The organism is Clostridium sp. AM46-21 (assembly GCF_003480025.1).
Taxonomy (GTDB): domain Bacteria; phylum Bacillota; class Clostridia; order Lachnospirales; family Lachnospiraceae; genus Coprococcus; species Coprococcus ammoniilyticus.
The window spans coordinates 57,672-115,342 of record NZ_QUIB01000006.1 but is presented as its reverse complement, the minus strand read 5'-3'; the positions used below and the strand labels follow the sequence as shown (position 1 = coordinate 115,342).

59 protein-coding genes, 1 tRNA gene and 4 pseudogenes (2 of these 64 cut by a window edge) are annotated in these 57,671 nt (G+C 40.4%); 24 read left to right on the top strand and 40 right to left on the bottom strand.

The window, feature by feature from the left end; genetic code table 11:
* The 22 genes and pseudogenes from mutL to DW959_RS05725 form a co-directional block, all read left to right on the top strand.
* Positions 1 to 930, top strand: the 3' portion of a protein-coding gene (mutL, locus tag DW959_RS05835; RefSeq protein ID WP_347475329.1) for a DNA mismatch repair endonuclease MutL. 792 nt of this gene lie to the left of the window's left edge; 930 of the gene's 1,722 nt are visible here — the last part of the coding sequence; its start codon lies beyond the left edge, outside the window; it ends in the stop codon at positions 928 to 930.
* A gap of 31 nt (positions 931 to 961) precedes the next feature.
* Positions 962 to 1,902 (top strand): annotated as a pseudogene (gene miaA, locus DW959_RS05830) (tRNA (adenosine(37)-N6)-dimethylallyltransferase MiaA).
* 20 nt (positions 1,903 to 1,922) lie between these two features.
* Complete coding sequence (locus tag DW959_RS05825) at positions 1,923 to 3,209, top strand: methionine gamma-lyase family protein (protein WP_118615630.1); 1,287 nt, start codon at positions 1,923 to 1,925, stop codon at positions 3,207 to 3,209.
* A 61-nt stretch (positions 3,210 to 3,270) separates the two neighbouring features.
* Positions 3,271 to 3,978 (top strand): DNA repair protein RadC, encoded by a 708-nt coding sequence (gene radC / locus DW959_RS05820; protein ID WP_117784852.1) that lies wholly within the window; start codon positions 3,271 to 3,273, stop codon positions 3,976 to 3,978.
* On the top strand, positions 3,965 to 4,822 hold the full coding sequence (gene mreC, locus DW959_RS05815; protein WP_118615628.1) for a rod shape-determining protein MreC: 858 nt from the start codon (positions 3,965 to 3,967) through the stop codon (positions 4,820 to 4,822). Before radC ends, mreC begins: the two co-directional genes overlap by 14 nt.
* A gap of 19 nt (positions 4,823 to 4,841) precedes the next feature.
* Complete coding sequence (gene mreD, locus DW959_RS05810) at positions 4,842 to 5,372, top strand: rod shape-determining protein MreD (protein WP_243023349.1); 531 nt, start codon at positions 4,842 to 4,844, stop codon at positions 5,370 to 5,372.
* A gap of 19 nt (positions 5,373 to 5,391) precedes the next feature.
* On the top strand, positions 5,392 to 8,229 hold the full coding sequence (locus tag DW959_RS05805; protein ID WP_117807559.1) for a penicillin-binding transpeptidase domain-containing protein: 2,838 nt from the start codon (positions 5,392 to 5,394) through the stop codon (positions 8,227 to 8,229).
* Positions 8,230 to 8,378: 149 nt separating this feature from the next.
* Positions 8,379 to 8,816, top strand: a complete 438-nt coding sequence (locus tag DW959_RS05800; RefSeq protein WP_147353067.1) for a hypothetical protein — start codon at positions 8,379 to 8,381, stop codon at positions 8,814 to 8,816.
* Positions 8,810 to 9,013, top strand: a complete 204-nt coding sequence (locus DW959_RS05795) for a septum site-determining protein MinC (RefSeq protein WP_118615624.1) — start codon at positions 8,810 to 8,812, stop codon at positions 9,011 to 9,013. The genes DW959_RS05800 and DW959_RS05795 overlap by 7 nt, the downstream gene beginning before the upstream one ends.
* Positions 9,014 to 9,140: 127 nt before the next feature.
* Positions 9,141 to 9,934, top strand: a pseudogene (gene minD / locus DW959_RS05790) (septum site-determining protein MinD).
* A gap of 18 nt (positions 9,935 to 9,952) precedes the next feature.
* Entirely contained in the window at positions 9,953 to 10,276 is a 324-nt protein-coding gene (locus DW959_RS05785) for a cell division topological specificity factor MinE (protein ID WP_021943864.1), read from the top strand.
* A complete protein-coding gene (locus DW959_RS05780) occupies positions 10,215 to 11,360 on the top strand; it encodes an FtsW/RodA/SpoVE family cell cycle protein (protein WP_173783613.1) in 1,146 nt (381 codons plus the stop codon). The genes DW959_RS05785 and DW959_RS05780 overlap by 62 nt, the downstream gene beginning before the upstream one ends.
* Before the next feature lie 10 nt (positions 11,361 to 11,370).
* Complete coding sequence (locus DW959_RS05775) at positions 11,371 to 11,766, top strand: methylglyoxal synthase (RefSeq protein WP_021943866.1); 396 nt, start codon at positions 11,371 to 11,373, stop codon at positions 11,764 to 11,766.
* Positions 11,767 to 11,783: 17 nt separating this feature from the next.
* The gene (locus tag DW959_RS05770) at positions 11,784 to 12,755 is read left to right on the top strand and encodes a serine hydrolase (protein ID WP_118615622.1); all 972 of its coding nucleotides are present in this window, start codon (positions 11,784 to 11,786) and stop codon (positions 12,753 to 12,755) included.
* A gap of 54 nt (positions 12,756 to 12,809) precedes the next feature.
* Positions 12,810 to 13,229 (top strand): twitching motility protein PilT, encoded by a 420-nt coding sequence (locus tag DW959_RS05765; RefSeq protein ID WP_117807557.1) that lies wholly within the window; start codon positions 12,810 to 12,812, stop codon positions 13,227 to 13,229.
* Between the two features lie 54 nt (positions 13,230 to 13,283).
* The gene (locus DW959_RS14140) at positions 13,284 to 14,675 is read left to right on the top strand and encodes an HlyD family efflux transporter periplasmic adaptor subunit (protein ID WP_182430056.1); all 1,392 of its coding nucleotides are present in this window, start codon (positions 13,284 to 13,286) and stop codon (positions 14,673 to 14,675) included.
* A 12-nt stretch (positions 14,676 to 14,687) separates the two neighbouring features.
* Positions 14,688 to 15,383, top strand: a complete 696-nt coding sequence (locus DW959_RS05750; RefSeq protein WP_118615620.1) for a YggS family pyridoxal phosphate-dependent enzyme — start codon at positions 14,688 to 14,690, stop codon at positions 15,381 to 15,383.
* A 12-nt stretch (positions 15,384 to 15,395) separates the two neighbouring features.
* The gene (locus DW959_RS05745; protein WP_118615618.1) at positions 15,396 to 15,989 is read left to right on the top strand and encodes a cell division protein SepF; all 594 of its coding nucleotides are present in this window, start codon (positions 15,396 to 15,398) and stop codon (positions 15,987 to 15,989) included.
* Positions 15,990 to 16,049: 60 nt separating this feature from the next.
* Positions 16,050 to 16,796, top strand: a complete 747-nt coding sequence (locus DW959_RS05740) for a DivIVA domain-containing protein (protein WP_117822630.1) — start codon at positions 16,050 to 16,052, stop codon at positions 16,794 to 16,796.
* A gap of 89 nt (positions 16,797 to 16,885) precedes the next feature.
* The gene (gene lspA, locus DW959_RS05735; RefSeq protein WP_117822629.1) at positions 16,886 to 17,401 is read left to right on the top strand and encodes a signal peptidase II; all 516 of its coding nucleotides are present in this window, start codon (positions 16,886 to 16,888) and stop codon (positions 17,399 to 17,401) included.
* A gap of 3 nt (positions 17,402 to 17,404) precedes the next feature.
* Positions 17,405 to 18,321, top strand: a pseudogene (locus tag DW959_RS05730) (RluA family pseudouridine synthase).
* A gap of 172 nt (positions 18,322 to 18,493) precedes the next feature.
* Positions 18,494 to 19,108: a cytidylate kinase-like family protein gene (locus DW959_RS05725; protein WP_021943875.1), complete on the top strand. Its 615-nt coding sequence runs from the start codon at positions 18,494 to 18,496 to the stop codon at positions 19,106 to 19,108.
* Positions 19,109 to 19,235: 127 nt separating this feature from the next.
* Here the strand turns inward: DW959_RS05725 and DW959_RS05720 are convergent, their stop codons facing one another.
* On the bottom strand, positions 19,236 to 20,291 hold the full coding sequence (locus DW959_RS05720) for a tyrosine-type recombinase/integrase (RefSeq protein ID WP_021943876.1): 1,056 nt from the start codon (positions 20,289 to 20,291) through the stop codon (positions 19,236 to 19,238).
* A 278-nt stretch (positions 20,292 to 20,569) separates the two neighbouring features.
* Here DW959_RS05720 and DW959_RS05715 point away from each other — a divergent pair, with 278 nt between their 5' ends.
* Positions 20,570 to 21,325 (top strand): ATP-binding protein, encoded by a 756-nt coding sequence (locus DW959_RS05715; RefSeq protein ID WP_117784840.1) that lies wholly within the window; start codon positions 20,570 to 20,572, stop codon positions 21,323 to 21,325.
* Positions 21,326 to 21,486: 161 nt separating this feature from the next.
* Here the strand turns inward: DW959_RS05715 and DW959_RS05710 are convergent, their stop codons facing one another.
* Positions 21,487 to 21,813: a LysM peptidoglycan-binding domain-containing protein gene (locus tag DW959_RS05710; RefSeq protein WP_117822627.1), complete on the bottom strand. Its 327-nt coding sequence runs from the start codon at positions 21,811 to 21,813 to the stop codon at positions 21,487 to 21,489.
* A 281-nt stretch (positions 21,814 to 22,094) separates the two neighbouring features.
* On the opposite strand from DW959_RS05710, the gene lexA reads away from it, so the two are divergent.
* A complete protein-coding gene (gene lexA / locus DW959_RS05705; RefSeq protein ID WP_008400862.1) occupies positions 22,095 to 22,718 on the top strand; it encodes a transcriptional repressor LexA in 624 nt (207 codons plus the stop codon).
* Between the two features lie 192 nt (positions 22,719 to 22,910).
* Here lexA and DW959_RS05700 read toward each other — a convergent pair whose 3' ends face one another.
* The 38 genes and pseudogenes from DW959_RS05700 to DW959_RS05530 form a co-directional block, all read right to left on the bottom strand.
* Positions 22,911 to 23,975 carry an HD-GYP domain-containing protein gene (locus DW959_RS05700; RefSeq protein ID WP_243013797.1) on the bottom strand — a complete coding sequence of 355 codons (1,065 nt, stop codon included), beginning with the start codon at positions 23,973 to 23,975 and terminating at the stop codon, positions 22,911 to 22,913.
* On the bottom strand, positions 23,963 to 24,097 hold the full coding sequence (locus DW959_RS14845) for a hypothetical protein (RefSeq protein ID WP_279220982.1): 135 nt from the start codon (positions 24,095 to 24,097) through the stop codon (positions 23,963 to 23,965). Before DW959_RS14845 ends, DW959_RS05700 begins: the two co-directional genes overlap by 13 nt.
* Before the next feature lie 19 nt (positions 24,098 to 24,116).
* A complete protein-coding gene (gene rsfS, locus DW959_RS05695) occupies positions 24,117 to 24,470 on the bottom strand; it encodes a ribosome silencing factor (protein ID WP_021943889.1) in 354 nt (117 codons plus the stop codon).
* Between the two features lie 70 nt (positions 24,471 to 24,540).
* Complete coding sequence (yqeK, locus tag DW959_RS05690) at positions 24,541 to 25,140, bottom strand: bis(5'-nucleosyl)-tetraphosphatase (symmetrical) YqeK (protein WP_021943890.1); 600 nt, start codon at positions 25,138 to 25,140, stop codon at positions 24,541 to 24,543.
* A gap of 62 nt (positions 25,141 to 25,202) precedes the next feature.
* Positions 25,203 to 25,865, bottom strand: coding sequence for a nicotinate-nucleotide adenylyltransferase (nadD, locus tag DW959_RS05685; RefSeq protein ID WP_117822626.1), 663 nt, complete (start codon positions 25,863 to 25,865; stop codon positions 25,203 to 25,205).
* 1 nt (position 25,866) lies between these two features.
* A complete protein-coding gene (yhbY, locus tag DW959_RS05680) occupies positions 25,867 to 26,157 on the bottom strand; it encodes a ribosome assembly RNA-binding protein YhbY (protein WP_021943892.1) in 291 nt (96 codons plus the stop codon).
* Between the two features lie 66 nt (positions 26,158 to 26,223).
* Positions 26,224 to 27,513 carry a GTPase ObgE gene (obgE, locus tag DW959_RS05675; RefSeq protein ID WP_117784837.1) on the bottom strand — a complete coding sequence of 430 codons (1,290 nt, stop codon included), beginning with the start codon at positions 27,511 to 27,513 and terminating at the stop codon, positions 26,224 to 26,226.
* Positions 27,514 to 27,607: 94 nt separating this feature from the next.
* Entirely contained in the window at positions 27,608 to 27,895 is a 288-nt protein-coding gene (gene rpmA / locus DW959_RS05670) for a 50S ribosomal protein L27 (protein WP_004850948.1), read from the bottom strand.
* Between the two features lie 5 nt (positions 27,896 to 27,900).
* Complete coding sequence (locus DW959_RS05665; RefSeq protein ID WP_117807548.1) at positions 27,901 to 28,227, bottom strand: ribosomal-processing cysteine protease Prp; 327 nt, start codon at positions 28,225 to 28,227, stop codon at positions 27,901 to 27,903.
* Positions 28,228 to 28,233: 6 nt separating this feature from the next.
* Complete coding sequence (gene rplU, locus DW959_RS05660; protein WP_008400876.1) at positions 28,234 to 28,542, bottom strand: 50S ribosomal protein L21; 309 nt, start codon at positions 28,540 to 28,542, stop codon at positions 28,234 to 28,236.
* A gap of 104 nt (positions 28,543 to 28,646) precedes the next feature.
* Positions 28,647 to 29,734 (bottom strand): annotated as a pseudogene (locus DW959_RS05655) (ribonuclease E/G).
* A 77-nt stretch (positions 29,735 to 29,811) separates the two neighbouring features.
* The gene (locus DW959_RS05650) at positions 29,812 to 30,510 is read right to left on the bottom strand and encodes a TIGR03936 family radical SAM-associated protein (RefSeq protein WP_117822854.1); all 699 of its coding nucleotides are present in this window, start codon (positions 30,508 to 30,510) and stop codon (positions 29,812 to 29,814) included.
* A complete protein-coding gene (locus DW959_RS05645; RefSeq protein ID WP_117822624.1) occupies positions 30,485 to 32,353 on the bottom strand; it encodes a TIGR03960 family B12-binding radical SAM protein in 1,869 nt (622 codons plus the stop codon). Before DW959_RS05645 ends, DW959_RS05650 begins: the two co-directional genes overlap by 26 nt.
* A gap of 21 nt (positions 32,354 to 32,374) precedes the next feature.
* Positions 32,375 to 33,739, bottom strand: coding sequence for a PFL family protein (locus DW959_RS05640; RefSeq protein WP_021943898.1), 1,365 nt, complete (start codon positions 33,737 to 33,739; stop codon positions 32,375 to 32,377).
* Positions 33,740 to 33,775: 36 nt separating this feature from the next.
* Positions 33,776 to 34,048 carry an ACT domain-containing protein gene (locus tag DW959_RS05635; RefSeq protein WP_008400881.1) on the bottom strand — a complete coding sequence of 91 codons (273 nt, stop codon included), beginning with the start codon at positions 34,046 to 34,048 and terminating at the stop codon, positions 33,776 to 33,778.
* 116 nt (positions 34,049 to 34,164) lie between these two features.
* Complete coding sequence (locus tag DW959_RS05630) at positions 34,165 to 34,968, bottom strand: MBL fold metallo-hydrolase (protein WP_117822623.1); 804 nt, start codon at positions 34,966 to 34,968, stop codon at positions 34,165 to 34,167.
* An 86-nt stretch (positions 34,969 to 35,054) separates the two neighbouring features.
* Positions 35,055 to 36,455 carry an ASKHA domain-containing protein gene (locus tag DW959_RS05625; RefSeq protein ID WP_117807545.1) on the bottom strand — a complete coding sequence of 467 codons (1,401 nt, stop codon included), beginning with the start codon at positions 36,453 to 36,455 and terminating at the stop codon, positions 35,055 to 35,057.
* Positions 36,455 to 37,684, bottom strand: coding sequence for a threonine ammonia-lyase (ilvA, locus tag DW959_RS05620; protein ID WP_021943901.1), 1,230 nt, complete (start codon positions 37,682 to 37,684; stop codon positions 36,455 to 36,457). The genes DW959_RS05625 and ilvA overlap by 1 nt, the downstream gene beginning before the upstream one ends.
* 108 nt (positions 37,685 to 37,792) lie before the next feature.
* On the bottom strand, positions 37,793 to 38,767 hold the full coding sequence (ftsY, locus tag DW959_RS05615) for a signal recognition particle-docking protein FtsY (protein ID WP_021943902.1): 975 nt from the start codon (positions 38,765 to 38,767) through the stop codon (positions 37,793 to 37,795).
* 13 nt (positions 38,768 to 38,780) lie between these two features.
* On the bottom strand, positions 38,781 to 42,338 hold the full coding sequence (gene smc, locus DW959_RS05610) for a chromosome segregation protein SMC (protein WP_117822622.1): 3,558 nt from the start codon (positions 42,336 to 42,338) through the stop codon (positions 38,781 to 38,783).
* A gap of 3 nt (positions 42,339 to 42,341) precedes the next feature.
* Complete coding sequence (gene rnc / locus DW959_RS05605; protein WP_347475328.1) at positions 42,342 to 42,923, bottom strand: ribonuclease III; 582 nt, start codon at positions 42,921 to 42,923, stop codon at positions 42,342 to 42,344.
* The gene (locus DW959_RS15065; RefSeq protein ID WP_347475326.1) at positions 42,911 to 43,033 is read right to left on the bottom strand and encodes a hypothetical protein; all 123 of its coding nucleotides are present in this window, start codon (positions 43,031 to 43,033) and stop codon (positions 42,911 to 42,913) included. The genes rnc and DW959_RS15065 overlap by 13 nt, the downstream gene beginning before the upstream one ends.
* A 2-nt stretch (positions 43,034 to 43,035) precedes the next feature.
* Positions 43,036 to 44,052, bottom strand: a complete 1,017-nt coding sequence (plsX, locus tag DW959_RS05600; RefSeq protein ID WP_021943905.1) for a phosphate acyltransferase PlsX — start codon at positions 44,050 to 44,052, stop codon at positions 43,036 to 43,038.
* A gap of 235 nt (positions 44,053 to 44,287) precedes the next feature.
* Positions 44,288 to 44,470 carry a 50S ribosomal protein L32 gene (rpmF, locus tag DW959_RS05595; RefSeq protein WP_008400890.1) on the bottom strand — a complete coding sequence of 61 codons (183 nt, stop codon included), beginning with the start codon at positions 44,468 to 44,470 and terminating at the stop codon, positions 44,288 to 44,290.
* A gap of 13 nt (positions 44,471 to 44,483) precedes the next feature.
* The gene (locus DW959_RS05590; protein ID WP_117822621.1) at positions 44,484 to 44,999 is read right to left on the bottom strand and encodes a DUF177 domain-containing protein; all 516 of its coding nucleotides are present in this window, start codon (positions 44,997 to 44,999) and stop codon (positions 44,484 to 44,486) included.
* Between the two features lie 97 nt (positions 45,000 to 45,096).
* Positions 45,097 to 46,284: an acetate kinase gene (locus DW959_RS05585; RefSeq protein ID WP_118615616.1), complete on the bottom strand. Its 1,188-nt coding sequence runs from the start codon at positions 46,282 to 46,284 to the stop codon at positions 45,097 to 45,099.
* Between the two features lie 112 nt (positions 46,285 to 46,396).
* Positions 46,397 to 47,080, bottom strand: a complete 684-nt coding sequence (gene coaE / locus DW959_RS05580) for a dephospho-CoA kinase (protein WP_117822620.1) — start codon at positions 47,078 to 47,080, stop codon at positions 46,397 to 46,399.
* Complete coding sequence (gene polA, locus DW959_RS05575; protein WP_117822619.1) at positions 47,067 to 49,703, bottom strand: DNA polymerase I; 2,637 nt, start codon at positions 49,701 to 49,703, stop codon at positions 47,067 to 47,069. The genes coaE and polA overlap by 14 nt, the downstream gene beginning before the upstream one ends.
* A complete protein-coding gene (locus DW959_RS05570; RefSeq protein ID WP_117807538.1) occupies positions 49,681 to 50,289 on the bottom strand; it encodes a zf-HC2 domain-containing protein in 609 nt (202 codons plus the stop codon). Before DW959_RS05570 ends, polA begins: the two co-directional genes overlap by 23 nt.
* Before the next feature lie 42 nt (positions 50,290 to 50,331).
* Entirely contained in the window at positions 50,332 to 50,829 is a 498-nt protein-coding gene (gene greA, locus DW959_RS05565; protein WP_117807758.1) for a transcription elongation factor GreA, read from the bottom strand.
* A gap of 137 nt (positions 50,830 to 50,966) precedes the next feature.
* A complete protein-coding gene (gene ilvC, locus DW959_RS05560) occupies positions 50,967 to 51,989 on the bottom strand; it encodes a ketol-acid reductoisomerase (protein WP_008400897.1) in 1,023 nt (340 codons plus the stop codon).
* Positions 51,990 to 52,080: 91 nt separating this feature from the next.
* Positions 52,081 to 52,569: an acetolactate synthase small subunit gene (gene ilvN / locus DW959_RS05555; protein ID WP_008400899.1), complete on the bottom strand. Its 489-nt coding sequence runs from the start codon at positions 52,567 to 52,569 to the stop codon at positions 52,081 to 52,083.
* A gap of 102 nt (positions 52,570 to 52,671) precedes the next feature.
* Positions 52,672 to 55,095: a homocysteine S-methyltransferase family protein gene (locus DW959_RS05550; RefSeq protein ID WP_117807537.1), complete on the bottom strand. Its 2,424-nt coding sequence runs from the start codon at positions 55,093 to 55,095 to the stop codon at positions 52,672 to 52,674.
* Positions 55,088 to 55,573, bottom strand: coding sequence for a ribonuclease HI (rnhA, locus tag DW959_RS05545; RefSeq protein ID WP_008400901.1), 486 nt, complete (start codon positions 55,571 to 55,573; stop codon positions 55,088 to 55,090). The genes DW959_RS05550 and rnhA overlap by 8 nt, the downstream gene beginning before the upstream one ends.
* A gap of 87 nt (positions 55,574 to 55,660) precedes the next feature.
* Entirely contained in the window at positions 55,661 to 56,296 is a 636-nt protein-coding gene (locus DW959_RS05540; RefSeq protein WP_243023354.1) for a purine-nucleoside phosphorylase, read from the bottom strand.
* Positions 56,209 to 56,580: a hypothetical protein gene (locus DW959_RS14535; RefSeq protein ID WP_243023348.1), complete on the bottom strand. Its 372-nt coding sequence runs from the start codon at positions 56,578 to 56,580 to the stop codon at positions 56,209 to 56,211. The genes DW959_RS05540 and DW959_RS14535 overlap by 88 nt, the downstream gene beginning before the upstream one ends.
* A 26-nt stretch (positions 56,581 to 56,606) precedes the next feature.
* Positions 56,607 to 56,693, bottom strand: a tRNA-Ser gene (locus DW959_RS05535).
* Between the two features lie 137 nt (positions 56,694 to 56,830).
* Positions 56,831 to 57,671, bottom strand: the 3' portion of a protein-coding gene (locus DW959_RS05530) for a peptidoglycan binding domain-containing protein (RefSeq protein WP_117807536.1). Its footprint extends 797 nt past the window's final position; the window shows 841 of its 1,638 coding nt (coding positions 798–1,638); the start codon falls outside the window, past its right edge; the stop codon is at positions 56,831 to 56,833.

Here is a 57,671-nt window from a genome sequence, read left to right as displayed (position 1 = left end):
GCGCAGCAGAAAAAGCCAGGCATGCCAATGCAACCGGCAAATTCAGGTATATCTGCTCAACCAACACCGACACCATCTGTTACGATGGAAAACAGAAGCAGCTCGCCGGTTGAAATCCAATATTTGAAAGGAGATAATCAGTCTGGTAAAAATATCACAAATAATATGGTTGCTGAAAATATTGTTCCGTATTTGACACAACCGGAAAAGACAGCATTAAATCCTGCTGAAACGAGTGTACAGACTAACGAAACATCAGAACAGAAGAAACAGGAACCGATCACATCGGAAGCTAAGATTAAATACGAGCAGATGGATATGTTTGAAGATAAATTTCTGACACCGGAAGCTAAGAAAAAGCACCGGATCATCGGGCAGTTATTTAAGACATACTGGCTGATCGAGTACGAAGATAAGTTCTTTATCATGGATCAGCATGCCGCACATGAAAAGGTAAAATTTGAGGAATTAATGGCAAACTATAAGAATAAGACTGCCATTCCTCAGTATCTGATGCCACCTGCGATCGTATCCTTGAGCGGAACAGAATCAGAGTTCTTACGGGAAAATCTGGAATTTTTCCAGAATCTGGGATTTCAGATCGAAGGTTTCGGTGGAAAAGAATACAAGCTGTCAGCCGTTCCGGCAAATCTGTTCGGATTAGACGGCAGAGAATTATTTCTGGAATTTATCGGAGAGTTATCCGAAAACGGACAGAAGCAGACGATTGATACATTTATCAGTAAACTTTCCACAATGGCGTGTAAAGCTGCGATAAAGGGGAATACTTCCATTAGCTTTAAGGAAGCAGACATCCTGATCGACCAGTTGATGAAGCTTGAAAATCCATATACCTGTCCGCATGGCAGACCAACCCTGATCTCCATGACAGAAACAGAACTGGAAAAGAAATTCAAACGAATTGTTTAGTAATTAAACTTATATAGAAACGGAGCAGCAAATGAAGCCTCTTGTTATATTAACCGGACCGACAGCCGTAGGTAAAACAAATCTGTCGATCGGTCTTGCAAAAAGAATAAACGGTGAGATCATTTCTGCAGATTCCATGCAGGTCTATCGAAAGATGGATATCGGAACTGCCAAGATCATGCCGGAGGAAATGGATGGCATTCCCCATCATCTGATCGATGTATTAGATCCGAAGCAGCCGTTTAATGTTGTATTATTTAAAGAACTTGCAACAAACGCGATGGATGATATCTATGCCAGAGGACGGATACCTGTCATTGTCGGCGGAACCGGCTTTTATATTCAGGCAGTTTTATACGATATTCATTTCGATGAAAATGACGATGATAAAAGCTACCGTACTTATCTGGAACAGCTTGCGGAAAAACATGGAAATCTCTACCTTCATCAGATGCTTGAAAAAGTGGATCCAGCGTCAGCCGCAGCCATTCATTATAACAACCGCAAACGTGTGATCCGGGCATTGGAATTCTATAAAGAGACAGGAATCCCGATCTCCGAACATAACGAGAAAGAATCCAAACGGATTTCTCCATATAATTTTGAATATTTTGTGTTAAATGATGCAAGATCAAAATTATATGATAGAATAGACAGGCGAATTGACATCATGGTAGAACAGGGATTGATCGAAGAGGTAAAGGCATTAAAGGATCAGGGATATACAAAAGATCTGATATCCATGCAGGGGCTTGGATATAAAGAGATCCTCGATTATCTGGATGGTGTAACATCTCTGGATGAAGCCTCTATATCTTAAAACGTGATACCAGACATTTCGCCAAGCGTCAGATCACATGGTTTAAGAGGGAAAAAGAAGTCACCTGGGTGGATAAGAGTGAATTCACATCAGAAGATACCATTATGGATTTCATGCTTGAACAGTTGCGGTCAAAGGGAATTATTTCATAAAATAAAATGGAGCAGATAAAATGAACACATTATTAAAAGATTATTATACATCCTTACACATTGATGAACGGGTATTTGATTACTGTCAGAAGATTGAAGACAGCTTAAAGGACCGTTTTGCAGCGATCGATGCCATCTGTGAGATCAACCAGATGAAGGTCATCAAAGCCATGCAGGATAATCGTCTGGCGGAAGCGCATTTTGCAGGTTCCTCCGGATATGGTTATACCGATGACGGACGAGATGCACTCGAACGGATCTATGCAGATGTATTCCACACGGAAGATGCGCTGGTCCGTTCTCAGATCACCTGTGGAACACATGCGATCTGTACAGCGTTATTTGGTAACTTAAGACCGGGAGATGAACTGCTTGCAATCTCAGGAAAACCATATGATACGATGGATGAGATCATCGGACTTCGCCCTTCACCGGGTTCTTTGGCAGAATATGGTGTTACATACGCCCAGGTAGATCTGACACCGGAAGGAGAGTTTGATTTTGAAGGAATCCGAAATGCGATCAATGAACACACAAAGCTTGTGGAGATCCAGCGTTCCAAGGGTTATGCCGTACGTCCGACTTTATCCTGTGAGAAGATCGGAGAAGTGATCACATTTGTAAAGAGTATCCGTCCGGACATCATCTGTATGGTAGATAACTGTTATGGTGAATTTGTTCAGGATAAAGAACCAACAGACTATGGCGCAGATCTGATCGCAGGTTCCCTGATCAAGAATCCGGGTGGCGGACTGGCTCCGATCGGTGGTTATATCTGTGGTAAGAAGGAATATGTGGAAAATGCCGCATACCGTCTTACAACTCCGGGACTTGGCAAAGAGGTTGGTGCATCTTTAAATAATACAAAGGCTTTTACACAGGGCTTATTCATGGCTCCATCGGTTACGGCAAGTGCTTTAAAGGGTGCGATCTTTGCTGCAAATGTATATGAAAATCTTGGTTTTAAGACAGTTCCGAATAAGACAGAGGATCGTTTTGATATCATACAGGCAGTTGAACTTCAGACACCGGAACGTGTGGTTGCTTTCTGTGAAGGGATTCAGGCGGCTGCACCTGTTGACAGCTATGTAAAGCCTGTACCATGGGATATGCCGGGATATGATTCTCCTGTCATCATGGCGGCCGGTGCATTTGTATCCGGTTCTTCAATTGAACTTAGTGCGGATGCCCCTATGAGAGAACCGTATGCTGTATATTTTCAGGGAGGACTTACCTATCAGCATGCAAAATTTGGAATTGTAATGACATTGCAAAAAATGGTAGAAAATAATCTTATAGTGTGGTAGATTTAGTTCGAATGTCACCTTTCTTTCAGGCATTGGAGAGGCGGAGAGAAAAGGAGGACATATGAATTCTAATTTTACAATGCGGGATATGGCTGTTACAGAGCGACCATATGAAAAATGTCAGCAGAGTGGTCCTTCCGCTTTGAATGATGCCGAACTGCTTGCAGTCATACTTCGAAGCGGAAGCCGAAAAGAAAATGCACTGGTTACAGCCCAGCGTATTCTGAACCGTCATTCGGTTCATAAAGGCTTAGTCGGGTTGAAGCATCTGACATTGGAAGAACTGATGTCGATTGATGGGATCGGACATGTAAAAGCGATCCAGATGCAATGTATCGGTGAATTATCAAGACGGATAGCGGAAGCGGAATATAAGCCATTTCTGACATTTGGCAATCCGCAGAGTATAGCAGATTATTTTATGGAACGTACCAAATATCTGGATAAAGAGCGGGTTTACAGCCTGCTGTTTGATTCCAGACATTGTTTGTTGGGAGAAAACTGTATATCAGAGGGAACGATCGATCATGCAGTTATATCTCCAAGAGATATCTTTATAGATGCCTTAAGCTATCACGCAGCATATGTTGTTTTGCTGCATAATCATCCATCCGGGAATCCGGAACCAAGCAGACAGGATATCTGCTTGACAAAGAGAGTAGCAGAAGCAGGCAGAATGCTTGGAATCCTGTTATCTGATCATATTATTATAGGGAATAATTGTTTTGTCAGTCTGGCAGAAAGAGGAATGTTGAATGAGACGTCGTAACAGAAAAAGAATAGAAATAACTCCAAAATATTTTTTGCTTGCATTAACGATAGTATGTGTAGTTTTAATGATCGCATCACTGTTTTTTGACAGTATAATGCCGTCAGTCCGTAATGCAACAAACACGTTTATTCTTCCAATGCAAAAAGGAGTAAATACAGTAGGAAGCTGGGTAGAATCCAAGGCAGAAGCACTGAAAAATTACGAAGATATCGTGGCGGAAAACGATAAGTTAAAGGAACAACTGGATACCTATAGATCCACACTTGCCCAATATGAACAGAACTCTTATGAGCTGGACCGGCTGCAGAAGCTGTATGAGCTGGATGCACAGTATACTGATTATGATAAAACAGGAGCAAGAGTTATATCTAAGGATACCGGAAACTGGTTTGATGTCTTTTATATTGACAAAGGAACCGATGATGGACTGTCTATTGGTTGTAATGTATTATATGGAAATGGTCTGTGCGGAATTATCACAGAGATTGGAGCGGATTATGCAAAGGTCCGTTCGATCATCGATGATACAACAAATGTAAATGCAACAATCCTGCCGGCTCAGGCAATCTGTAATGTATCCGGAAGCCTAACGAATTATGCAGACGGCTACCTGCTTGCGGAAAATATAGATAAAGATGCAGATATATCAGAAGGAGATCAGGTTGTGACCTCACATGTTTCGAGCAAATATCTTTCTGGAATCAATATAGGCTATATTGCAAAGATAGAAAATGATTCCAACAATCTGACCAAGACAGCGTATATTACGCCGGCTGCTGATTTTTCTAATATTGAAGAGGTTCTGGTGATCCGCCAGACAAAGAAAAATGTTACAGATTAAAAACAATTGACAGAACTAAATGGTAGAGAAGGTTGAAATAGAATTGAAACGAGTATTTACATTAGGAATTTTGATCATTATATGTTTTGTATTACAGACTGCATTATTTCCCTATATAGAAATTGCCGGAACAGCACCGGATCTGATGCTGATACTGACAGTTTCTTTTGGTCTTATGCGCGGTAGAAAAGAAGGAATGCTGGTTGGTTTTTTCTGCGGTTTTCTGTATGATCTGTATTTTGGATATGCGATCGGACCGTTTATGATACTTTATATGATTCTTGGATATTGCAATGGATTTTTCCACCGTTTATATCTGGTGGAAGATGTTCTTTTACCAATGCTGATCATTCTGATCGACGATCTGTTTTTTAATTTTGCAACATATATTATCTTTTTCTTGTTGCGGAACAGGCTGGAATTTTCAACCTATCTGAAGGATATCATTCTTCCGGAAATGATCTATACAGCATTGATCACACTCTTTACATTCAAGTTTTTTGTATTTGTGAACAAGACACTGAAGCGTCTGGAAAAAGCAAACGAATAAGAACTGGAAGGAAAATACAATGATAAAAGAATTTTTGGATCTGATAAAAGAAAATATTGTAGAACATGTAAAACACCGGTTGTTTGTTGTGACATTGATCGTTCTGGTTCTCTTTGGTGTACTGGTTTACCGTCTGTTTGATCTACAGATCGTAAACGGAGAAAAGTATCAGGAAAGCTTTACCTATAAATCAGTGAAAACAGTCTCGGTGAAAGCAACCCGTGGAAATATATACGATTGTAACGGAAAACTGATTGCTTATAATGAAGCTTCCTATACATTGTCATATAACAGTGCTACCGATCTGTCAGAGATTGCTGCTGCACAGGGAACAACATCCAACGAACTGCGAAATGATATAGTATATAAAACAATCCTGATTCTGGAGCAGAATGGAGATAAAATATCAGTCAGTCTGCCAATCAAGCTGACAGGAAAAGGATTTGAGTTTACAGTATCAGGAACATCATTAAATACTTTTCTTATGAATGTATACAGTGCCAGCTCTGTCGATAAACTGACAGATCAGCAGGCATCCTCAACAGCAGAAGATGTATTCCGTTATATGAGAGGAAAGGATCTCTTCAATATTTCAGATACTTATTCGGATGAAGCAGCATTAAAGATTCTTGCCGTCCGGTATGAGATCTGGCTGAACCGTTACCAGCAATACATGTCTGTCCAGCTTGCGGATGGTATCAGCGAGGAAAGCTATGCAACGATCAAAGAAAATTCAAATGAACTACCAGGCATGGAAGTAAACGTAGAATCCCACCGTGTCTATAATGATGCTATTTATTACGCACATATTATCGGATATATCGGAAATATCTCAAATGAAGAGATGGACAAATATAACGAGAATCTGGATGATTCCGAAAAATATACGGCTGATGACATGATCGGAAAGGCCGGGTTGGAAAGTGAATTTGAATCTTATCTGCGTGGTAAAGACGGATATCAGAAAATGTATGTAGATAATCTGGGGAAGGTGATCGAGGTTATTGATTCGCAGGATTCTGTAGCAGGAAATGACATTTATCTGACGATTGACTCGGATCTTCAAAAATACTGTTATAATGCTCTGGAAAAGGAAATTACTTCCATCCTGCTTGCACATATTAAAAATGTAACAACATCAAATGACAAAGATGATATCCCGATCACTGACGTTTATTTTGCATTATTTGATAATAACATTATCAGCATTGACGATCTGGCAGCAAAGGATGCCACAGATCTTGAGCGTTCAGTAAATGATACATTTCAGAGTTCCAAAAGCTATACACTTGGAAGACTGGATGATATCCTGAATTCAAGTCATATACCATTATATAATCTGACAGACCAGTATCAGGATTATATGGAATTTATCTGCGAACAATTAAGTGATGCAGGCATTTACAGTCCAAGCAAGATATCAAAAACAGATGATACCTATGTATCTTATATCAATAATAATATTTCGCTGTGTGAGTATCTGAAATATGCGATCAGCCAGGGCGCAATCGACATTTCCGGTATTTCAACGAAAAGTGATTATTATGATACAGATGAAATCTACAATGTGCTGACGGAATATATTTTAAAAGAATTTGAAAATAATACCAGTTTCGACAAACTTGTTTTCAAATATATGATAATATCAGGAGAACTTACAGGAAGTCAGGTTATTAACCTGTTATATGACCAGGGTATCTTAAATATGGCAACAGATGAGGACTATTCCGATTATAAGGCAGGATCCATCAGCAGCTTTGACTTTATGTGTAAAAAAATAGAACAATATGAGATAACTCCTGCCATGCTGGCACTGGATCCATGTTCCGGCTCGATTGTTGTGACTGATCCAAATTCCGGAGCTGTAAAAGCAATGACAAGTTATCCAAGTTATGATAATAATCAGCTCACAAATTCCATTGATGCAGATTATTATGCAAAGATTACGTCGGACAAGACAACACCAATGTACAGTAGAGCAACGATGCAGCAGACAGCTCCCGGATCCACCTTCAAGATGATAACTGCATTTGCAGCAATGAATGAAGGCGCAATCGGTATCAACGACGTGATCCAGACCAAAGGATATTTTGATAAAACAGAAACACCTGCAAAATGCTGGATTTATCCATCAGCACATGGGACAATCGGTATATCCAAGGCAATCGAAGAATCCTGTAACTATTTCTTCTATGAACTGGGTTACCGTATGGCAACACAAGATACCGGAACCTATAGCGATATCACTGGTGTAGAGCGGCTTCAGAAGTATGCAGGTATGTTTGGATTTGACAGCACCTCCGGCATTGAACTGCCGGAAAGTAAACCGCAGATATCAGATGCGGATGCGATCCGTACTGCGATTGGACAAGGTACAAATAACTTTACAGCAACACAGCTTGCCCGATATGTTACAACACTAGCAAACAGTGGTACATGCTATGACCTGAGTCTTGTTTCAGAGATCAAGGATATTAACGGTAATGTTGTATATAAAAATGAGCACAAGGTTCACAACCAGCTCGATTTTCCTGCCGAGCAATGGAATGTTGTCAGACAGGGCATGCGTCAGGTTGTTTCCGTCCATACGAGCAGCAGTGCTTTGATTAATCAGATCAATGTTGCAGTAGCCGGCAAAACAGGTACGGCCCAGCAGAGTGATGCCAGACCGAACCATGCGTTATTTGTATCATTTGCACCATATAAAAATCCTGAAGTTACGGTTACAAGTGTAATCCCGTTTGGATATTCTTCCGGTAATGCAGTCGAATTGACCGGACTTGTATATGCCTATTTATACGATCCGGATGTACTTGAAAATACAACGATCACCGGTAACAACGCACTTTCAGATTAAAAGATAAGATACGTCGGATAAATTCATTTTTGAACAGTTATATTTATGAAAACGAGGTAAGAAACATGAATACCGACGTTATTATTAAGGCGAACAGCCACGGGATCAGAATTATATTTCATAATGATGATCCATTGGAGCAGCTCCTGATGGATATAAAAGAAAAATTACAGCATCAAAATGCTTTTTTAAAAAAAGAAGGAAAAATTTCTGTTTCTTTTGAAGGACGGGAGTTGAGCCGAGAGGAGATTGCGCAGATTCTGTTTGCATTAAATCATCTGCCGGAGACTGAGGTGGAATTTATTTGTGATATTCCTGATAAAGGGAGAACAGAGGATCTCTGCAATCAGATTGATATTCCTCCGCACAGGTCAAAACACTGGCAGCCCGCCGCTGTCGGACATACAGCACATGTGGATCATGTTATTAGGCATGAAGATCCTGCTACAGATACGGCCGCTTCAAATAAAAAAGTATCACCAGATAATACCGCAGGTCAGAATGTTTCATCTTCAGAAGATAACAACCTGTTTTTTTACGGAAACATTCGGAGTGGCCAAACACTTGAAGTAAAAAAAGTATTATAATAATTGGTAATGTTGAAAAAAGAGCAAAAGTTATTTCCGGTGGAAATATCATTATCCTCGGCAACTTGCATGGAAGTGCAGTCGCCGGAAAAGATTTGCAGAAAAAACGCTTTGTACTGGCTCTTACCATGGAACCGGTTCATATAAAGATCGGAACTGTCAGCTATGTAGCAAAACGCCAGTTCATGATAAATTAAATACAAAGGATGCAGTGATAGCATACTGTGAAAATGACCAACTGATCTTTCAGCCGCTGTCGCAAGCTTCACTATAAGATAAAAATTCTAAAAATCAGTATGAAAAGATAATTTACGGAGGTGTTTTATGAGTGAAGTAATTGTTGTTACATCAGGAAAGGGAGGCGTTGGTAAAACCACAACTTCAGCCAATATCGGCACAGGTCTTGCAGGTCTGAAAAAAAGAGTGGTCATGATCGATACAGATATCGGACTGCGAAATCTGGATATCGTCCTCGGACTGGAAAACCGTATTGTTTATAATCTGGTTGATGTAGTAGAAGGAAACTGCCGCTATAAGCAGGCATTGATAAAAGACAGGAACAATCCGGAGCTTTTTCTAATGCCATGTGCACAGACCAGGGACAAAACCGCTGTTTCTCCGGAACAGATCATAAAATTGATCGATGAAATGCGTTCGGATTTTGATTATATATCATTGATTGTCCTGCCGGAATCGAACAGGGATTTAAAAATGCTATTGCAGCCGCAGACAGAGCAATTGTTGTTACAACACCAGAGGTATCTGCGATCCGGGATGCAGACCGTGTTATCGGGCTGTTAGAAGCAAATGAGATTACGTCGATTGACCTTATCATCAACCGGGTACGATATGATATGGTAAAAAAAGGTGACATGATGTCTGTCGATGATGTTGTTGATATTCTAGCCGTCAACCTTCTGGGTGTAATACCGGATGATGAACAGATCGTTATATCAACAAATAAAGGAGAACCACTTGCTGGAAGCAATACAACATCCGGCAATGCCTATATCGATATCTGTAAACGGATTCTTGGTGACAGTATTCCCTTGACTGATTACAATACATCGATCCGGCGAAACCCTTTCAAACGGTTATTTCGAAAAAAACATGCATAAAAGGGGTGAGTGGTAGGAATGAAAGATATCAAGGTAATCAACAATGTTGTAAGTTATAATTCTGGTCATTATGCCAGAGAACGTTTAAAATATATCCTGATGGCCGACCGGATCGGATGTACGCCAGATGTCATCACAAGGATCCGGGATGATCTGTGTAAATGCGTTTCTAATTATGTTAATATTGATTCGCCAAATACAACCGTACAGCTTTCAGAATCCTTCCTGATCGCCAAGATCCCGGTTAAAGGAATACATATGAAAAAGGAAAAAGAAAAAGATGAAACACTTCAAACAGATGGACATATCAACGGAGAAAAAGTACAGACTGATCAATTATAATTTTAAGCTGATCCTGTTCGTGATCGCAGCCATGATCATGGGAAGCATTACGATCTGCAGCGTTCGTCCGGACTTCCTGACGAAACAATTGATCGGTGTCAGTGCATGTATCATCGGTATGATCGTTGTATCACTGATCGATTATAATTTTATTTGCAAATATTATATGGTACTCTATGTCATCAATATCGGTCTGTTGTTTCTGGTTCTTGTCGCAGGTTCCGGTGGCGGAGATACAGGAGTTCATCGATGGTTTTATATATCAGATTCGTTCACCATTCAGCCATCAGAATTTGCAAAAATCATTCTGATCCTGTGTACGGCTGTATTTCTGGAAAAAAATTATGAAAATCTTAACACGCCAAAAGTACTTGCAAAGCTTGCAGTATTTTTGGCTGTTCCTGTTGGACTGATTGTGGCCGAACCAGACCTTTCAACCTCAATCTGTGTTATGGCAACGCTTTTTATCATTATATTTGTCGGAGGGCTGAGTCTGAAGCTGATCGGTATCATGATTCTGGTCCTGGTTCCCGCATTTGGAGGATTTATCTGGTATATTCAGCAGGATAATCTGCCTCAGTTTTTGAAAACTTATCAGATTAATCGTATTCTGGGACATATATACGGAAGTGAATATGGTGCTTCGTCTGACCAGCAGGATAATTCAGTTATGGCAATCGGTTCCGGTCAGCTATCCGGAAAAGGGATCAACAATTCAACGGTAGCTACCGTAAAAGATACCAATCTGATTTCTGAGCAGCAGACAGATTTCATTTTTTCGGCGGTCGGAGAAGAATTAGGATTCATTGGAAGTGTTATTATTATTGCAATTTTATGCCTGATAGTGTTACAATGTATTCGGGTTGCCAGGCATGCAAAAGATAAAAAAGGAATGTATATTGCGACAGGTATTGGGGCGCTTGTTGCATTCCAGACATTTATCAACATCGGAGTTGCAACAGCACTTTTGCCGAATACAGGACTGCCGCTCCCGTTCATCAGTTACGGACTAAGTTCGCTTGTCAGTATGAGTGCCGGAATCGGACTCGTTTTGAACATAAACCTGCAAAAGAAAAAGTATTAGGAGGAGAGCTATGAATATAGGGTTAATAGCACATGACGCAAAGAAAAAACTGATGCAGAATTTTTGCATTGCATACAGAGGAATCTTAAGCAAAAATGAATTATATGCAACAGGAACGACAGGACGTTTGATCGAAGAGGTCACAAACCTTAATGTTCATAAATATATCGCTGGACATCTCGGAGGGGAACAGCAGTTAGGTTCCCAGATTGAAAATAATGATATTGATATGGTTATTTTTCTGAGAGATCCATTACATCCAAAGGCTCATGAGCCGGATATCAATAATATATTTTTACTTTGTGATATGCACAATATTCCATTAGCAACCAATCTTGCGACTGCAGAGCTTCTGATCAAGGCGCTTGATCGGGGCGATTTGGACTGGAGAGAATTTTACAAATAAACAATGGAGAGTTTGATATGAAATATCAGATAAAACTGCTGATTTCCATCCTGACAATCGGCATCCTGTTTACCGGATGTGCCAGACGAAGCTATGATACCAGTGATCAGCTTGTGCTTGGAATATCAGAAAATCTGCCGCTGTACAGTACAGACAGTTTCGGAGAAAAACATACGGTCATTCCGGATGGTGAAAGCCTGGCGGATGATAATTATAAAGATACAAAAGCTGCGGTACTGTTGAACGATACAACACAGGAAGCGTTGGTCGTCCATAATGCACATGATAAAATATATCCTGCCAGTATGACAAAATTAATGACAGGACTTCTTGTGATTGAAGCGATTGAAGATGGTTCCTTATCGCTTGATGAAACCATTACTTTAAGTCATACCGTTACCTTTCAGGAAAATAACGTCGGAGCTAGTGACCTGACAAAAGGATGTAAAGTTACAGTTAAGAACCTGTTATACGGATTGCTGATCCGTTCCTATAATGATTGTGGTGTTCTTCTGGCAGAACGGATTGCCGGCAGCGAAGATGCCTTTGTTGAAAAAATGAATGAACGGGCATATGAGCTTGGAGCTACGAATACGCATTTTGTGAACTGCCACGGTCTGCATTCGGATGACCATTATACAACTGCATATGATCTTTATCTGATCTTTTCAGAATTTATCAAACATGATCTGGCATATCTGATTGATTCCCTGACATCTTATGATTTTACATATACAGATGCAAATGGTGAAACAAGAAGCGTTACATTAGAAGCGACGAATGGATATATTTCAGGTGAATTTCAGTTCCCGGGAGGATATTCTTTGGGATCCTGGAAATCGGGAACGACGACGGCTGCGGGTAATTGTCTGATCCTTGAATTTGTAAAGGATGATACCGGCGACAAATATATCGCTGTTATCGCAGGTGCAGAAGACCGTAGTACGTTATATAATGATATGACAATGTTGATCAATACTGCAAAATAAACAGTTAATCAAATAACTGTTTTAATATATTTTAAATCATTCAGGAGGTTTATTATGATTCAGATTATTACAGGTGATAAAGGAAAAGGAAAGACAAAGGTTTTAATTGACAAGGTCAATAATGAAGTAAAAGTTGTAGCAGGTTCTGTTGTATTTATCGACAATAATAACAAGCACTTATATGAGCTGAGTAATCGTGTCCGTATGATCAACTGCACTAATTATGAAGTTAATAATCTGGAGATGTTTGCAGGGTTTGTTCTCGGAATAATTTCCCAGACAAAAGATATAGAGAAGATTTACATTGATAATTTTACATCTGTTGCTTATGTCAATAAAGAGCAGGTAAAAGTAGCACTGGATATCATTAATAATATCAGTGAGAAATTTAATATCAGTATTATAATATGTTTTGCAACGGACAGTTCCGATGTTCCGGACGAATATAAAGATAATATCATTGCTGCTTTATAGTTCCATATCAACTGTCTTATACGCACATATTATATGGAGTAAAAGGAGATATATATGGCTTCCATAAGAAGAAAGAAGAGAAAATGGCAGCCGGTGAAGATCAGTTTTGGATTTATCATATTTGCAATTATGTTTGTATACATGTTGATTCGTATCATTATGTCGCTTGGTGACCATGATCTGAGTGTATTTCAGGTGGAAGAGAGCAATTATGATACGAATTTTACTGCCACCGGACTTGCTGTGAGAAAAGAAACTTTGAATTACAGCTCTACCTCCGGATATGTCTGCTATTATATCCGGGATGGCGAAAAAGTTGCAAAGGGTGCCAGTGTATATTCTGTTGATGAAACCGGTTCCATGCAGGATGCATTGTTTGATGTTCAAAATAGCGGAAGCAGTGTGTTATCCGATAATGATTATAAAGATCTGAGCAAACAGATTCAGATTTTTAAAGCAGGATTTTCACCGTCAGATTTTTCAGAAGTATATGAATTTAAAAATTCCATGGACAATAAGGTTCTGGAAATGTATGAAGATATGGCGCTTGAGCAGTTATCTTCAAACCAGTCATTTGATTCAACTTTTTCAGCTTCGAAATCAAATGTCAGCGGTATTGTAACCTATTACATGGATGGCTTTGAAGGTTATGATATCAACAATCTTTCAGCAGATGATTTTGATAAAACAAAATATACCAAAGAAATGCTGAAAAAAAGCGATGTGGTTGAGTCCGGGAAACCTATATATAAGATCATAGATGATGAAAACTGGAAGATTGCAGTCATGCTTACGAAAGAAGAATATGCAAAAATCAAAAAGAACGAAACAATCCGGTTTACAATCAATGATTCATCCAGACGGTTATCTGCAAAGTATGAAACAGTTGAACAGGATGGAAATTATTTCATTATTATAAATATGCACCGTTATCTGGCAGAATATGTCGCTGATCGTTATCTGAATATCACATTTGTATTCTCAGAAACAAAAGGACTAAAGATTCCGAATTCAGCGATTACCGAAAAGGATGTTCTGATGATCCCAGTCAGCTATCTGACTGGAGGAAGCGGAACAACCGAGAAAAAATATTTTAATAAGATCGTATTAACAGCGGATGGAACGACTTCGGTTGAACAGATATCCCCTACTATATATTTTACAGATGATCATTTCTGTTATGTGGACCCGGCAGATATAGATGATAATACCGTTCTTGCAGCAAACGAATCAGATATTACATTTAACACATCTACCGCCGGCACATACAAATTAAAAGGTGTTTTCTGCGTTACACAAGGTACTGCAGTATTTAAGCAGATCAATGTTATTGTAGATGGTGATGATTATTCGATCATTGATCCAAATACCGCATATGGTATCTCTGCTTACGACAGGATCGCATTGGATGCCACCTCCGTAAAGGAAAAACAGATCATATATTAGGAGTGATGAATGATGTTACAGGAAAATTATGAAAGCGTAGATAAAAAGATCACAGAAGCATGCAAACGGGCTGGTCGGAACAGGGATGCGGTTACTCTGATCGCTGTCAGCAAGACCAAACCGTTAAGTGATATTGAAGAATTATTACAGAATACAGATGCGGAAAATTTTGGAGAGAACAAGGTTCAGGAACTGGTCGATAAATATGAACATATATCCAGACCGGTCAAATGGCATATGATCGGGCATCTGCAGACGAACAAAGTCAAATATATCGTTGATAAGGTTTGCCTGATACATTCTGTTGATTCCGTGAATCTTGCAAAAACGATTGAAAAAGAAGCAGCAAAGCATAATGTTGTTGTTCCTGTTTTAATAGAAGTAAATGTTGCAGGGGAAGAAAGCAAGTTTGGTGTATCCGTTGAGGAAACGGAAGACCTGATCCGGCAGATCAAAGACTTTCCTCATATACATATTGATGGACTGATGACGATTGCACCATTTGTAGCCAATCCGGAAGAGAATCGCGTGCACTTCCGTCGCCTTAAGGAATTATTACTTGACATCAATTCTAAAAACATTGATAATGTTCATATGAATGTCTTATCAATGGGTATGACAAATGACTATGAAGTAGCTGTCGAGGAGGGTGCTACCATGGTCCGAGTTGGAACCGGTATCTTCGGTGAAAGAAATTATAATATTTAAAGGAGAACCATTATGGCAAAGAATGGAAAAAAAAGCTTTCTGGATTTTTTCAAAGTAGATGAGTCCAGTGATGAATATGAAGATGATTTATTTGAAGATGATGAATATGATGACGATGACGAAGAGGATTTCGAAGAGGATTATGTTCCAAAGACCAAAGCTGTAAACGGACGTGCATCTTCCTTTACCGCTGCATCACAGACAGCAGCCCAGCCTGCAAAAAAGCAGAAATTTACAAAAACTGCCAGAACATCAGCTCCAGCATCATCAGGTAATTCAAAACTTGTATCTTTTAACAACAGAAGCCAGGGAGGTTCCCAGCAGGTATTTGTTATTAAACCAGATGAATTTGATGATGCCCAGATGATCATTGACCATTTAAAGGGTGGTCAGGCGATTGTGATCAATATGGAAGGTATGGAGTTATCAACAGCCCAGCGTATCATTGATTTCATTGCCGGCGCATGTTATTCCTTAGATGGTTCATTACAGGCGATATCCGGTAATATATTTATTGCAGCACCTGCTGACATCTATGTATCAGGCGATCTCAGAGAAGAGTTATTAAATGATGCTTTTCTTTCTCCTGAATTAGGAAAATATTAAGTCAATTTTGATATCAGTCTGTATCAACATATTCTGAAGGTATGATAGGGAGGATTACAAATGCTTACACCTGTTGATTTACAACAAAAGAAATTTCAGCATGGCATGGGGTATACAAAAAAAGATGTTGACTCATTTTTTGACATTGTTGTCATGAGTTATACGGAATTATATAAGTCTAATGCTGAATTAACAAATCAGGTAAAAACACTTACCGATAGTCTGGTTCATTACAGAACAACAGAATCGAAGCTTCAGAAATCACTTATGCTTGCAGAGAAGAATGCAGAAGAAGCTACGAAGAATGCAAATGACAAGGCTAAGATCATTGAAAATGATGCCAAAATCAAGGCAAATAACATAGTTCATCAGGCACGGGAAGAGCTGGATCGGATTGAAGACAGCATTGAAGGAATCAAACAGCAGTATCGTGATTATACAATGGCATTTAAAAATCTGATGGATTCTCATCTTCAGTTTCTTGCTACCAATCCAATTAATGAAGAATTGGGAGTAGACTTTGATGAGATCATGAAGGATGCCAAGTATTTCAACGGAAATGCTGCCGTCTATACACCAGGTTCATCTGGCAGTGAAAACGCCGGATCAGGTTCCTTTGCATCCTTTGGAGGAGATCCTCAGGGCAGAGAAGAATCTACACTCGGCGGTGGCGGAGGCTCAGGAATGGGCGATTCCACACTTGGTGGAAGTGCAGACAGCAGCAATGTTGCCAGTGATTCTTCTGTTTACACAAAAAATTTAGGTGGTGGATCATTTGTTGATCCATTCAAATTCAGAAACGAATAATATAATAGAATTTTTCTTTAATTCCCTGTCTGAATGAATGTCGGACAGGGAATTGCTAATAAAAGATATACTCCAGAAAGGTAACGATAATGAAAAAAAACAGTATTCTTGCATGTATAAGTATACTTCTTTTGATCGGACTGGATCAGATTGTGAAATTTCTGATCACAAGTCATATGGCTTTATATGACACAATACCTGTTATCAAACAGGTTTTTCATATTACATATATTCAAAATAAAGGAGCTGCATGGGGCAGCTTGCAGGGAAAGCGTTATTTTCTACTGGCAATAACCATTCTTGTTCTGGCATTTCTTGTATATTTTTATGTTCGGATGTTAAAGCTGAATAGGTACAAAGATCTTCGGATTTTATTTATTTTTGTTTTTTCCGGAGCTGTCGGAAATATGATCGATCGTATCCGTCTTGGTTATGTAATAGATATGTTTGATTTCCGTCTGATCAATTTTCCGGTCTTTAATGTTGCAGATATCTATGTAACCTGTAGTATGATCATCCTGTTGGTTTTTATCCTGTTCAAATACAAGGATAATGAACTGGACGATCTATTTGGAAAGTCAAAGAAAGATTCAGAGCAGGAATAATATATGGAAACTTATAATATTGAAGCAGATGAAAACTGGAAAGGCAAACGGGTTGATAAAAGTTTAGCCGATTACTTTGACGATTATTCGCGCTCATTTCTGAAAAAACTGTTAGATGATGGAAATGTACTGGTAAATGATAAAAAGGCAAAACCAAGCTTGAAAATCGCGTCTGGTGACAAAATAGATATTACGATCCCGGATATTTTACCTGTAGAAATTGAACCGGAAGATATTCCGCTTGATATCGTATATGAAGATGATGATATCATCATTGTAAACAAACCAAAGGGCATGGTCGTTCACCCGGCTCCCGGACATTATTCCGGAACACTGGTAAATGGTCTGATGTATCATTTCAAGGATTCTTTATCTGGCATTAACGGAGAACTTCGTCCCGGTATCGTGCATCGAATTGATATGGACACAACCGGGCTTCTTGTTGTCTGCAAAAATGATGCTGCACATAATTTTCTGTCGGAGCAGCTTGCCGTTCATTCGATTACAAGAAAATACTATGCGATCTGCTATAATTATTTTACAGAAGATGAAGGTATGGTAGATCTTCCGATTGGAAGACATCCAACCGACCGTAAAAAAATGGCGGTTAATTATAAGAATGGCAGACATGCAGTCACCCATTATAAAGTTCTGAAAAAACTGAAAAACAATTTCTGTCTGATCGAATGTCAGTTGGAAACCGGACGGACACATCAGATCCGTGTCCATATGGCACATATCAAGCATCCGCTTTTAGGAGATGCCGTATATGGACCTAAAAATCAGCATATCACCTGCAGGGGCAGACACTTCATGCCGGTGTACTTGGTTTTATTCATCCGTCTACAAAAGAATATGTGGAATTTTCAAGTGAACTCCCTGAGTATTTCCAGAAACTGTTAAAACAACTGGAGCTTTAAAATTCGTTTTATATTAAAATTAATATAAAACGAATTTTTTGATTTACATTTTTTTGTGGAAATGTTATAATTTTTACTATAAAAAGTAAACAAATTTATAGTTTTTATACAGAAAACAGTTGTTTATTCTTTATAGCAAATTAAAATCATACTTGCAAAGGGGGCTTTTATTATGGCTTGCAACAAAATCATTACAATAGGACGACAGTTCGGAAGTGGCGGAAGAGAAGTCGGACAGAAACTTGCTGAAAAGCTTGGTATTCCATTTTATGATAAGGAACTTTTAAAGATCGCGGCAAGAGATAGTGGCATCTGCGAAGAATTATTTGAGAATTTTGACGAGAAACCAACAAACAGTTTTCTCTATACATTGGTAATGGATCCGTATTCATTGGGATTCGGAACATCCGGCGAGCTACCACTGAATCATAAGGTATTCCTGGCTGCATTTGACACGATCAAATCTATTGCGGAAAAAGATGGTTCCTGCGTATTTGTAGGTCGTTGTGCCGATTATGCTTTAAGAGATTATTCCAATATTGTAAATGCATTTATATATGCAGATATCGATGATCGTATAAAACGTATTGCGCAGAAATATGAACTGACTGATGCGAAAGCTAAGGATCTGATCCGTAAAGAAGATAAGTCGCGTGCATCTTACTACAACTATTACACATCCAAGCGTTGGGGCGAGATGAAAGGCTACGATATCTGCCTGAATTCCAGCCAGTTTGGAATTGATAATTGTGTAGATATGTTATACGATGCCGTTACCAAATATTAATGCAATATATAATACATATAATTAATAACCATTCATACAGGTATTCTTGATAATACTTTATGACTCGGATAAATGACAAATGATTTTACATAATGAAAAATGCGCTGAGAAAAACTCAGCGCATTTTTTAATTGTCGCGTTTTTCCCGCAACTGAACACGATTTCTTGCACTTCGTCGTCTGTCCTCATCCATATCTGCATAATGTTTTCTTGTCGTATTTACATCACTGTGTCCAAGGACATCAGCAACCAGATAGATATCACCGGTTTCCCTGTATAATTCTGTACCATAGGTACTTCTTAATTTATGTGGAGTGATATGCTTCATAGGGATAACACCTTCAGAATATTTCTTCACCAACATTTCAACAGAACGAACAGACATTCGTTTTCTCTGACTGGATAAGAATAGAGCATTTTCATGTCCGGATACAGGCTCTATATGTTTGCGTTCCTCAAAATAATCCGTTAAAGCATCTGTAACTTCATCACCGAAATAGACATAAGATTCATAACCGCCTTTTCTGGTTACCTTCACTCGACCATTATTAAAATCCACATCATTCAGATCGATGCCGACGCATTCCGATACCCTTATGCCGGTTCCCAGCATAAGGGTTAGAATTGCAAGATCACGAACCTTTGTTTTTGCATGATATGCCTGTTGGTGCTCGGTTAAATGATCACCATATTCAACAGCATCTAAAAAATCCGCAATCTCATTTATGTCTAATCTGGTTATTGTTTTTCCATGAATCTTTGGCATATCTACTTTTTCAGCCGGATTTGAACTTATACGGTTATTTTTATAGAGATATGCATAGAATACACGTAAAGCCGATAATTTACGTTTAATTGCCTGTTCACCGTTCGTATAGATCTTTCCGTTTTTTTCATAATATTTCAAATATTCCAGATATTCCTCGATGTCTTCAGCCTCAAGCCTTGAAATATCATCCAAGGTGATATCGATCGGCTTACGTCCACGAAACTGTGGACATTCGCTGCATAAAAAGTTATAAAATGTCTTTATGTCGATGGCATAACCAAGTCGCGTTCTGGATGAAGCCTTATTTTCAATTCCTCGAAAGACAACCTTGACATATGAAGGAAGCTCTGCAAGAATATCTCTTAGTGAAATTGTATTTTTTATATTGATGTCATTTGTATATTCATTTGCCATAATAGATTTACCTTCCTATTATTCCGACACAACTTTTCGTAAAACCTGAGTTTAGCGAATAGTTGCATCTGTTAAATTAGTTATATCACACTCTGACTCCAAATGCAATTCTTTATTTCATATCAAACAAAAATCCGTTTTATTCTTGTAGAATTTCCTTCATATGTTGTTAAGATTGTCTTTCGAAGAATTGTATAGATATCTCCTTGAAACAAATTTCATTTATAAGTATAATATACACGGTTATGAAACAAATCTTATCATTTTGAGGTAATTATATGAAATTACAAAAGTTATTAAGTTATACTAGACGTGCCATCGATTCATATGAAATGATCGATAATGGTGATAAAATTGCAGTTGGAATTTCTGGTGGTAAGGACAGCCTGACTTTACTCTATGCTCTGGCTGAATTACGACGATTCTATCCAAAAAAATTTGATCTGATCGCTATTACAGTTAATCTCGGTTTTGATAATTTTGATACTACAAAGATCGAACAATTATGCAAAGAACTTTATGTTCCTTATTATATTGTAGATACAGAAATATATGATATAGTATTTAATATCCGTAAAGAGAAAAATCCATGTTCTCTATGCGCGAAAATGCGAAAAGGTGCATTAAATCAGAAACTAAATGATCTCAGATGTAATAAGATCGCTTATGCGCATCATAAGGATGATTTTATTGAAACCTTTTTAATGTCCTTATTATTCGAAGGCAGAATCCATACTTTCTCACCAAAAACATATCTGGATAAAAGCAAATTGATGGTTATTCGCCCTCTTATGTATATAAACGAAGGTGAAATTATCTCTTTTAAAAATGATATGCAGCTTCCTGTGATTAAAAGTCCATGTCCTGCCGATGGATATACGAAACGTGAATATGCAAAACAGGCACTGGCGGAGCTGGAAAAGGAAACTCCCGGTTGCAAACAACGGATTTTTTCCGCTATTGAACGAGGAACTCTGGATGGCTGGCCTGTAAAGATTGACAATCCAAGACTTTACAATAAAGATGCCAGATAATCGGATTTAAGTATAGAATTTATTCTGTATTCTATACTTGTTTTATGATTATATATACTCCTGTTTTTAAAAATAAAAAGTATCTGTTTTTATGTTATATGGTAAATCTTAATTCAAACAGACAGTCAATATAACATTGCATAACAGATACTTTTTATTATTTATTCGTAATCATTTACTTTATAATATGGAATCAGTAAATTAGTTCCATCTACGATGACATCTGTATTCAGATTATTCATCGCAAGCACTTCATCGATATAATCCTGTGTGGAAGCATACTCTTCCGTCTTGTATTCATTTGCGATGTCCCAAAGGGTATCTCCTTCTTCTATGGTGATACATTTATAATATTTCTTACTTGCGTTCGATGCGCTGGTTGCCGGTGAATCCTTATGTGATATAAGGATATACAATACTGTAACCAGAATAATACCTGCTATAATGAAAATCTTCTTTGTACTGATAAATCTTACTACGTTCTTCATGTTCTTTTCCTCCTTAAAACTCAATTCTATATATAATATAATCTTCTGAACAAATGTTTGAATAAATTATATCGAACAGTTGTTCATTTGTCAATATATTTTCGAACATTTGTATGGATTACTCGAAAATACATTCGTCATATCCCGATGACTCCTTTATAATACCAATATGGATGGGGAAAAAAACACACACAAGAAAAAGAACATTTGTTTGCAAAACAAACAATTGTGTGCTACTATTATTTATATAAGTTTTTAAATACATTTAGGAGGATTTACATATGGGTAAAGAAAAGCTCACGGATAAGCAAACGCAGATCCTTGAATATATACGTCATGAGATTCTTGCAAAGGGGTATCCGCCATCAATCAGAGAAATCTGTCAGGCTGTTGATCTGAAGTCTACTTCTTCTGTACATGCTCAGTTATCATCATTAGAGGCAAAGGGCTATATCAGAAGGGATCTGACAAAGTCCCGCTCAATTGAGATCATAGACGATGATTTTTCACTTACCAAACGGGAACTGGTAAACATCCCTATCGTTGGAACGGTTTCCTGTGGTCAGCCTATCCTTGCTGAACAGAACATCGAAGACTATTTCCCTGTTCCACCGGAATATATTCATAATACGAATAACCAGACCTTTATGCTTCGTGTAAAGGGTGACAGTATGATCAATGTAGGTATTTATGAAAAGGATCTTGTAATTGTTGAGCAGTGCTCTTCTGCCAGAAATGGCGAAATCGTCGTTGCATTGATCGAGGATTCTGCAACAGTTAAGACATTTTATAAAGAAAATGGTTATATCCGGTTACAGCCGGAAAATGATTATATGGATCCGATCCTTGTAGAACATTGCGAGATCCTAGGTCGTGTGATAGGTCTGTTCCGCAATTTTATCTAATCATACTTAATTTGTTCAAATTTTTTATAAAAATGCACCTCAAACGATATCAGGCATAACAAATACCTGACAAACCGATATTCCACCTGTCTACTCGACAAGAGGAATATCAATTAAGAGGTGCATTTTATTATATCGTGAGCATAGCTCACATTAAATTCTATTTGTGTCTGACATTTATATCATCTTTAATTAATATACCTGTTTATCCGGCTGTCTCTCTGCGATCTCCTTGAATGCATCAAAGTTCTGCTTGAACAGCTCTACAACCTGTGGATCAAAATGCTTTCCGGACAGGCTTACGATCTCATTATACGTCTCTTCTACGGACCATCCGCGCTTGTAGTACCGTTCAGAGGTAAGTGCATCGAAAACGTCACATACCGCCATTAAACGGCTGATATAGGCAATCTCCTCACCTTTCATACCTAGATATCCTGTTCCGTCCCAGCGTTCATGATGCTCCTTTGCAATCGTTCTTGCAATCTGCATGATCTCACCCGGACAATGCTCCAGGAGTGCATCACCATAGAGAACATGACTTTTCATGATCGCAAATTCTTCATCTGTCAGTTTACCGGGCTTATCCAGGATCTCCTCACTGATCATAAGCTTTCCGATGTCATGCATCATGGCAGCCGTTGACAGCTTATCAACGTAATCATCATCAAAACCGGATGCCTTTCCGAGCACCCGCATGTAATCTGCTACACGTTTGATGTGTTCTCCTGTATATTTGGATTTACTCTCGGATAATTCAGCAAATGCAAATATCAGCTCTTTCTGATTGCTCTTTACTTCTTCTGCGTTATCAATTACGGAATTCAGCATCGTAGAGTTTCTGGATACAATGAAATATGCAACGAGTGACAGGATCAGAATCGTGATCACACATGGAAATACCGATAAGACCATGCTGTCTGTATAGTCCAGATAAATCGGCGCAACCATGAAATCACAGTATGTAAGATTGATAAAATCTGCAAGGATAACACCGACAGTAGACATCAGCGCAGTAAATACGACCAGCGTCTTATTATAATATAACGATGTCAGCAGGATCGGGAAGATCCAGACAACCAGTGCCATATGGGAAAATACAGAGCTCAATATCATACAGTTAAAAACTGCGATACATATGACTACATATTTGATTGCTTCATTCCTGTCATGCTTGAAAAAGTCAATAACAAGTGTCGGAATAAGCGAAAAAATACAGCAGAGAACCATACATATCGTAACCACTACAAGGTACATTCTCTGCTGAAAAATGCAAATGCCCATAACGCAACTATCAGTGCAACAAAAAAACGCATACACTTCGCTGCTATATGATTGATCTTTATATAATTGTCTTTTAATAATCTGTTATCGTTCATACCTACCCCAAAAACATATCTATGAAAGTAAATCCTTTGTTACATCGGCTGCATCATTCCAGATGCGTTCGATATCATAGAATCTGCGTGCCTCATCCGAAAAGATATGAACAATTATATCATAATAATCTAACAAAATCCATCCTCCCTGTGAATATCCTTCCACACTTTTTAAAGAATATCCGGCTTTGTGCATTTCTTCTTCCACACTGTCGCACATTGCCTGTACCTGATTCTTGTTTGTTCCGTCTGCAATAACAAAATAATCAGCTACAGCAGAGATCTTTTTAATATCAAGTATCTTAATATCAAAGGCTTTTTTATCATCCAGGGCTTTATAAACAATTGCTGCCATTTCCTGTGCTGTATTCATATATGACGCTCCTCCTGCTCTGTATATTGATTTTAATATTGTACCCCATCCGTTTATTTATGTTGCCTGTTTAAATATCGTCTTCTTTCAGCTTATCCGCTACCGATTGATGAGCAACATAATAATTATAGGTATCGATTGACATCGGATCAGTATCATCCGTTGTGGTCTCAAGATACGATAAAGTATTTTTCAGTATATGAACGATGCATTTGTCAATATCGGTAAATGCTTCCTTCCGGATCTCCTCGATCTCCTTTAATGGTTTCCGGTTCGGCTCGATATAGTCTGCAACAAACAGGATCTTCTCAAGCATATTCATTGCCGGTTTTCCGGTGGTATGACATGCGATCGCAGACAGGATATCCGGATCCTTTACATCGTACTTTTCTCTTGCGTAGAATGCCCCAAGCTTGGCATGTAAGAGTTCCGGATTATTATATTCACATTCGCTGATCGGAAGATTATTCTTCGTACAACGCTCGATCTTTTCTTCCGGTGAAAGGCACTTTGCACAATCATGTAACAGTCCTGCAGTCAGTGCTTTTTCTACATTTACACCATGTACCATAGCCAGACAGCCTGATACATATTCTACCCCTAACGAATGCTCAAATCTTCGATCTGTCAGTTTCTTCTGAAGTTTCTCTCTCATTTCCTGTCTGTTCATTGTTCTGCCCCTTCTCCTGTAAATTGTTCCTGAACTATATTATACTGTTTTACCAATCTGCGTCAATTATTTGTCTGTTGATCAAGGTTTTGATCAAGGTTTTCATCCGTCTGATATAGCCCATATTTCTTAATATAGCGGCATACTGCCATTGGTACGGCTCCTGATATATCCTGTCCGTTTTTAACAGCTTCCCGGATGCCGGACGATGACACATCAACCGGATGGATCTGCATCTGTCTGATATCCGCATCTGCATATATTTTCTTTAAATGCCGGATCTTGGCATCGATATCTTCCGCCTGGATCTGATCTCTCGTTGTAACGATCAATTTAGAAAGAGAAAGTATCCTGTCCGGTTCTCTCCAGCTGTCAAATGCAAGGATCGAATCCCCACCCATGATGAAATACCATTCCGTATCCGGATACTGTTCATGTAGCTGTGCCAGTGTATCAACGGTATAGGTAACTCCGCCACGCTGTAATTCCAGATCCGAACAACGAAGTCTGTCATGATCCTTTACTGCAAGCTCTACCATATGGAGTCTGTCTTCATTTGTAACCGATCTGTCCCACTTCTTGTATGCCGGGATATGATTCGGCATCAGCCAGATCTGATCCAGTGCAAACTGCGCCAGAGCCTGTTTTGCAAGCTCCAGATGGCCGTTATGAACCGGATTAAAGCTGCCTCCTAAAATACCAATCTTCATGTTCTGATCTTTCATATTATTTTGGAAGCTCGATCTTCTTATGCTCTTTGGATGGACGATAGAATACGATCTTACGGCCGATGACCTGAACGACTTCTGATTTGGTACGTTCTGCGATCATGGAAGCCATTTCTCTCGGATCATCCAGACAATTCTTTAATACTGAGATCTTAACCAGCTCTCTTGCCTCTAACGCTTCATTTACAGACTGTGTAAATTCCGGTGTCAGGGAACTCTTGCCGATGTTTAAGATCGGATCGATATTCATTGCCAGTCCTTTTAAATATGCTCTCTGCTTACTTGTCATAGTATACTCCTAACTTATATCCTGTAACCGGCAGAATCACCTGCCGGTTTGTTATCACATTTATCTTTATTTATAATAATCAAATTCCAGTCCATACATACGAACGGTATCGCCTTCGCCGATTCCAAGCGCTTCCAGCTGGTCTAAGATACCGTTTGTCTTTAAGAATTTCTGGAAGAACTCAAATCCTTTTTCTGATTCCAGATTCGTATATCCAAGCATACGTTCAATACGAGGTCCCTCGATCACATATACGTCATCTTCTTCATTGTAGCTGACCTCAAAAGGAAGATCCGGATTATCATGGAAATCGAGATCAACCTCCGGTTCGAATTCGACTACATCATCCGGTGCATTCTTTACAAGGTCGTTGACATACCATAAAAGCTCGGAAATACCCTTACCGGATACTGCTGAGATTGGGAATATCTTCACACCGTCTTTTTCGAATTCTTCCTTTAACATCTCGATCACAGTCTCGTAACCGATCTCATCTAAGGCATCGATCTTATTTGCCGCTATAACCGTTGGACGGCTTTCGATATCCTTGTTGTATTTTTTCAATTCTTCATTAATGATCTTTACATCATTGACCGGATCTCTGCCATCGATGGAAGCTGCATCTACAATGTGGATGATGACCTTTGTACGCTCAATATGTCTCAGAAATTCCAGACCTAGTCCGACACCTTCTGCCGCACCTTCGATAATTCCCGGAATATCCGCGATAACAAATCCGTTATGTTCACCAAGATCTACTACGCCAAGATTTGGTGTCAGTGTCGTAAAATGATATTCTGCAATCTTTGGTCTTGCATTTGTAACTCTTGCAAGGAAGGTTGATTTACCTACGCTTGGGAAACCAACAAGACCGACATCTGCGATACACTTAAGTTCCAGATCGACGATCAATTCTTTTGCCGGCTGTCCCGGCTGTGCGTACTTTGGAGCCTGCATGGTTGACGTAACATAATTACGGTTACCTCGTCCACCTCGTCCACCCTTTAACAGTACGACCGGTTCTTTCTTATCTGCCATATCAAGGATCACTTTTCCTGTCTCAGAATCCTTAATGACAGTTCCTGGCGGAACTTTTAATACAACATCTGCACCATTTGCGCCATGACAGTTTCTCTTACCGCCCGGTTCGCCATCCTGTGCTCTGTACTTTGTTATATGTCTGAAATCAGTCAGGGTGTTCAAACCTTCATCTACTACAAAGATCACGTCTCCACCTTTGCCGCCATCTCCGCCATCCGGACCTCCGTCCGGCACGTATTTCTCACGACGGAAGGATACATGTCCGTCTCCGCCTTTTCCTGCTCTGATAAATATTCTGGCTCTGTCTGCAAACATTGCTTTCCTCCTTTATACATACATCCGTATGTAAAGAAAAAGCCGGAATAAACTATATTTACTCCGGCTAATAACATGCATAAACTAAGTAATATTACTCATTTACTACAGGGTAAATAGAAACCTGCTTCTTATCTCTACCCTTTCTCTCAAATCTAACGATACCATCAGCAGTAGCGAATAATGTATCATCTCCGCCGATACCAACGTTAAGACCTGGATGAATCTTTGTTCCACGCTGTCTGTAAAGGATGTTTCCAGCCTTAACGAACTGACCGTCAGCGCGCTTAGCTCCTAATCTCTTAGACTCGGAATCTCTGCCGTTCTTAGTAGAACCCACACCTTTTTTATGAGCAAAAAACTGAAGTTCCATCTTCATCATTTCAATTACACCTCCTTAAAGGTTATACAAACAAAATCACTATAGGATTCACTGATATCCGTAATACCTGTCTCAAACACTCCCATGATCAGTAAGGCATCATGTCCCGGCTGTTCATCAAACAGAAACTTCATATCTCCGTTTTTCTGATCGCTGTCTACATGAAATGCTTCCTCACAAAAGCGTTCAACAGAATTCACAACCGTGATCGCAAGTGCCGATACAGCACTACATACGATATCAGATCCTGAATCTGCATATCCTGCATGACCGGATACATAAAATCCCATTGTGTCTGAATTAGCGTTTTTATAAATGGTTACCTTTATCATAACAGATTATGCGTTGATTGACTTGATTTCAACCTGTGTATAAGCCTGTCTGTGACCATTCTTCTTATGATAGCCAGTCTTTCTCTTGTACTTGTAAACAACTACCTTCTTAGCCTTGCCATCACCAATTACAGATGCTGTAACGGTTGCGTTTGCAACTGCATCACCACATTTAACGTCTGAATCAGTACTTACTAAAATAACGTCGTCAAATGTTACTTCGCTGCCAGCTTCTGCTCCAAGCTTCTCAACTCTGATTACGTCTCCTTCAGCTACCTTGTACTGCTTACCGCCTGTTGCTATAATTGCGTACATAGGGTTTACCTCCTTAATCAAACTCGCCAGTTGTGGTGTCGCATAAAAATATGCGAACTTATACCTCACTGTGCGGCACACTAGTACACTCTACCATTTTGGTTTTATTTTGTCAACTGTTCTTTCAACGATTTGCGAATTTTTTTTCGGGTCAATTCTACCAGAGAAAGCTTAGTAACATCCACAAATGCTGCCGGAACAGAATCCTTTGCCAGCTCCTGTTCAAGGATATCTTTTATAATATCCATTGAGCCCGATTGCTTCATATTTATAAAATCAACTACGATGATCCCCGACAGATTCCGCAGTCTTAACTGTCTGCATACCTCGACTGCCGCTTCAGAATTGATACGGAGCAAATGTTCCTCAAAAGAATGTTTATCGACCGATTTACCGGTATTTACATCGATCACGACCATCGCTTCTGTCTGTTCAATCACCAGATATGCGCCCGACTTCATCCAGACCCGTTCCTTTTTCAGATTTTCCAGATCTCTTGGCAGATTATATAAAGTCAGCAGATTACAGTTCTTATCATTATACATGGTAAGCTTCACATCCGTAATCTGTTTCTCTGACAGATAGGTCTCGAATTCATCAAATACCGCCTTCTGATCCGTTACGATCTCTTGAAGCCCTGCATTATGCTTTAATATAAAATAATCGAGATATTCCGCATCATTTTTATACAGACAGGATAACAGGTTCTGGTCTTTGCTGTCTGTATGATCTGTTCTAATTTTTCAGATAGTTCGTTTAAATCCGACAATATAACTTTATCCGGCAGCTCCTGACAGACAGTTCGTAAGATACAGCCAAATCCATCCGGCAATACTCTCTTCGCCAGTTGGTGCAGATGATCTCTTGTCTCTTTCTTTCGGATCTTCCCGGATATACCAATCCTGCCTGATGTATTCACAAGAAGATTTTCTGTCTTCAATTCAATTTCCGACGTAGCGACCGGATTCTTTGTCTTGATCGCATCCTTGCTTACCTGTATGAGAATCTCGTCTCCGGCTTTTAACACAGAATCTTTTTTTGCATTTAAAAATATATGTTTATTATCAGTGATACTATAATAGCACGGAAGCCCTGTACCGATATCGACAAAGGCTGCGTCTATATTGGACACGATATTTTCCACCTTGCCGACATAGATATTCGATAAGATGGACTGTCGATCAAATAACATCAGATCTGACAGCTTTCCATCCGAATAAAGAGCTTCCAGTATATGATCTTCATAATTTGTTATTACAAGCTTATTCATCAGAATTCTTCACCTGCCATATAAAGCGGCTGTAACGAGCCGTCTTTGTCATAATACGTTTCCAGTCGGTGAATATAGATCTGGAAGAAATCATAGGTCTCACCGCAAAGGTCATATAATGCCTTTACCACTAATTCCGGTTTCAGATTATAGACACTTCCGGTCTGTAACAGCATGTAGATACTGTCACCTCTCCGTTCCAGCTTTAAAATACCCGGACGGATATTTTCTTCTTTTTCACTCTTTTTTGTTTTCTTTAATACAATGATCTCGTCCTGTTTATTCAACTCTTCAACGGAAGCAAGCAGTTTTTCACTGAGATCATTCTGCTCCCGGAATGTGATCTCATAATCCGATGCAGCAACGATCGACATAGCATTCTTTGCATTCTCCGGGATCTGCACACATTTCGTAACATGTATCTCATCAACGGATACCGCATTTAAAGCTTCGATCATCTCAGCCGAAGTTGTCACAGAATTAAATTCTGCATCAAAATATTCACCATCCGATGTAATCCCAAGTGCAAGCGGTGCTGCAAATGAAATGATCTGGTGTGGAGAATAACCTTTGGAATAACTGATATCCAGCTTTGCCCGGCGGATCTCCTTCTGGAAATAACGCATGACATCCAGATGACCGATAAATTTCAGATTTCCAAGTTTGGAGTATTTAATTCTTATTTTCAAAACAAACACCTCCTCCAAACTTCGCTGCGCCGCAGCCGGAACACTTCATCCGGCAGTTTGGTGTAACGACCTCTGCCTGTGCGCGCTCCCATTCCTTTTCCATAAACTTTCTTGTCACTCCGATATCTATGAAATCCCACGGGAGGATCTCATCTACACATCTGTCACGATAGGTATAGAAGCCGATATCAATATGATTCTTTTCAAGCGCATTGTCCCAGTTTGATTTATCAAAATATTCCGTCCACGCATCAAAAATCTGTCCGGACTGATAGACATCATAGATTACCTGACAGAGCTTACGGTCACCTCTGGCAAGCAAACCTTCTAAGATGGTGATATCCGCTTCATGGTATGCGAATTTCAGACTCTTGTGGTTCTTTGCTTCACGGAATTTATCTTTAACAAAATACGCACGCTTCTGGAATTCCTCCGGTGTTATCATCGGCGCCCACTGGAATGGTGTAAATGGCTTTGGTACGAAATAAGATGCGGAAGCCGATACCATGACACGACCATCCCGTTTCTCTTTTGGTATATTTGCAAAATACAGTTCACTGATCTCCTCTGAGAGGTCTGCAATACCTGTAATATCATCATAAGTCTCTGTCGGAAGTCCCATCATAAAGTACAGCTTGACCTTATTCCAGCCGCCAAGGAACGCCTGTAACGAACCGTTTAATATATTCTCTTTTGTCAGACCTTTATTTATAACATTTCTTAATCGCTGTGTTCCGGCTTCCGGTGCAAATGTCAGGGAATTCTTCTTGATATCCTGAATCTTCTGCATAACATCAAGGGAAAATGCATCGATTCTGAGGGATGGAAGGGAGATATTGACATGATTGTTGTCCATCTTCTCGATCAAGCAGTCCGTAAGCTCCGGAAGTGACTGATAATCACTGGAGCTTAACGAACTGAAGGTAATCTCCTCCTGACCGGTATTATCTAACATAGCCTCTGCATAATGTTTCAGTACGTTTACATCCTTTGGTCTGGTCGGACGATAGATCATCCCTGCCTGACAGAACCGGCATCCACGGATACATCCCCGCATGATCTCTAATACAACACGGTCCTGTGTGACCTTCATATAAGAGACAACCGGCTTCTCAGGATAGACAGCGGATGACATATCCGTAACCACCTGCTTCAGAATCGTCTTTGGAACGCCTTCATATTTCGGTCCAAAGGATGCGATCGTTCCATCCTCATGATAAGTGACATCATAAAGAGCCGGCACATAAAGCCCCGGAATCTGTGACACCTTGATCAGGAATTCTTCTCTTGTCATATCGGAATGTTTATAGATCTTATATAATTCGATCAGATCACCATACACTGTTTCGCCCTCTCCGATATAGAAAATATCAAAGAAATCAGCGATCGGTTCCGGATTATAAGAACAGGGACCTCCTCCGATCACGATCGGATCACCCTTTTCCCGATCCTTCGACCAGATCGGAATCTCTGCCAGATCAAGCACCTGTAAGATATTCGTATAACACATCTCATACTGAAGAGTGATTCCAAGAAAATCAAACTCTTTTAAAGGATCCTGAGACTCCAGTGCAAATAACGGAATGTGCTGTTCTTTCATAACTTTATGCAGATCCGGCCACGGAGAATAGACACGTTCACACCAGGTATCTTCTCTCCGGTTGAACATGTCATATAAAATCTGGATGCCGAGATGGGACATTCCGATCTCATACACATCCGGGAAACACATGCAAAATCTGACATCGACCTGCTCCTTGTCCTTCATGACACTGTTATATTCCCCTCCGATATATCTGGCAGGTTTTTCGATACTCATTAAAATCTCATCTGATAATGCAAGCTTTCTCATTTTGTTCTCCGTTATATATAATTAGTTCTTGAAACTGTGGATAGGTGCAGGGATTCTGCCTCCACGGTTAATAAATTTTTCACATGAAAACTGGTTGACAGGCATAATTGGCGCATAGCCAAGCAGTCCGCCAAATTCAGCCTGATCGCCAACGCCCTTGCCGATAACAGGGATCAGACGTACAGCCGTTGTCTTCTGGTTGATCATACCGAGTGCCATCTCATCTGCAATGATACCGGAAATGGTAGCTGCTGATGTATCACCGGGTATTGCGATCATATCAAGTCCAACTGAACATACACAGGTCATTGCCTCTAATTTTTCAAGAGAAAGTGCACCTGCTGATACCGCATCGATCATACGCTGATCTTCACTGACAGGGATAAATGCACCACTTAAACCACCAACATAAGAAGAAGCCATAACACCGCCCTTCTTTACCTGATCATTTAATAAAGCAAGTGCTGCTGTAGTTCCCGGAGCACCGGCATATTCCAGACCAATCTCCTCAAGAATCTCACCAACACTGTCTCCGATTGCGGGTGTAGGTGCAAGTGACAAATCTACGATACCAAACGGAACACCGAGACGTTCGGATGCTTCCTTTGCAACAAGCTGTCCAACTCTTGTAACCTTAAATGCTGTCTTCTTGATCGTTTCACAGAGAACCTCAAAGTTCTCACCACGAACTTCTTCCAATGCACTCTTAACAACTCCGGGACCGCTGACGCCGACATTGATAACGCAATCGCCCTCTGTAACGCCATGGAATGCACCAGCCATAAACGGGTTATCATCCGGTGCATTACAGAATACTACGAACTTGCAGCATCCAAGGGAATCTTCCTCTTTTGTAAGCTCTGCTGTCTCTTTTACCATTTCACCGATCAGTTTTACAGCATCCATATCGATACCTGTCTTTGTAGAACCGACATTTACAGAGCTGCATACCTTACCGGTACATGCAAGTGCTTCCGGAATGGAACGGATCAGAAGTTCATCGGATGGAGTCATGCCCTTACATACAAGAGCGGAATAACCACCGATAAAGTTTACGCCTACGGCATCTGCAGCCTTATCCAATGTCTTTGCGATCGTTACATAATCATCTGTTGACTTACAAACAGAACTTCCGATCAATGCGATCGGTGTGATTGAGATTCTTTTATTTACGATCGGAATACCATATTTTCTTCCGATATCATTTCCGATAAATACAAGATCCTTTGCCTTTGTTGTGATCTTGGTGTAGATCTTCTCACAGGTTTCTCCTACATCCGCACCAACGCAGTCTAACAGGCTGATACCCATTGTGATCGTTCTGACATCCAGATTCATCTTGCTGATCATGGCATTGGTTTCAATTACTTCATTTATACTAATCATAGTGTGACCTCTTTTCGCCTATTTCTTTTCTAAATCTTAGATTCTGTGCATGGTTTCAAAGATTTTCTCATGCTGTACCTTAATCTGTACACCAATCTCATCGCCGATCTCTTTCAGTTCATTTGCGATAATTTCTGTTGACTTTGAAGATTCCTGTATATCAACGACCATCATCATATTGAAGTACCCGCCTACAATTGTCTGTGCAATATCAAGGATATTGACACTGTTCTCTGCAAGGTATACACAGACCTTTGCTGTGATTCCGATGCTGTCTTTACCAACTACTGTAATAATTCTTTTTTTCATGATGTATGTATCCTCCTATATATCACCATTTATTTGGTTTTATAATAAATTCTTTTGATATGCAAAAGAATCTTCTTCAAATAGTATTTTTATAACTGATGAACAATTCATTATCATTAATTTCCGACTGTGAGCAAAGCACCGGGCCGATCGCGTCTCGCTACCTCAAGACCGAATTCCCTGACATCCGATGCATATTCATTATCTGAAAGCTCAAGCTTTACCGTCTCATATGCCAATTCCTCAAAATTGTTTTCCTTACTCAGGTGACCAAGCAGGATTGCTTTGATATGACTGTTTAACAATGCTTTTATTAACTGTCCGGAACGCTCGTTGGACAGATGTCCGCGGTTTCCCAGAATACGCTGCTTCAGATAATATGGATATGGTCCCGCCTGAAGCATCCGTATATCATGATTTGCTTCGATCACCATGATATCGGAATTCTTTAATTTATTTACAACATAGTCATCAAAATTCCCCATATCCGTTGCAATGGAAAATTTACTTTTTCCGTCACTGATACTGTAACATACCGGATCAGCGGCATCGTGCCAGATCGCTGATGCATCGATCGACAGATTGTTAATAATGAATGGTTCATCCGGTTCGATCTCATGAAACAAGCTATCATCAATCGTTCCAACGGACGACATTTTCTTAATCTCAGAGATCGTTCCCCCTGTTGTATAGATCGGTATGCCATGCTTTCTCGCCATAACACCAAGTCCTTTTACATGATCAATATGCTCATGTGTTACAAGAATTCCATCCAAATCTGACGGTTTCCGGTCGATCTCATTTAATGCTGTTTCAATTTTCTTACCACTTACGCCTGCATCAACAAGCAGATGTGTCTCTTCGTTGCCTACATAATAGCAATTTCCACTGCTACCACTGGCAATACTCAGTAATTCCATATTCTACGCCTCAACTCTGCATCTCCAAAATGTATGAAAAAGCTTCCAGAATATCAGCTTACTCTATCTTTCATACTTATTCCGGTCTAATATGTCCGAAACGGCAGATGCTCGATATATATTGTATTAAAATCCGAACGATTACTCAGATCCACATACCGGATCTTCTCTTTAAACCTGTTTATTGTATCAATAAAACCCGGTTCAATCAAGGACAAATATGCGCCCTCAAGTGAAGTATTGCCAAGAACCTTCATTTTCCCCTGAAAGCTCTGCGGGAATAGTCCCAGTGTTACTGCATTTGTCAGATTTAGATGGAATCCAAAGCCTCCTGCAATACAGACTTCAGCAATATCGGAAAGCTCAATACCGATCTCTCTTACAAGCATCATGATTCCTGAAAGAATTGCTGATTTTCCAAGCTGAAATGCCCGAATCGTCTCCATGTCAATCTTCATGTTGCTTCCCATCGAGATACCGGATTCAAAATACGGTTCCGCAAGCACTCCTTCCGCATCCATCTGTCCCCGTTTTAACAATAATGCCAGCATGTCAAATATATTCGAACCGAATACATTTGCTGTACGAAAACATCCTTCAAACGCTGAACCACAGGCAGCAGAGGTCGCCACTCCGTATTCCTTATTACAGAGAATGATCTCCCCGTTTGTTCCAAGATCAATCAGCATACGATATGAGAAATCACGATCAATCTCTGCGGCAACTGCGCCTGCTGCAATATCTGCGCCGGAAAATGCCGCAATATTCGGCAGACAGATAACATCCGAAGCCGCATTCTCAAAAGATGGAGAAACGATAAAGTCATTCTGTTCTATCACCCGGATATCCGAATTCTTAAGTGTAAACGGATATCCAAACAGATTCTCTGTCGTAAGCCCTTCTGCGATCGAAAGCATCGTTGCATTTCCTGCCAGAACATATCTGCGGATATGATCTACAGCTTCCGGCGTATTTATAAGCATATGGTCAACACCCTTTTGAATATCCGAAAACAAAAGTGACCGCAGATGCTCCAGACCTTCCTTTGTATCTGCCGCTTGAATCCTCGCTACGACATCAGCACCTGTCGCGATCTGTGAGTTAAGCGTACTGAATGAGCATTTAACTGCTTTCTCATTCAGATCCACAAGCTCCATACCGATCGTAGTCGTACCGATGTCAATGGCAATGCCATATGCGGAAGTAACAGGCTTCTTTCTCTGTTCGGTTGGCAGATTCATCTTATGCCCTGTAATACCGGTAAGCTGTTCTTCCTCCAGCCGTATCGAGATATCCCTATCTACAATGTACTGGCAGCTTTTTACAAAACTGCCAGTATCCTGATTCCATACCAGACACCGGTTACAGCGTCCTTTCATGCCGCAGTTTCCTGCGAAGACATATCCTGCCGCAGTCAGTACCTGATACAGATTATCTCCTTTATTACATTTGATCTGTTCTGTTCCGTTTACAGTTACATTTATCATTAATTATAAATTCCTGTTGTCATTTTTTCCTTTGGTCTGTAACCATGTTCTGCGAGCGTATTAATGATCAGCTGCTTATGTTCCGGACCAAATGCTTCCAGTGTGATCACAAGTTCAACTGCCGAATTACGATTGATCGATACAAACTGGTTATGCTCCAGTTTGATGATATTTCCCTGTAAATCTGCAATAATCTTGGAAATATTCATCAATGCGCCCGGCTTATCCGGAAGCAAGGTTGAAACTGTGAAGATACGGCTTCTGGCAATCAATCCGTGCTGTACTAAGGATGCAAATGTGATCATATCCATATTACCGCCACTTAAGATGCTGACAACCTTCTGTCCCTTCACATTCAGATGCTTTAAGGCTGCAACAGTAAGCAGACCGGAATTTTCAACCAGCATCTTATGATTTTCCAACATATCAAGGAAGCAGACGATCAGTTCATTGTCTTCTACTGTGATGATACCGTCCAGATTCTTCTGAATGTATGGGAAGATCTTTGATCCCGGAGTCTTAACTGCTGTACCATCTGCGATCGTGTCTACCATTGGAAGTGTCGTTACTTTCTTATTCTTCAAAGAAACCTGCATACAATTTGCGCCTGCGGGTTCTACACCGATCACTTTGATATTCGGATTCATCATCTTGGCCAGTGTAGATACACCGGTAGCCAGTCCGCCACCACCGATCGGAACAAGAATATAATCTACAAACGGAAGCTCCTTGATGATTTCCATTGCGACAGAGCCCTGTCCGGTTGCAACATCCAGATCATCGAATGGATGAATAAAGGTATAACCCTTATCTTCTGCAAGCTCTAATGCATATGCGCAGGATTCGTCGTATACATCTCCATATAAGATAACCTCTGCACCATATGATTTGGTGCGGTTTACTTTGATCAGAGGAGTTGACGATGGCATAACGATCGTTGCTTTTACCCCATATGCTTTTGCTGCATATGCAACACCCTGTGCATGATTTCCGGCTGATGCAGTGATCAGACCTTTCTGTCTTTCTTCGTCTGTCAGTGTACTGATCTTATAATATGCTCCACGGATCTTATACGCTCCGGTAAGCTGCATATTTTCCGGTTTAAAAAATACTTTATTCCCTGTCAGGTTGCTGTAATATTCGCTCTCTACCAGCTTTGTTGGTAAAACAACTTTTTTAATTATATTATATGCCTCTTCAAATTTTTCTAATGTAAGTTCTTCTGCCATTGTCAGTCTCCTTTTTCTGTATTTCATATTCAGACAGTTATTATCCACCATTGTCATTACTTTTTTATTTTCTAACAGTTACTTGAATAAACTGCACGATTTTCATAATTATAGATCAGCTTCATCCATAAGAATGTCAAGCTCGCTTCGGTCTTCGTCAAAGCCTGAGAACAGTGCTTCCACATATGCGGACGGATCAAAACGCTGTAAGTCGTCAATCTTCTCACCGATTCCGATAAATTTAACCGGAACATTCAATTCTGCCTGAATTGCAATCGCGATACCACCCTTGGCTGTACCGTCTAGCTTTGTGATCACGATACCATCAATCTCCGTTACATTGCTGAACTGTCTTGCCTGCTCTAATGCATTCTGTCCGGTCGTTCCATCTAACACGATCAAGGATTCTACATTTGCATCCGGATAATCTCTGGAAATGATGCGGCGCATCTTAGCCAGCTCATCCATCAGGTTCTTTTTATTATGAAGTCTTCCGGCTGTATCGATCAATAAAATATCGGTATTTCTTGCCTTTGCAGCAGATACCGCATCGTATACAACTGCCGCAGGATCTGCGCCCTCATTATGAGAGATCATCTCTACACCTGCACGATCCGCCCAGGTCTTTAACTGATCGATTGCGGCTGCACGGAATGTATCAGCTGCTGCGATCAGAACCTTTTTACCGCTCTTCTTATACTGGGCTGCCAGCTTACCGATCGTAGTTGTCTTACCAACACCATTTACACCGATCACAAGTATAACTGATTTTTTCTTTTCAAAATCATATGCACTTTCATCCACCATCATCTGATCTCTTATGATATTGATGATCAGTTCCTTGCATGCCGCAGGTTCTTTGATCCTGGCCTCCTTGACACGTTCTTTCAGGTTTTCGATCACCTTTTCCGTTGTCTCATATCCCATATCAGCCATGATGAATGTCTCTTCCAGTTCTTCATAAAAATCATCATCAATATGGGATGCTCCGAACACGGAAGAAAAACTGTCTACGATACTATTTCTTGTCTTACTAAGCCCTTCTTTTAATCGTTTGAAAAATCCCTTTTTTTCCTCAGCCATAGCTTGTACCTCCTTATTTGTCCAGATCGTTCTCGATCAGATTTACGGATACCAGAGTGGATACACCCTTTTCCTGCATCGTAATACCATACAGGATATCGGCTGCTTCCATGGTTCCCTTCCTATGTGAAATGACAATAAACTGTGTGTCCTTTGTCAATCGGTTCAGATACTGTGCAAATCGTCTTACATTTGAATCATCCAGTGCTGCTTCAATCTCGTCCAGCAAACAGAATGGTGATGGTTTCAGACTCTGGATCGCAAATAACAGTGCAATCGCAGTCAGTGACTTTTCACCACCGGAAAGCTGCATCATGTTCTGTAATTTCTTTCCCGGCGGCTGTGCAATGATACGGATACCGGTCTCTAACAGATTGGTATCATCGACCAGTTCCAGTGCACCTCGTCCACCACCGAACAGCTCTTTAAAGACCTTGTCGAACATAACCTGGATCTCTTTGAACTTCGTATTAAATTGTTCCTGCATGGATACATTCAATTTCTCGATCACATCTAACAGATTCTTCTCTGCAAGAACGATATCATCATGCTGTCCCTTTAAGAACTCATATCGTTCTGATACTTCTTTATAGTCCTCGATCGCATTGACATTGACATCACCAAGTGATTTGATCTTTGCTTTTACTGCGGTGATCTCTTTCTTTAAGGATGAAAGATCGTTTAATTCCTCATCCCGGAACTCTGCCGCCATATTTAATGTCAATTCATATTCTGCCCACATATAATTTGACAGCTCATCCGACTTCTCCGTATTCTTCTCAATCGCTGAATCAAGCTTGAATACTGCCTTTTCCAGACCTGCAATCTTCTCGGATAATTCTTCCCGGATCGCAAAAAATTCTTTATGACTGGCTGTCATATCATCCCGTTCTTTATGATATGCTGCCAGTTGTTCTTCCTGATCAGATACTTCATCGGAATCTTTCTCGATCGTCTTACGGATCGCCTCTGCCTGTTCTTCTAACTTCGTGATATCTGTGCCTGTCGCCTGTACCTGTGTTATATAGGATGCCAGTTCTTCCTGTAATTTCTCATCATCCAGACGGATACGTCTTATATTCTCCTGAATAAAGTCATCCTTCTGTTTTACTGAGTTATATTCGATCAGTAATTCAGATACCTTCGTATTTGCCGCTGCAAGCTTGCTCTGTGCTTCGATAGCCTTGGCTTCCAGTTCCTTGATCATTTCTTCACACTGAACCTTGGCAGCTTCATGCTTCTTATTATTATCAGCAAGCTGATCTTTATTTGTATTAATCTCCGCTATCTGACTGTTCAACTCATTGATTTCTTTCTGGATCGATGCAAATGCTTTCTCAGACTCTGCAAGCTTGGATGCTACCTGCTCCATATTTAAAGACAACGTATTCTTCTCAAGATATGCCTGCTGAAGCCTTGTGTTTAAGCTCTCAATCTGCGCGCGGAGTGCATCTCTTGACGTTTTTAATTCTTCATCCAGTCCGGCTGCATCCTTTGCGATCAGATTTAACTCATCGATCTTTTCCCTGATCTCATCCAATTCTCTCTTTCGTCCAAGAAGATTACTGGAATTACGGAAAGCACCACCTGTCATTGATCCGCCCGGATTGATCAGTTCACCTTCGATCGTAACCAGTCTCAGAGACTGATTGTATTTTCTCGCAACTGCAAGTGCATGGTCGATGTTATCTACAACCACGATCCTGCCAAGCAGATTCTTAACGAGTCGATCAAATTTTGCATCTGCCTTTACCAGAGAAGAAGCGATACCGATCACCCCCTGTTCTGACAGAACTTCATTTCGAACCTGTCCACGGTCTGTGATCGTATTTAACGGAAGAAAAGTTGCACGACCATATTTGTTCTGTTTTAAGAACTGAATGATCTTCTTTGCCGTGCTGTCATCCTCCGTAACAATATTCTGAATGCTTCCGCCAAGTGCCGTCTCGACAGCAACCTCATACTTCTTATCTACATCGATTATATCAGCAACAACTCCAATAATGCCCGGATTGTTCTTTTTCTGCTCCATAACACGACGGATGCTGTTGCCATAGCCATCATAGCGTTCTGTAATATTCCGGAGTGCTTCCATCTTGGATCTGGTCGCTGATAATTCTTCGTTTGTATTATGTATCCGCTCACGATTGACTTTATTTCTGCTCTGATTTTCTTCCAGATCCTTTTCTGCAGTTTCGAGTTCCTTGATAATGCCGGATACATTCTGATCCAATACAGATAGCTTTGCCTGTAACTCATCATGTTCCTTCCGGTCGTTATTATCATCACTTTTAAATTGCAGATATCTCTGATTTAACTGGGTCTTACGGAAGTTGATGTTCTCAAGCATCGCATCATATCTTCCGACCTTCGCCTGAAGATTTCCACTCTCATGGATATATTCGATGATGTCGGATTTACATTCTTCGATCTTATCCTGACATTCATGGATATAGGCATCCAAGCGGCTGCTTTCTCCTTTTGCAGTATCCAGAGAACCGGAAATGGTTGAAACCTGATCTCCAAGGGCATCCTTTTGTCCTTGATAATTCTCCATCTCTTTCCGATCAGTTTCCCGCTGACGGCTGATCCTGTCGATCTGTTCCTGTATATTCTTATCATTCTGTCGGGAGTTCAAGATCTGCTGGTTGATAACGTTGATCTCACCTTCCAAACGTTCATTTTTTAACCGGAGCTCATGCACCTGATTCTTGGATGCATCGATTGCCTGATTGATCTCCTCTAACGCCTGCTCGATACGCTCATATTCTTCCTTTGTATGCTCCAGTTCTTCTTTATTCTGCGTGAGATCATTATTTAAGATTTCCCGATTCTCTGTATCTTTATCAAGAATCTCTTTTAAATGCTCCATTTCAAGGAAAAAAGCATTGATATCCAGTTTCTTCAGTTCGTCCTTAAACAACAGATATTTTCTCGCTGTTTCTGACTGCTTCTGTAATGGACCGACCTGCTTTTCCAACTCATATAAAATATCATTGACACGACTTAGATTGTCACGCTCTGCTTCTAATGATTTCTCGGCTGCCGCTTTGTTCTTTTTAAATTTTACGATTCCTGCCGCTTCATCGAACAGTTCCCGTCGTTCCTCCGGTTTACCATTTAAGATCTTCTCAATCTGACCCTGTCCGATAATGGAATATCCCTCTTTACCGATACCGGTATCAAAGAACAGCGAATTTACATCCTTTAAACGACTGACTGTGCCATTAATAAGATATTCACTTTCTCCCGAACGATACACACGTCTGGCAACCGTTACTTCATTATAATCAATCGGCAGATGATGATCACTGTTATCTAACGTGATCGCTACATAAGCAGAACCCTGTGGCTTACGAAGCTGTGTACCGGAGAAGATTACATCCTCCATCTTAGAGCCTCGGAGACTCTTTGCACTCTGTTCACCAAGTACCCAGCGGACAGCATCCGCTACGTTACTCTTTCCCGAACCATTCGGTCCAACGATACAGGTTATTCCATGATTGAATTTGAATACGATTTTATTTGCAAATGATTTGAAGCCGTTTACTTCAATACTTTTTAAATACATATATTAACCCTGCTTTTTCTTTATTTGTAACAGTGCATTATATGCTGCCGTCTGCTCCGAAGCCTTTCTGGATGCTCCTTCACCTGTTGCAACATGCTCCCCGTTAATGCACACCTCGGATACATAAGATTTATTATGATCCGGCCCCTTCTCCTCTAACAAGGCATAAGTAAGGGTTTTTTCTTCTTTCTGCGCAAGCTCCTGCAAGGTTGACTTGGCATCATAAAACAGTGAATGTGTCTCAACATCATCAAGTAAAAAACGGTGGACAAATTTCTTTGCCTCATCTAAGCCGCCATCCAGATAGATTGCACCGAGAACTGCCTCAAACAGATCACACATGATCGAGTTCCGATTTCTCCCTCCGGTCAGATCTTCTCCCCTGCTTAACAGAACATAATGTCCAAACTTTAGTTCCTTGGATATCTGAGACAAGGTAAATTCACATACCAGACTTGCTCGGAGCTTTGTTAATTTTCCTTCCGGGTAATCCGGATAATTTTTATAAAGATATTCACTTACAACGAATTCCAGGATTGCATCCCCAAGGAATTCCGATCGTTCATAGGATTCTACTTTATTGATCTTCCGCTCATTTGCATAGGCTTATGTGTTAACGCTGTTACAAGCAGTTCCAGATCATGAAAGGTATACCCAATGATATCTTCTATATTATGAAATCGTTCTGTGTTCATAATTACTTCGCCACTTCTTTTCCAATATTCTCGGCAATTTTTTCATTTACACCATTTTCCTTGAAATTAATACACTGGAAAATAGCGCTCTTAACCTCTTCGTTATGAGAATTACCGTGGATCTTTACAACAAGGCCCTTTAAGCCAAGCAACGGTGCACCACCTTTGTTCTTCGCATTAAAACGTTCCTTCAAGCCATTCAATGAACTCTTGATCAGAAGTCCTCCGATCTTGGTTTTAAATGAAGACATAATCGTATTCTTGATCTCACCTAAAAGCATCTTTGCAAGACCTTCATACAACTTTAAGATAACATTTCCGACAAATGCTTCACAGACAATGACATCTGCTGCACCATTTGGAATCTCTCTTGCCTCGATACTTCCAACAAAATTAATGTCCTTACATTCTTTTAATAATGGATATGTCTCTTTTACAAGAGCATTTCCCTTTTCTTCTTCATCGCCGATATTTACGATTGCAACTCTTGGATTCTTTACATGCTCGATATTCTCCATATAGATAGAACCCATCTTGGCAAACTGTAGCAGATGCTCCGGTCTCGCATCGACATTCGCTCCACAATCGATCAGAAGGGAATAACCCTTTGATGTAGGAAGTAATGGCGCAAGTGGTGAACGCTTTACACCTTTGGAACGTCCGACTACCAACTGTCCACCTGCAAGGATCGCACCTGAGCTTCCGGCTGAAATAATCGCATCAGCTTCTCCGTTCTTTACCATATTCAGGCCAACCACCAGTGAAGAATCCTTCTTGCTTCTGACAGCCTGTACCGGGGCTTCATGACAGGTGATCTCCTCTGTTGCATTTACAACCTCGATCTTTGACTGATCGTAAGTATATTTTGCAAGTTCCTTCTTTATTACATCTTCTTTACCGGTCAGTATTATCTGTGCCTTTGCGCCTTCATTGATCGCTTCTACTGCACCTCTTATGATCCACTCCGGTGCATAATCTCCACCCATGGCATCTACGACTACTCTTGTTACTTCGCTCATCTTATTCCTGCTTCCTTTCTATACCGGAACTATTCCGGCATTTCCATATTTCTTATTATACGAATCGGAGTCCAGACTCCTACGCAGACCAACCCCAGGGTTTGTCAGAATAGGACTCTGCTCTGACCGTATAAATGCACAAAGCTATTATATATTTTGCCTTTCTTAAAGTCAACAGGGGATATCGGTGCAAAAAAATAAAGCCTTCCGATCGCTCGGAAAGCTCTATTTATAATTACTCACCTACTGAGATAATCTCTTTCTTGTTGTATGAACCACAATTCTTACATACTCTATGTGGAACCATTAATTCGCCACACTTACTGCACTTTACTAATGCAGGAGCAGTCATCTTCCAGTTAGCTCTACGCTTATCTCTTCTGGCCTTTGAACTCTTATTCTTTGGACAAATTGACATTAATCACACCTCCTCAACCTTTCAAGATGTTTGCAAAAACTGATAATCTTGGATCCGGAACAAAATCATCACAATCACATGTTTCATGATTCAGATTTGCTCCACACACTTTGCACAGACCTTTGCAATCATCTTTGCATAATATCTGCATCGGGACTAAAGTCATTAGTTCCTTCTGTAAAAGCATGTCCATATTAATAATGTGATCTTCCAGATAATCTAATTCCTCGATCTCATCAACTTTATCTGTTTCAAAGATAGCCATATCGATCATCTCGTCTATGTCCACTTCAAAATCCTCTGTAATTTCATCCAGACAACGGTCACATAGCATCTTAAGTGTGACAACACAGCCGCCCTTAAGACTTGCTTTTCTCTTACCTTCATTTCTGGCGGTAAGATGAAAATTCTTTACATTATCGACTACATATACATTTCCGTTGAAAGAAAACTCCTTCAATTCAGATATAACATCGTAGTCTTTTACCTGTCCTTCTGTCGATAAAATCTCTGATAAATCAATTAACATAATATCTCCTAAAAATCGCACATTGGTTATTATACATATTTGAATACTCTTTGTCAACGATAAAATCACATATTTTTTGCCATATTTTTCTTTTTCGTTACACTAAAGCAACAGTCTCTCTTGCAATCGCAAGCTCTTCATTTGTAGGGACTACGAATACCTTTACCTTGGAATCCGGTGTGGAGATCAGCTTTTCATCTCCCATAACCTTGTTTGCTTCCTGATCGATCGTGATACCCATGTATTCCATATCTGACATTGCAAGATTTCTGACATATGGATTATTCTCACCGATACCGGCTGTAAATGCAATCGCATCTACACCACCCATTGCTGCGGCATATGCACCGATATACTTCTTGACACCATATGCAAATACATCAAGTGCAAGACGACATCTGTCATTTCCTTCTTCCATACCCTTGCCGAGATCTCTGAAATCACTGAATCCACCGGAGAGACCATAAACACCGGACTTTTTATTTAAGATCGTATTGATCTCTTCGATATTCTTTCCTGCCTTGTTTGCAAGGAATTCGATAATGGCAGGATCGATATCACCGGATCTTGTTCCCATGATCACACCTGCAAGCGGTGTCAGACCCATGGTTGTATCTACTGATTTTCCACCCTTAACCGCTGTAATACTGGAACCATTGCCAAGATGACATACGATGATCTTTGTATCTTCGATATTTTTTCCAAGAAGCTCTGCTGTTCTCTTTGATACAAAGCTGTGGCTTGTGCCGTGGAAACCATATCTTCTGATCTTATAGTCTGTATAATATTCATAAGGAATACCATAGATATACGCTTTATCCGGCATTGTCTGATGAAACGCTGTATCAAATACACCGACATTCGGGACACCCGGCATCAGCTTCTGGCATGCACGAATACCGATCAGGTTTGCCGGATTATGTAATGGCGCAAGATCGTTACATTCTTCAATCGCAGCAATTACTTCATCTGTAATCACAACAGACTTGGCAAATTTCTCACCACCATGTACGATTCTGTGACCTACCGCATCGATCTCGGACAGATCAGTGATCGCACCTGTCTCTTTATCTGTTAATGCTTCTAATACATAACTGACTGCTGCATTATGATCCGGCATAGGAAGATCCTTTGTATATTTCTCTTTTCCTGTCGTTGTATGGGTAAGTCTTCCATCTACAGCGATACGTTCACATAAGCCCTTTGCAAGAAGTTCTTCTGTATCAGAATCGATCAACTGATACTTCAACGATGAACTGCCACAGTTAATAACTAAAACCTTCATATTAAATATCCTCACTTTATATATTTTGTTCTGACCGGCACAACGCCTGTCGTATATAACATAATTTATTTATACAGTTATCTGCTTGAATCTTTATGTGTCAGACAACACATTATATTCTACATTCATCTAATATGTGCTTCAAGTCTTTTTTCGTATTTTCAAGCGACCCGGAATTATCAATCTTATAGTCGCAGGCTTCCAGATAAAAAGCTTCCGACTCCTGTGAATCGATAACCGCCTGCGCTCGTTCTTGGGTAAAGCCACGATATTCGCAGAGTCTGGATATCCGGACATCCAAGTCTGCATAGACATAGCACATCTTATCACAGATACTCTTATATCCATCCTGAATCAGCAAAGCAGCTTCAATCACGAACAGCTTTTTTCCGGCATCCTTCTGTTCCTCAATCCGGCGCAGGATTTCTTCTTTCACTAACGGATGTGAAATACTGTTCAGCAAAGCCAGCTTATCTTTATCGTGGAATACGATATCTCCAAGCTTCTTTCTGTCAATCGAGCGGTTAACCGTTGATTGACCGTTGTCTGTCACTGCGTCCCCTTCAGCAGGTGCAGATATATCTATATCAGTATCCATCAAAACCTCCATACCAAATGCATCCACAATTCCCTGATAAACCGTTTTTCCGGGTTCCATCAACTCATGTGCCAGACGGTCTGCTTCTATTATATATGCATCATATTCTTCCTTTAATATCGTAAGAACTGCTGTCTTTCCGCAACCAATGCCTCCTGTTAGTCCAAGGATCAGCATCTCATCTTTATTTCGCATCATACCAGTTATCTCCTTCACTGATACCGATCTCAAGCGGTACTGCCATGTCGGCTGCACCCATCATTTCCTTTTCCATGATCTCTTTTACAATGTCAATCTCATCCTTTGCAGTCTCTACCAGAAGTTCATCATGGATCTGTAAGATCAGGCGGGATTTCAGTCCTCGTTTTTTCAGTTCCATATTCACACGGAACATAGCAATCTTAATAATATCTGCCGCTGTTCCCTGAATCGGCGAATTCATTGCAACACGTTCACCAAAGCTTCTGGTCATGAAGTTTGAAGACCGAAGCTCCGGTACAGGACGGATACGACCGAACATCGTCCGCACAACACCATCTGCTTTTGCTTCTTCCACCTGACGGTCAAGGAATGACTTTATATTCTTATAGGTTGCAAAATATTTCTCAATATAATCAGCCGCTTCTTTTCTGGATATTCCAAGATCCTCCGACAAACCAAATGCACTGATCCCATAAACAATACCGAAGTTAACTGCCTTTGCATTTCTTCTCTGCAAGGATGTTACCTGATCGATCGGAACATCGAACACCTCAGAAGCTGTCGTTGCATGGATATCTACATGATTCAGAAAGGCATTCTGCATAACCTGATCTCCGGATAAATGAGCAAGTACACGAAGTTCAATCTGAGAATAATCAGCATCCAAAAATACATATCCATCCTCCGGAATAAATGCCTTTCGAATCAGTCTGCCAAGTTCCAGTTTCATAGGAATATTCTGGAGGTTCGGATCAGTCGAACTGATACGGCCGGTCGCTGTGATCGTCTGGTTAAAAGTTCCGTGAATCCTGCCATCTTCTGATATATATGCCGTCAATCCCTGCGCATAAGTGGAATTCAGCTTTGTAAGCTGACGATATTCCAGTATCGCAGGTATGATTGGATGGTCATTCTTTATCTTTTCCAGCACATCAACGCTGGTGCTGTATCCGGTCTTGGTCTTCTTGCCACCGGAAAGTCCCATATCTTCAAATAAAATAACACCTAACTGTTTTGGCGAATTGATATTAAACTCTTTTCCTGCATAACCGATGATATCAGTATGCAGTTCGTCGATCCTGCTCTGCAGCTTTACGCTGTAATCATCCAAAGCTTTTCGGTCAACCCTGATTCCCCGGTGCTCCATATCATAAAGTGTATATACTGTTGGCATCTCGATCTCATTATAGAGGGTAAACATCTCCTGTTTTTCCAGATGTTCCATCAGAAGATCACCTATAAGATATGGGATCAACGCCTTATATGCAAATAATTTCTGAAAAGTTTCATTTGCAAAAGAGAACAGATTCAATTCATCTTTTCCAACCAGTTCTTTTTCAGACGGCAGTGTTGCACCAAGATAATCCCTTGCGACCGCATCATAGGAATATACATCCTCCATCGGATTTAAGAGATATGCCGCTACACCGATATCATGCACCTTTGTATCACTCTCATCAAACGGAAAGACTGACAATGCTTCCTTTAAATCCAGAATATCGATCTGCATACCGTTCCTGGTGGCTGATACTATATTCTCTGTCAGTCTGTCATGCTCCATTCCATTCAGATTCGACAAAATATAGACCTCATTATCAGATGTGGCAGCAGACAGCCCGAATAAGGTTCCATCCTTCCAGATTGGATATAAACCGATCTTATCTATATTTTTCATCTTATCGGCAAGAAAACCATCTATCTGCTCCGTTGTTTCAAGCAAGGTGATAACCGGATCAATCTCCGCCGTCTCTGTCACTGTGCCAAACTTTTTTAACAGACTGTTAAAGCCTAATCTTTTAAAAATCTTATATGAATCATCATTGAATAATGATTCGATCGTCATTTCATCCAGAGAAACATCCAGCTCGCAGTCCAGTTTGATCGTTGCAAGATCCTTTGACATAACTGCAAGATCCATGTTCTCGGTCAGATTCTTCTGAACACGCGGAGGCTTTACCGTATCCAGATGATCCAGAATATTCTCCATGCTTCCGTATTCAATCATCAGCTTTGCCGCTGTCTTTTCTCCGATTCCCGGAACTCCGGGAATATTATCAGAGGTATCGCCCATAAGCCCCTTCATATCTATAAACTGAACCGGTGTAACACCATATGCCTCAACAACATCCTTTGCATAATAATTTTCTATCGTTGTGCCGCTTGCTTTTGTTTTTGGGATCCGCACAAGGATCGTATCTGTTGCAAGCTGCAGAAGATCTCTGTCACCCGATACAATCACAGTTGCATAGCCATTTCGTTCTGCCATCCTTGATATCGTACCAATGATATCATCTGCCTCATAACCGCCTTTTTCCACAATCGTGACATGCATAGCTGTAAGCACTTCTTTCATAAGTGGAACTTGTTCACGAAGTTCCTCCGGCATCGGCTTTCTGGTTCCTTTATATGCGCTGTATTTCAGATGACGGAATGTCGGTTCATGCACATCAAATGCTACACACATATGATCCGGTTTTTCCTCATCCATGATCTTAAATATAATATTAAGAAAACCAAGAACTGCATTTGTATGCAGTCCTTCATAGTTTGTGAGATCCGGCAGACCATAGAATGCACGGTTTAATATACTGTGTCCATCAATTAATAATATTTTCTTCATTTTCCAAATCGTCCTTCTCTGCCGTTTCTTCGGCGACTTCCAGATAGTTTTTGTGTGTCTGGTTATATCTCTTTATTTTATCCATAAACTGTACGTTTTTATCACTGGTTCCGGGAAGATCATCCTTTTTATATAAAATTTTCTCCAGATATTCGATCATATATTTATTGTCAAAAAACAGCTTTTCTCCAAAAGTATCACTATAATAATATTCTGTCTGCGATTTCTGTTTGGCATTCTGCTCATAATGATATACTTCTTCCAGAACTCCACTATATACCCATACAAGTCCGATCACAATTGCAGCCAGAACCAGAACGATTGTAGAGGTTGCAATTCGTTTAACGGCTGTCATACGTGTCATTTCTTCATCCAGCTTATCATCCAGTTCCTTTTTGAAGTTCGTGGAAAGATTTTCTTCATTGTCCAATTCTTTCATACCAACGATCAAGGTATAGTAGATTTCCAATTCTTCCGAACAGTTTTCACAATTTTTGACATGCTTAATAAACTCCTTCAATTCATCGTCCGGGAGTTTGTTCTCTATGAATGCCATGATCTTTGATTGTGCTTCCAAACATGTCATCTGACTGTCACCTTCTTCATCCTGTCCGTATATTTTTATCTTCTATCGAATATGATCCTGGGATTCATCGGTTGTCTTAACAATCTCCCGTATCACAATATGGAAAGGGTCGCCCTTTCCCGGAACAACCTCTACACGGTCACCGACTTTATGACCAAGCAATGCTTTCCCCATCGGAGATATATTGCTGATAATACCATTTAATACATCTTCGCGGACTGTCGTTACGATACGATAAGTATCTTCTTCATCATCTTCTTCAAAATAAACACGAACAGTATTATTCAAACCTACTTCATCATCTGCTGACTCATCTTTTATGATCTCAGCAGTTCTTACCATACGATCCAGATAACGGATTCTTTTTTCATTCGCATTCTTATCCTTCTTCGCTGCATAATACTCGAAATTCTCACTCAGGTCGCCCTGTGCTCTTGCTTCCTTTACAGCTTCCAGCTTTTCTTTTCGAACTACTACTTTTCTATATTCGATTTCTTCTTCCATCTTCTTGATGTCAGATTCTGTTAACTGATTAAACATAAAACCAACCACCCTGTTCACATTTTTGCTAACAGTATAGCACAAAACATTTTTGGATACAACAAAAGCAGATCTTACGTCCGAAAACATAAAATCTGCTCCTGTTATTATATAAAATAAAATATATTTACTTCAGATTAGTTGTTGATGAGCTTGTCTTCACCATTCCAGCTGTACAGCTTTCTGATGCTCTCGCCAACGATCTCTGATGGATGCTCAGCAGCTTTCTTTCTCATAGCCTTGAAGTGAACCTGACGTCCTGCAGGTGACATATCAAGTAAGAATTCCTTAGCAAATGTACCATCCTGAATATCAGAAAGAACTTTCTTCATAGCCTTCTTTGTATCTTCTGTAATGATCTTAGGACCTGTTACATAATCACCATACTCAGCAGTATTTGAGATAGAATATCTCATTCCCTTGAAGCCTGACTGGTAGATCAGATCTACGATCAGCTTCATCTCATGAATACACTCAAAGTATGCATTTCTTGGATCGTAACCGGCTTCGCAAAGTGTCTCGAAACCAGCCTGCATAAGTGCACATACACCACCGCAAAGAACTGCCTGCTCACCAAAGAGGTCTGTCTCTGTCTCTGTTCTGAATGTTGTCTCAAGAACGCCGGCACGAGCTCCGCCGATACCAAGTGCATAAGCTAATGCTCTGTCAAGAGCCTTTCCTGTGTAATCCTGCTCTACAGCTACAAGACAAGGTGTACCCTTTCCTGCCTGATACTCAGAACGTACTGTGTGACCAGGTGCCTTAGGAGCGATCATGGTTACATCAACATTCTTAGGTGGAACAATTGTTCCGAAGTGGATATTGAAACCATGAGCAAACATTAACATATTGCCTTCTTCAAGGTTTGGCTCGATATCGTTCTTGTACATATCAGCCTGTAACTCATCATTAATAAGAATCATGATAATGTCTGCTTTCTTAGCAGCTTCTGCAGCTGTATATACTTCAAATCCCTGTGCTTCAGCCTTTGCCCAAGACTTGCTTCCTTCATAAAGACCGATAATTACGTTACAGCCTGATTCCTTTAAGTTAAGGGCATGTGCATGTCCCTGTGAACCATAACCGATAATAGCGATTGTCTGTCCGTCCAGTAATGATAAATTACAGTCTTCCTGATAATAAATTTTTGCTTCTGCCATTATTTTGTCCTCCTGATATAAATGACTTCTTTATAATAATTAACTGCATAATTGCAATCAATCAATCTATAGTTAACTAAGGTGCACATGATTAATCCTGACGCTGACCTCTCACCAGTCCTGTCAGACCGGTACGAACCAGTTCAATGATCTCAAATCCATCTAACAGTCCAAGAAATGCTTCACACTTCGAGGTTGCACCTGTTAGCTCAATGATCATGGAACCTTTTGAAACATCAACGATGTTTGCTCGGAATATATTTGCAATGGACATGATATCCTGACGGGTATCCTTATCACTTCTCACCTTTACGAGTACAAGTTCTCTGCATACTGATTTGCCAGGCTCCAGTTCAACGATCTCTACGACATCCTCGAGCTTATTCAACTGTTTCTTGATCTGGCTCAGACTTGCATTATCTCCGCTTACTGCTACAGTCATTCTGGAATATGCAGGATTCTCCGTAACACCTACCGTAACGCTGTCGATATTATAACCTCTGCGGCTGAATAAACCTGAAACTCTGCTCAGTACACCTGATGTATTATCTACAAGAAGTGACAAAACTATATTATCCATCAATAAGTACCACCTTTCAAACCTATGAAACGGCTGTATAATCAATACAGCACAAATCCTTGTTTTATTATAGTTATCTTGTCAATTATTGTCAACGAAGAATTACTCAATATCAAGCAATCTTTTTACAACCTGAACACATTCTGCCGCATCCTCTGAATAACCATCTGCATGAATCTCCTCAGCAAAGCTCTCTGTGATAACAGCTCCGCCGATAACGACCTTAATATCCAGATTTTTTGCTTTTACCAGTTCCACAACATCCACCATTTTCATCATAGTTGTTGTCATCAGTGCCGAAAGTCCGATGACCTTGGCATCATTTTCTATGGCTGCATCAACGATCACATCCGCAGGTACATCCTTTCCAAGATCGATAACCGGGAATCCGTAGTTTCGAAGCATCAAGACAACCAGATTCTTTCCGATATCATGGATATCTCCCTCTACGGTAGCAACCACGATCGCAGGCATTGACTTTCCATCATCCTCCCGTACGATAAGTGGTGTGATATGATTGATCGCAAGCTCCATCGTCTCTGCGCTGGCGATTAACTGTGGCAGAAAGTATTTTTTCTGTTCAAATAATTTTCCAACACGGTTAATTGCCGGAATCAGCTCATCATCAATAATCTTCTGCGGATCTATCCCCTGTTCCAGTTCTTTTTTGACATCTTCTGTAATATTTCTTTTATTTCCTTTTACAACATCTGTGTAGATAACACTTTTTTCTTTTTCATCCTCCTGACTGCCTCCATTCTGTACAGGTGCAGCCGTTGTGATCCCGAGAGGTTTTACATTCTGGATATACCGGATATCTCCTTCGTCTTTGTTAAGAAGCATATCCGATGCATATGCCATATTCATAAGCATGGTCTGTGACGGATTTGCAATTGCCATCGTAAGACCATTCTGGATCGCCATCGTAAGAAAAGCTGCATTTACAAACATACGCTCCGGCAATCCAAATGAGATATTCGAAAGTCCGCATATCGTAGCAAGCCCCATATCATGACAATAACGGATTGTTTTCAGGCAGTTGACAGCAGCAGCTTTCTCTGCTCCGACTGTTGCAACCAGACCATCGACCACAACATCCTCTTTCTGAAAGCCCATCTTATAAGCAGCATCCAGAACTGTATGTATAATACTTTCTTTTTCATCACTGTCCTTTGGAAGTCCCTCATCAGAAAGCGGAAGCAGAATGAACATCGCACCATATTTTCTGACCAACGGAAGGATCTCCTGCATTTTTACCTTTTCCAGAGATACAGAATTCACAAGTGCACGTCCCGGATAGATACGAAGTGCCGCTTCGATAACAGCAGGGTTACTGGAATCAATACATAACGGAAGATTCACTGCCTGTGACACCTCATATACAACCCTTACCATCATTTCTTTCTCATCAATACCATTCATGCCGACATTAATATCAAGAATTGATGCACCCTTTTCCATCTGTTCTTCTGCCATCGTCATAACAGTATCGAGAACTCCTTCCCGAAGCTCCGCCTGCAGTTTCTTCTTACCGGTTGGATTGATTCGTTCTCCAACTACCATAAAAGAACCATCTAAATTGATCTGTCTTGTCATGCGTTCTGATGATAGCAAACGTTCTTTCTTGTCTGATATCTCAGGAATATCCATTGTCTTTGCCATATCGGAAAGTGCTTTGATATGGGCAGGAGTTGTTCCGCAGCAGCCGCCGACCATACCAGCTCCTGCTTCTATGATCATCTTCATATCTTCTGCAAAGGTTTCCGGTGTCATGGCATATACACTTTTACCATCCACAAGTTCAGGCATACCGGCATTCGGCTTCGCAAATACGGGGACAAATGCTACCTCTTTCATGGCAGCCACAAGCTCTGTCATCTTGTCCGGTCCTGTGGAACAGTTTACACCTATTGCATCCACGCCAAGATTCTGTAATACATTGACCGCGGTTACCGGATCCGTTCCATACAAGGTTCTTCCGTCCTCGTTAAATGTAAGGCTCGCCATGATAGGGAGATCACAGATCTCATTTGCAGCGATCACAGCAGCTCTGGTTTCGGCAAGGCTCATCATTGTTTCTACAACAAGAAGATCACAGCCCGCCTCAACAAGAACTTTGATCTGTTCTTTATAGATATCAACCAGCTCTTCAAACTGAAGTTTTCCCATCGGATACAGCATCTCACCTGTCATGGTAAGATCACCTGCGACATAACCATGCCCGCACTCGGCAACGGCCTGCTTTGACAGAGCTACCAGATCCATATTCATCTGATAGAGATCAGTTTCCAATCCATATTCACGAAGTTTTAAACGATTACAGGTAAATGTCGGAGCATATAAGATATCTGTGCCTGCATTCAGATACGACGTCTGAAGTTCCAGCATAACTTCTTTGTGCTCCAGTATGTATTTTTCCGGACATACACCAAGTGGCATGCCTGCATTCATCAGATTTGTTCCGGTTGCTCCATCTAAGATCAGTATTTTCTCATTGAACAGTTGTCTAAATTCGTGTTTATTCATTCGTTATCACACCTTCGTCGTCTATTTTGTTATCTCCGTCTGCCGCTGTCGTTGCAAGCATATCACATCGTTCATTCATCGGATGTCCTGCATGTCCCTTCACCCAGTGAAAGGTTACTGTATGCGGCTCTTTTGCTTTTAACAGTCGTTCCCACAGATCCCGGTTCTTTACCGGTTCATTCTTGCCACGTTTCCAGCCCTTCTTGATCCAGCCCCATATCCAGCCTTCATTAAATGCCTTTACAAGATACTGGGAATCTGAATATAATTCCACATTACAGGGTTTTATCAATGCTTCTAACCCAACAATAGCTGCCATAAGCTCCATGCGGTTATTGGTCGTCTTATTATAGCCCTGTGAAAATTCCCGTTCATGGAGCGTTCCTTTTCCATCTATAAACTGGATAACCGTACCATATCCGCCCGGTCCGTCCGGATTTCCTCTCGCTGCACCATCTGTATATATCTTTACATCCATTCTTTTCGCACCTCATATCTATTCTAATTAATCCATATCCGCTTATAAATGACTGATTATCACTTTTCATCAAATGATCGGAATATTTTATTCTGTGCCATCACTATAACTTTCGATCAATTCTGTAAGGAGTCTGCTCATTTTATCAGACATCTCCTTACTGCGATCCAGAATATCCTCATGCTTTAATTCAGCACCAAGTCCTGCCGCTTTATTTGAAATTGCCGAAAAACCGGATACCCGGATTCCCATATGGCAGGCCGCGATTGCCTCACATGCTGTACTCATACCAACCGCATCTGCACCAAGCATATGAAACATCCGTATCTCGGCCGGCGTCTCATATTGAGGTCCTGATGTCTGAAGATAAGTACCTTCCACAGTATGAAATCCCATTCTCTCAAATATTTTCCTGCTTATCTGAATTTTTTCTTCGTCATATATATGGCTCATATCCGGAAATCTGACACCAAACTTGTCTATATTCCTTCCAATCAAGGGAGATGGAACAAAGCTTGATATCTGATCCGAAATGATCATGATATCTCCCGGTACCAGCTCTTCACTGATTCCTCCTGCCGCATTGGTAAGAATCAGCCACCGTATTCCAAGAAGCCCCATCAGCCGGATCGGTTTCACGACATCCTGCATGGAATATCCCTCATAGTAATGAACTCTGCCCTGCATGACAACAATCGGTTTTCCACAGGAATAACCAAATATAAATCGTCCCTTATGGCCGGCAACTGTCGAAACAGGGAAGCCGGAACCTCTTTATAATTAATATACACCGGATCATCCATGGTAAATGCATCACCCAGTCCACTTCCAAGTACGATCCCTATCTCCGGCTTCATCTTTATTTTACCAGTGATATAACGAACAGCCTCATCATACATAAATAACATCTCCTTATCCCAGTGCCGCAGCTCACCTGTACCCAGTCTCTGAAATACATAATTCTGATTTTCCACATATATCCATATGGTAAAAAAGCTGACACCCATCTGAATGTCAGCTTATTTTCATAAAACGGAGATAGAGAGATTTGAACTCTCGCGCCGGTTGCCCGACCTACCGCTTTTCGAGAGCGGACCCTTCAGCCACTTGGTATATCTCCTTTTCCTATGACTTTGCTATAATACCATTAATACACAAAATATACAACTATTTTTTATTTGTAAAATACGATTTCGCCTGTATTAAATGAGTTGTGCTCACAATATCAACCTGCTTTTTTCTGATAAAATAAACATCTTAATAATAACAGATCACAGGCATACCTGCGTATATATTTTCATAAATAACCGCTGCTTTCTGATATGGCAGATTAACGCAGCCATGCGAACCGCCGGAATAATAAATGTCTCCGCCGAACTCATCACGCCATGTCGCATCATGAAGCCCGATTCCACGATTAAAAGGCATCCAGAAATTCACCTTTGTCTCGTAATCTTCACCTCTGAGAACCGATGGTGATTCCTTATATGTAACCGAATATAATCCATCCGGTGTACCATGACCGTTCTTCACGCATCCGGTAACACAAGGGGAATCTGTGACCAGTTTTCCACTTACAATCAGATAAACATGCTGGTTCGACAGATCGACCTCTACATAAGAATAACCGATATCCCCGTATTTGTTATATGCCGCTCCTACCTGGGAAAACTCCGGTGTACGCTCCTGTGATTTCCCACTTGCAAGTGCTTCCCGCAAGCCCTTTGTCTCCGCTTCCACATCAATTGCCCATCCATAACGATTGCCTGTTTCTTCTACATATCTTCCGGTATAGGTCTGAAAGGTTCTCGTTGTTCCGACAGTATCATATGTCTCTGCAAGTTGTCTCACATATGCCTGAACCGATTTCTTTTTGAACTTCCATTTTCCGTTATCATAATAGAGCCAGCTGCCAAATGTTGATGCATCAAGCGTCCATGTTACACGATCAATGCTGTAGTTGATCTGAACCGCAAGATATGTTTCCAGTGCTTTTTTCCGGTCTGCGATCTCCGTACTGTCTGCCGTGATCTCTGCATTCTCATAACACGCTTCTTTATCAAGGTCTGTAGTAGCTTTCACCTGTTCAAGTGCCGTT

Bases quoted from the DNA above. Each gene is read 5' to 3' on its own strand.
- mreC (WP_118615628.1), top strand. From the start codon at position 3,965: ATGAGACGTCGTAACAGAAAAAGAATAGAAATAACTCCAAAATATTTT.
- DW959_RS14535 (WP_243023348.1), bottom strand. From the start codon at position 56,580: ATGGGTGTCAGCTTTTTTACCATATGGATATATGTGGAAAATCAGAAT.
- DW959_RS05805 (WP_117807559.1), top strand. From the start codon at position 5,392: ATGATAAAAGAATTTTTGGATCTGATAAAAGAAAATATTGTAGAACAT.
- DW959_RS05585 (WP_118615616.1), bottom strand. From the start codon at position 46,284: ATGAAGGTTTTAGTTATTAACTGTGGCAGTTCATCGTTGAAGTATCAG.
- DW959_RS05570 (WP_117807538.1), bottom strand. From the start codon at position 50,289: ATGACATGTTTGGAAGCACAATCAAAGATCATGGCATTCATAGAGAAC.
- DW959_RS05775 (WP_021943866.1), top strand. From the start codon at position 11,371: ATGAATATAGGGTTAATAGCACATGACGCAAAGAAAAAACTGATGCAG.
- DW959_RS05800 (WP_147353067.1), top strand. From the start codon at position 8,379: ATGGATATAAAAGAAAAATTACAGCATCAAAATGCTTTTTTAAAAAAA.
- DW959_RS14140 (WP_182430056.1), top strand. From the start codon at position 13,284: ATGGCTTCCATAAGAAGAAAGAAGAGAAAATGGCAGCCGGTGAAGATC.
- DW959_RS05765 (WP_117807557.1), top strand. From the start codon at position 12,810: ATGATTCAGATTATTACAGGTGATAAAGGAAAAGGAAAGACAAAGGTT.
- ilvC (WP_008400897.1), bottom strand. From the start codon at position 51,989: ATGGCAGAAGCAAAAATTTATTATCAGGAAGACTGTAATTTATCATTA.
- obgE (WP_117784837.1), bottom strand. From the start codon at position 27,513: ATGTTTGCAGACAGAGCCAGAATATTTATCAGAGCAGGAAAAGGCGGA.
- DW959_RS05640 (WP_021943898.1), bottom strand. From the start codon at position 33,739: ATGATTAGTATAAATGAAGTAATTGAAACCAATGCCATGATCAGCAAG.
- DW959_RS05630 (WP_117822623.1), bottom strand. From the start codon at position 34,968: ATGGAATTACTGAGTATTGCCAGTGGTAGCAGTGGAAATTGCTATTAT.
- DW959_RS05625 (WP_117807545.1), bottom strand. From the start codon at position 36,455: ATGATAAATGTAACTGTAAACGGAACAGAACAGATCAAATGTAATAAA.
- yhbY (WP_021943892.1), bottom strand. From the start codon at position 26,157: ATGACAAGTAAGCAGAGAGCATATTTAAAAGGACTGGCAATGAATATC.
- plsX (WP_021943905.1), bottom strand. From the start codon at position 44,052: ATGAGCGAAGTAACAAGAGTAGTCGTAGATGCCATGGGTGGAGATTAT.
- mreD (WP_243023349.1), top strand. From the start codon at position 4,842: ATGGTAGAGAAGGTTGAAATAGAATTGAAACGAGTATTTACATTAGGA.
- lspA (WP_117822629.1), top strand. From the start codon at position 16,886: ATGAAAAAAAACAGTATTCTTGCATGTATAAGTATACTTCTTTTGATC.
- ftsY (WP_021943902.1), bottom strand. From the start codon at position 38,767: ATGGCTGAGGAAAAAAAGGGATTTTTCAAACGATTAAAAGAAGGGCTT.
- DW959_RS05740 (WP_117822630.1), top strand. From the start codon at position 16,050: ATGCTTACACCTGTTGATTTACAACAAAAGAAATTTCAGCATGGCATG.
- DW959_RS15065 (WP_347475326.1), bottom strand. From the start codon at position 43,033: ATGAACACAGAACGATTTCATAATATAGAAGATATCATTGGGTATACC.
- DW959_RS14845 (WP_279220982.1), bottom strand. From the start codon at position 24,097: ATGAACGATAACAGATTATTAAAAGACAATTATATAAAGATCAATCAT.
- ilvN (WP_008400899.1), bottom strand. From the start codon at position 52,569: ATGGATAATATAGTTTTGTCACTTCTTGTAGATAATACATCAGGTGTA.
- coaE (WP_117822620.1), bottom strand. From the start codon at position 47,080: ATGATGCGAAATAAAGATGAGATGCTGATCCTTGGACTAACAGGAGGC.
- DW959_RS05635 (WP_008400881.1), bottom strand. From the start codon at position 34,048: ATGAAAAAAAGAATTATTACAGTAGTTGGTAAAGACAGCATCGGAATC.
- nadD (WP_117822626.1), bottom strand. From the start codon at position 25,865: ATGAAAGATCAGAACATGAAGATTGGTATTTTAGGAGGCAGCTTTAAT.
- DW959_RS05550 (WP_117807537.1), bottom strand. From the start codon at position 55,095: ATGAATAAACACGAATTTAGACAACTGTTCAATGAGAAAATACTGATC.
- ilvA (WP_021943901.1), bottom strand. From the start codon at position 37,684: ATGGCAGAAGAACTTACATTAGAAAAATTTGAAGAGGCATATAATATA.
- DW959_RS05825 (WP_118615630.1), top strand. From the start codon at position 1,923: ATGAACACATTATTAAAAGATTATTATACATCCTTACACATTGATGAA.
- rpmF (WP_008400890.1), bottom strand. From the start codon at position 44,470: ATGTCAATTTGTCCAAAGAATAAGAGTTCAAAGGCCAGAAGAGATAAG.
- rsfS (WP_021943889.1), bottom strand. From the start codon at position 24,470: ATGAATACAGCACAGGAAATGGCAGCAATTGTTTATAAAGCCCTGGAT.
- yqeK (WP_021943890.1), bottom strand. From the start codon at position 25,140: ATGAACAGACAGGAAATGAGAGAGAAACTTCAGAAGAAACTGACAGAT.
- DW959_RS05715 (WP_117784840.1), top strand. From the start codon at position 20,570: ATGAAATTACAAAAGTTATTAAGTTATACTAGACGTGCCATCGATTCA.
- rplU (WP_008400876.1), bottom strand. From the start codon at position 28,542: ATGTACGCAATTATAGCAACAGGCGGTAAGCAGTACAAGGTAGCTGAA.
- DW959_RS05725 (WP_021943875.1), top strand. From the start codon at position 18,494: ATGGCTTGCAACAAAATCATTACAATAGGACGACAGTTCGGAAGTGGC.
- DW959_RS05645 (WP_117822624.1), bottom strand. From the start codon at position 32,353: ATGAGAAAGCTTGCATTATCAGATGAGATTTTAATGAGTATCGAAAAA.
- DW959_RS05785 (WP_021943864.1), top strand. From the start codon at position 9,953: ATGAAAGATATCAAGGTAATCAACAATGTTGTAAGTTATAATTCTGGT.
- greA (WP_117807758.1), bottom strand. From the start codon at position 50,829: ATGTTTAATCAGTTAACAGAATCTGACATCAAGAAGATGGAAGAAGAA.
- DW959_RS05700 (WP_243013797.1), bottom strand. From the start codon at position 23,975: ATGTACCTTGTAGTGGTTACGATATGTATGGTTCTCTGCTGTATTTTT.
- lexA (WP_008400862.1), top strand. From the start codon at position 22,095: ATGGGTAAAGAAAAGCTCACGGATAAGCAAACGCAGATCCTTGAATAT.
- smc (WP_117822622.1), bottom strand. From the start codon at position 42,338: ATGTATTTAAAAAGTATTGAAGTAAACGGCTTCAAATCATTTGCAAAT.
- DW959_RS05770 (WP_118615622.1), top strand. From the start codon at position 11,784: ATGAAATATCAGATAAAACTGCTGATTTCCATCCTGACAATCGGCATC.
- rnhA (WP_008400901.1), bottom strand. From the start codon at position 55,573: ATGGATGTAAAGATATATACAGATGGTGCAGCGAGAGGAAATCCGGAC.
- DW959_RS05590 (WP_117822621.1), bottom strand. From the start codon at position 44,999: ATGTTAATTGATTTATCAGAGATTTTATCGACAGAAGGACAGGTAAAA.
- DW959_RS05780 (WP_173783613.1), top strand. From the start codon at position 10,215: ATGAAACACTTCAAACAGATGGACATATCAACGGAGAAAAAGTACAGA.
- DW959_RS05750 (WP_118615620.1), top strand. From the start codon at position 14,688: ATGTTACAGGAAAATTATGAAAGCGTAGATAAAAAGATCACAGAAGCA.
- radC (WP_117784852.1), top strand. From the start codon at position 3,271: ATGAATTCTAATTTTACAATGCGGGATATGGCTGTTACAGAGCGACCA.
- rpmA (WP_004850948.1), bottom strand. From the start codon at position 27,895: ATGATGAAGATGGAACTTCAGTTTTTTGCTCATAAAAAAGGTGTGGGT.
- polA (WP_117822619.1), bottom strand. From the start codon at position 49,703: ATGAAGAAAATATTATTAATTGATGGACACAGTATATTAAACCGTGCA.
- DW959_RS05665 (WP_117807548.1), bottom strand. From the start codon at position 28,227: ATGATAAAGGTAACCATTTATAAAAACGCTAATTCAGACACAATGGGA.
- DW959_RS05720 (WP_021943876.1), bottom strand. From the start codon at position 20,291: ATGGCAAATGAATATACAAATGACATCAATATAAAAAATACAATTTCA.
- DW959_RS05745 (WP_118615618.1), top strand. From the start codon at position 15,396: ATGGCAAAGAATGGAAAAAAAAGCTTTCTGGATTTTTTCAAAGTAGAT.
- DW959_RS05710 (WP_117822627.1), bottom strand. From the start codon at position 21,813: ATGAAGAACGTAGTAAGATTTATCAGTACAAAGAAGATTTTCATTATA.